The sequence below is a fragment of the Paenibacillus sp. MAHUQ-45 genome, from assembly GCF_058133325.1.
Window position 1 is genome coordinate 56,767 of record NZ_JBYUPV010000002.1, and the last position, 57,671, is coordinate 114,437.

The window sequence follows — 57,671 nt, forward strand, 5'->3', positions numbered from 1 at the left end:
GGAAGATGTTCCCGGAATCATGCGTCTGTCCTTCCGTCAGGAGACGGACATGGAGCGAGCCAAGATCCTGCTGCAGCAAAAAGACTATACGGTATATGTGTAAAAGCCGGGGCGTGATGCCCCGGCTTTTTTTCGATTAAAACTCTGGAACGCTGTGTATGAAACACTTGTGTGCGAGCTCTGGTGGCAGGGAACATTGATGTGTGTACCTTGGAGTGATGCGTAGACTCTGGTATGTGAAACTCTGCTATGTGTAACTCTGGTATGTGTAGACTCTGGTAGGTGAAACTCTGGTACGTGAAACTCTGCTATATAAAACTCATGTGTGCGAGCTCTGATGTGCGAATTCTGGTGTGTGATCTCGGGAGAGGAACTCTGGAGTGCGAACTCAAGTGCGTGGACTCAGTTGAGTAAATTCGGATGTGAGAAGCTCAGGTGTGTGAATTCGGGAATGAGAAGCTCAGGTGTACGAACTCAGATGTGTGAACCCTGATATGCAAACTCAAGGAACAATCTCAGTTGAGCGACTTTGGTTTATGGACCCGGATGTGTAAACCTGATAAGTTTCTCTGATGTGTACTCTAGTTTATGAACACTAGTGTGTGTGCTGTGGTGTATTCATTCTGCTGTATGAAATCTGGTATTCAAAACCTCCTGCTCAAAATTGTTGCAACACTGCCGTGTACCACACTATGAAGATTAATAACAGGAAAAGTTCCAGTTAAATTTGCCTCTTGATCACTTTTGGATAAATTAACAGGAAAAACTCCAGTTAATAGGCGACGTTGTTGGCTTTTTGCCAAATAGGAGGCTGAATAACAGGAGAAAATCCTGTTATTTAAAGCAAAAGGGAAGCAGCACCCAAAATAACGGGAGAAAATCCCGTTACTGGACCACAATGCAAATCACAAGCCGCCAGCTAGAGGCAACAAGCAATAAGCAACAAGCAATAAGCAATAAGCGATAAGCGATAAGCGATAAGCGTAATCATTTTACCAACCACGTAACCACGAGCGACCAGTCACCAACTGTGAGCTACCGGGAACGACGAGTCACAAGCACAAGCGTCATTATTCACCAACTGTGAACCACCAGGGATGGGCCAGCAGCATGATCGATGAGTCACAACCACCAACCACGTAACCACGAGCAACCAGTCACAACAACAACCCAATGCCAATCCTTACTAAAAATAGACAAAAAAAAGACCGCTTACATTATAAGCGGTTACAGTTCACAAAGAAATTTGGAACCGTGCAGTTTTGGATAGGAGTGGAGAGAAACCATACTGTACTTTTATTATATTGTATCCGTTTACATTCTGTCAACACTTTATTTGAATAATTTGCTTGCTGCGGGATATTATTGTTTTTTGGCGTTAAGGATTTCGAGCTAACAATTTATGTGAACTTTAATAAACTAATCTTCTATCTTTGTTATTTGCATTATGGGAGGTGAGAGTGCGACGTTTTTCCCAAAGCCAAGTCTATTAATGTAATCCTATGTAGATGTGTGGTACAATAGGAAAGTATTTTTGGAGATTGCTAGTTTCGTGATGTCGTCAATGTCCGGTAGCCGGGATTTTTTTACTGTGCTGCAACAGATACATGCCTTAATCTTTGGGTATGTGAATATACATAGAAGTGTTGTTCGTCAGGCAATTCATTTTTTTCAGTACCACCGCAACTTTTCAAGCCCTGCCCGGTAATAATATGTAGTGCTCGGGACGGGAAAGACGTGGAAGGCGAGGAGGCCGAAACTCACCATGACGGATTCCCAGTTGATCCAGCAAATCAAGCAAGGAAATACAGAATTATATTCGGAATTGATGCGGCGTTACCAGCGCAAGATTTTGGCGTTTGTGTACCATATGCTGAAGAATTCCCATATGGAGCTGATCGCGGAGGATCTATGCTCGGAGACCTTTTACAAGGCGTTCCGCAGTTTGCACTCCTTCCGGGAAGTAGATGCATCTTTTTCGACCTGGTTATATACGATCGCCCGTAATACGGTGCTCAGTGAACTTCGTAAGAACCGTGCAGGTAACGTATCCCTCGAGGAGAGTGGATATACGCCTGTAGCACCACTAGAGGTGGCCCCGGAGCAGGCTGCACTCCGCAAAGAACGGATGAACCTGGTGCGTGAAGCTATTAACAATCTTCCTGAGAAGCAGCGATCCGCGCTGATTCTGCGTGAATACGATCAGATGGACTATCAGGAAATTGCCGTAATTCTCGATCAGAGTGTCAGCTCCGTGAAATCATTATTGTTCCGTGCCAGGAGCAGTGTGAAGCTCCAACTCGAATCCTATTTCTATGAGCCTGTTTACGATGAGGAGCAGGTTGAGAGGATGTAAGGTCAATGGACTGCAGGGAAGCGCAAGAAAGTATCCCCTCTTTATGGGACGCTCCCCGCAACGACCCACAGCGCAAATTGCTTGAGAAGCATATCGAGAGTTGTCCTTACTGCGCGGCCGAATGGGCGTTGTGGCAGGAGAGTAGCCAGTTGATTTATGAGTTGCAAGAGGAAGTGAGCGACGAACGTGCAGAAGCAATAAATGCAAAGGTTATGGAGCGAATTTACCTGGAAAGTCCTTGGCTTATGCCGGGTGATGGCAAATCAGCAGGGAATTCCACAATTTTTCGCCACCGGATCAGCCTTTGGATTGCCTGTTTTTTGGCGGTGTTTATTTGCAGCTTCCTTTACTTTACGTTGTTCAAGACACCGAGTAATACCATGTCTGCGCAGAGTGGTATTGTGGAGACTGGCATTGCCGGCGTTTCTATGGATTGGCAGTCGACTTATCCTGGAATGACCTCCGAAGGTGGAATTATTGAGCCTTTTGTAGTAAGTATGGGACCTACACACCCGCAATATTGGATGCTGCTGTCCATGCTTGGTGTCGGGCTGTCAGTATTCTCGTTGACCCGTCTGAATCGCTACCGCAGACAATGAAGAGATCCCTTTACATCTGTAAAGAGGATCTTTTTGTTTTTATGCAACATACTCCATAATTCCTCCCTGCTCTTTGAAAAAGAAGACTTTTGCTTGTTTCCGTGGTACATTTAGAAGCAATACATTAAGGAAAGGGTGATACGGATGCTACTGGGCTTGGTACGGCACGGGCTGACAGATTGGAATGCGGCTGGTAAAATACAGGGACAGACTGATATTCCGCTGAATGATGAGGGGAAAATGCAGGCAGACATGCTCGGAGAACGACTGTTGCAGGAGCCTTATCACTGGGATTATTGTATCACTAGCAATTTGTCCCGAGCCTCAGAAACCGGAAGTATTGTTGCCGGGAAGCTCGGCATTCCACTGCTTGAAGGGGATGGACGAATCAGGGAGCGGGCTTACGGACTGGTAGAAGGACTGACTTCGGCGGAGCGTGAAGCGAAGTGGGGTAAGGATTGGAACACGCTTGATCTAGGACAGGAGACGGATGAGCAGTTACAGGCGCGTGCTCTTGATTTTATTAAAGATATTTCCGCTCGATATCCGGACAAGAACATTCTGGTCATCTCACACGGCGGATTCTTGGCCCAACTGTACATTGCTTTATATAAGGATAAATATGTGGAACGGATCGGTAACCTGTCACTGACTATTCTAGAGAAGAAGGGACAGGATTGGAACCCGCTGTTGTACAATTGTTCGCGTCATATCTTGCAAAACCAGCGTTAACCCGACCATTCGGGTTATTTTTTTTGCGTGAAAAGGAATAAAAAGGGCATTAAATCCCATAATGGTAGTAAAACGGTGAGGCGATAAAACATGAATCTGGCGGATATGCTCACTTACGCAGATATTGGTCAGCTAACCGCCATTGCGGGACGCTATCAATGCCAATGCAAGCAGAATTCTAAGCATGATTTGATCCAAAGTATCTTGGTTACGTTGGGAAGCCGGGATTTTCTGGAGTCTTATATCCAGGGGAGCAGTCCGCAAGAATTACGTTTCTTGAACACGCTGTTGTTCGATGGGCGCAGCCACTTCAGTCTAGAGGATTTGTTGGCGGCAGCGAGGCAAGCATCATTTGATGCTCCTTCAGAAAAGCAAGGGAATTACCGGGAACTGGTATCACGCTTCAAAAATGGGGGCTGGCTCTTTAACGGTGCTTCACAACAGACACGGTATTTATACCAGATGCCCGGGGACTTGAAGGTACGCTTCCGGGAAGCCATGGGCCAGCACATTCTGGAGAAGGTTGAGGGGAGTCCCGAGCCTGAAGGGTACCGGAGTGAAGGTGAAATGCTGGACAGTGACCTTCTGTTGTTCCTACGGTATATCGGGGAGAACGAGCCGGAGCTAAATCAGGAAGGAGCGCTTTACAAGCGTTACCAGCAGGGGGTGATGAACGCCCTTCATATCCCGGAGCCGTTGCTGAACAAGGGAGGATGGAGGTTCGGATACGGCAGGGCAGGCGAACATTATCCGCCTAGGTTGGCGCTGCTGTATGATTACGCCCGCCATCGTCACTGGATCTCTGAGGCAGGCTTCCAACTAAGATTGACCACGGCAGGAGTGGCGGTGCTGGAAGCGGGAAAATGTGAAAGCCTGATGCAGTTATTCTCCTTTTGGTTAAGACTGTATAAAGGTGCCATACCTAATCTGCCCTCACTTGTGTACTGGATCAGTATCAGTGCAGACCGGTGGGTCAGTGTTCCTTCACTGGTCAAGGGAGTAGGCTGGCTAGTCAAGCCGTTTTACTATGATGATGCCACTTCCATTATGGAAGGGCGGATTTTGCGGATGATGGTACATCTGGGAATGCTAAGGCTTGGTGAGACTTCGGAAGGGCCAGCTGTCATGATGACATCATGGGGAACCCGGGCTGCGGCGCCCAAGAAGCTTTTGTAGCAGAAGAGAAGAGCAGAAGGAACACAGCTGGGAGGTAGGCACAGACACATTCAGCGATGTAGAAGACATAATGTTGAACGGAGCTGGAATTGGTGAATATGCTTAAGTAGGAGCCGGCTTCAATGTAACCGAAAACAAAAGAAGGACCGAACACACGGAATCTCTTAAACAGCGGAGGTGTATCGAATGGACAAAATGAAGGCTACCTATGAAGTGATGCTTGGACTTGCAGCAGAAATGGTGTGGGACGAAGCGCTGCGAAAGCGGCGTACCGACATCTTGTACCGGGAGATTGACACGGCGCTGGCTGCGGGGGACGAGATTGCTTTCCGGAATCTGACCGCAGAGCTGAAAAACCTGGCTTAAGGATCTTATACATTTTCAGGACCCGCAAAGTACCTGAGAAAAAAATCAAGGCATCAGCCTCTCCCAGTGGGGCTGTTTTGGGATATCAGGACGTAAGGTGCTTAAATAGGCCGGATGTCCTGATATTTCTGTTGAGGTGGCTTTATAGAATCAAAGGTAGACGATCATCTCACATGTTCACTATAATAGGTCCTGTATAATTCCGATTTGGTTCTATCATAACGACAAAGGAGAGGAACAGGATGAAATTTAGTGATTTTAACCCCGCAGACTGGAAAGAAAATGGGGAATTCTATGATACTTGTCTGATTCCTTTCACCGGTTTACAGGGTACAGAGAGCCCTGTTGAGACAGCTGCGGCGCTTGAAAGACTGCGTGATTTTATGGACATTGTTGAGATTCCATTTCGTGGCCGAATTGTGACGTATCCCGCTTTGCAGTACATGGGTGCTGGTTATAAGGGTTTAATTAATGAGCTTTGTCATAAAGTCAAATCCAGTGGCTTCCAGTATGCGATTGTGCTGACTGTGGATGTGAACCTGTCTGGTCATGAAATTATTGAAAGCGATTTAGTTCTTGCCCTGCCTAATATTGAGGTGCCTCAAGGAGGACATCTGAATAGCGTTGTGAGGGACAAAATCCAGGCAATGTGGCAGAAATAAAAGAGGTTTAAATGTGACGAAAAATCAACAATTTATAGATTTATGCCCTATTCGGCTTGTCACAAAATAGACAATATTCTTGACGGGTTTTGGAGCCTGGGCTATGATTAGGTTGAACTTATGTGACATGTGATCTTATTCCTTGAAAACGAATTTAGCAATAAAGAAGCAAAATAACTGAAGCGCTTTTATTTCCAAAATAGGCATCCATATTCGGTCCGGCCTCATAATCTTACGGCGATATACATTTTCATATATATTGAAAAAGGGGGTTATATTGCAATATGAGTAGCTATAATGAGCAACAGGAGACCTGGCCCGACCCACCACCCAGCCGTAAAGAGATGTCACGCAGGCAGTTTTTAACGTACACGCTCGGCGGTGCCACTGCTTTTATGGGAGTGGGTGCGATTCTTCCTATGATCCGTTTTGCGGCGGACCCGATACTACATAAGAAAGGCGCAGGGGAGTTCATCAAGGTTGTGGAAACCGCGAAAATCACGGATGAGCCGCAGGAATTTACATTTGAGCTTCAGCAGCAAGACGGATGGTATGCCAGTACAGCTACGCTTACGGCCTGGATCCGTAAGAATGAGCACGGAGAAATTTATGCGCTTTCACCAATTTGTAAACATTTGGGATGTACGATTGGCTGGAATAATGACAAGTCCCACCCGGATGAGTACCATTGCCCTTGCCACGGTGCGCGTTATACCAAGCTAGGCAAGAATCTGGCGGTGGCACCGAAACCTCTGGATCAATACAAGACGAAAATTGATAACGGCTGGGTATACCTCGGAGACATTGTACCGAATACCGTAGCTAACAAGGAGGCGTAGATTCCGATGTTTAAAAATGTCTATAACTGGATTGATGAACGTTTGGATATTACGCCGATCTGGAGAGATGTGGCTGACCACGAAGTTCCCGAACATGTCAATCCGGCGCATCACTTCTCGGCGTTCGTATACTGTTTTGGCGGACTTACGTTCTTCATTACAGTGATCCAAATCCTCTCTGGAATGTTCCTCACAATGTACTATGTTCCTGATATCATTAACGCTTATGCCAGTGTTGAATATTTGCAGACAAAGGTAGCATTCGGACAAATTGTACGCGGGATGCACCACTGGGGCGCAAGTCTCGTTATCGTTATGATGTTCCTTCATACCATGCGTGTGTTCTTCACCGGTTCTTATAAAGCGCCGCGCGAAATGAACTGGATCGTGGGCATGCTGATCTTCTTCGTTATGCTGGGTCTGGGTTTGACTGGCTATTTGCTGCCATGGGACAACAAGGCGTATTTCGCCACCAAGGTTACGCTGGAGATTGCCAATTCGGTTCCCGTCATGGGACCTGTGCTTAAGGAATTGATGCAGGGAGGTACGATTGTCGGCGCAGAAACGCTGACCCGCTTCTTTGCACTTCATGTATTCTTCCTTCCGGCGGTATTGCTTATTCTGCTTGTAGGACACTTTATCATGATCCGCAGACAGGGTATCTCCGGTCCGCTATAAGACAAGTACTGGATCGTGGCTTAACGGTGCTGGTGATGCGGAGCAACACTTATAAGGAGGAGTACAGATGGCACATGGAGATAACTCCAAAGAAAAGGTCGTGTATGTCGGTGATTCCCGTGTACGCAGGGGTAGCGGATTCATAACGCCGCCTGACTATACTGCTTATCCCGGTAAATCGGAAGCTTTTATCCCTAACTTTCTATTAAAAGAGTGGATGGTCGGCGTGGTGGTACTAGTCGGTATTCTGGTGCTTACCATTTCCGAGCCAGCGCCGCTGGGCTTTCCTGCAAATGCAAGCGCGACAGTCATTCCCATCCCTGACTGGTACTTCCTTTTCCTTTATCAATATTTGAAGTTGCCCTATGCTTCCGGAGATTACATTGTTCTCGGTACCCTGGGTGTGACCGGTGTAGCATTCGGCTCGTTGCTTCTGGCTCCATTCCTGGATACAGGCCGAGAGCGGCGTTTCTACCGTCGTCCGATTGCCTCCTCGCTAATGTTTCTGTCTCTTGCGGCTATAGTGTATCTAACGAACACTGCCTGGACGGAATACAAGCATGAGATGGCTGAGACGGGCCAGATTCCGGAGGATGTTCAACGTGAGGAAAAAGCGGCGGAGAACCGAGCCAAGGGCTTGCCTACCTCCAGTGCTGTTAAGGCCAAGGAGATTGCGATTGTGGACAAGGATGACCCGGCCATGGCGCTCTTTAAGCAGGCAACCTGTATATCTTGCCATGCTACTGATTTGAAGGGCGGAGCGGGTCCTTCACTCCGCGGAGTGGGGGACACCCATGACAAGGAAGCGATTCTTAAAATCATTAAGAATGGCCAGGGTGGTATGCCGCCAATGCTGGAGGCTGCAACAAATGCAGGTCTATCAGAAAAGGATGTTGACGATCTGGCCGGATGGCTTGCGAAACAAAAAAGTCAACAGTAAAATAGAGTTAACGCAAACCTGATCGTGCATGCGGTCAGGTTTTTTGTATAAATATAAGGATTCATATATTCTAAGTTATAAAACATCCTTATATTTTTCGTTGAAACGGGTACCGTTCATTAGAGGATGGCAAAGCCGTTTCTGCTTGGTCTAGCATAAAGTGCTGTCGGGAGGTTAATAGTCAGAATGTCGCAACATTGGGTTGAGAAATTGTTTAAACACCGGGGAATAATTTGGCTCTTATTTATTGTGAACCTACTCGGTACGATTTATGGGTATATGTGGTACGGCAACCAGCTGGCATACACGGTGGACCACTATCCACTTTGGCTGCTCCCAATGGTGCCTGATAGCCCAACGGCTAGCCTATTCTTTACCATAGCCCTCCTGCTGTTGTTGTATCCGCCGAAAAGTCTAAACGGGAATATTGTGCGTGGAATTGTTGAAGCGCTTGCGGTGGTTACTTCGGTGAAATATGGGATCTGGGCGGTTAGCATTATTTTTGCTGGAGGATATCTTGGGGATTCTCTAACCTGGAAGGATTGGATGTTAGTCATTTCTCATACAGGAATGGCTGTAGAGGCCTTGCTATATGCGAGATTCTTCTCGTATCGAAAAATGCTGCCCTTGGCCTTGATCTATACATTGTTCAACGATACGGTGGATTATTCCTATGGCGTATTCCCATGGTTGCCATCGGTGCTTACAGATCATGTACAGCAGGTGATGTATTTTACCTTTGCGCTCACGATCTTTAGCACAGCTGCCGCCTGGTTGTTTCATGGTAGACGAAACCGTCTCTGACGGTGCTTGGCCAAAGGCGGTGATCAAACCTCTTGCTGAGGTGTCATTTGCCAGTGTTCTATCCCTTGTCCTGCTACCATACATTTAGGGTAGGAGGGATGTCTCATGCCGCGCAGAAGGTATTGTATGTTGATTGGTCTGATATTCTGCTGGCTCGTGGCCGGGCTGTATGGAGGAACTGGAGCTGCAGCCCTAGGGACCGGAGTGGATGATTCGGGCAGAGGTACAGTGCAGAGCGTTCCGGGGGTGCCTGATGACGGCTCAGCTGTACTTGGGGCAAGGAGTGATGCACAGCAGCTGGAGCAAACGGCTGAAGCACTGTACGGGTATGTAGTGGATGGTAATGTTGCGAAGGTCCGGCAGCTAACCGAGGAAGTCTCGCGGATTTTCGTGTCCTCTTCATTTGAGGGGTTGACCTCGGTGGAAGGCATCAACGCACTGTCGGCTGTAATTATAGACCTGAAGTCTGCCATTGCCGGGGTAAAAATATCCCCTGAACGCTGGGAGTCTGCTGCCGCGCGACTGAGGCTGGCGGCTAACAGCCTGAACCATCCTCGCCAGCCGATGTGGCTTCATTACTATAAGCTGCTACGCGAAGATCTGAATGCTATGGAGCAGAGTGCTTCCGCTAGTGATTTGACGGCCTGGAAAACGTCTCTGGAGCGGTTACAGAGCAGGTATGATAATATCCGTCCGGCGGTGCTGATCTCGCGTCAGCCAGAGGTCGTGAATGCCTTCGATTCCTGGCTGTCTTACGCAGCCGGCGTGCCGTCCCAGAGCCAAAAGCCGGAACGTGCCCGGCTAATGGAGATTATCTCATACGGCCAAGATGCGGTCCGGGTAATGTTCGGCAAGGAAAAGGATGAACCTGCCCTGTCGCTCCCGCTCGCGCCAGAGGAATACGGGGCGTGGGGACTGCTAGCAGCCGGATTTATTCTAGCCGCCCTGGTCTATGTCGGCTATCGCAAATACCGTGGACAGAGCGAGGATTGGAGACCGGTATAGGGAGGTGCTTCTGGGGGTTGGGAGTGGAGATAGGGCGGTGCTTCTGGAGATTAGGGAGTCGATATAAGACGACGGTGCTTCTGGAGATTAGGGAGTCGTTATAAGATGGCGCCAGAGGAGGCTCCGCAGGTCTTTGGCAAGGTTCAGTGATGGAGTCAAACGAGTAGGATGTAGAGGATCGGCGGGTATGTTCGCCGGTCTTTTTTTACGTAAATGCACGATTTCAGCATTTTTTATACTGGGTTGTGAGCTAAGGCTCATGAAAGTTTTTTGTGCGGATGACTACAGTGAGAAAGGGCATCTTATGGTGGGGTCGTTCCTGGGCGGGGCTGAGGAGATAATGAGAGAACAACGTGCACTCCTGTCTGGACTTAGCTACGGGGGACACTGAGGGAACTAAGCGCAATTTTGTACCTTAATTTGTTGGAAATATAGTTTTAGAGGGATTTAGTGGCAAAAATGTATCTTAAATGTTGCTGAAAAGCCTTATTTAGCGAATCTCGAAGAAATTAAGGTGCAGAAATGCACTTAATCATTGAAATGATATGCTGGAGAGAAAATTAAGGTGCAATATTGCACTTATTTCCAATTTCAGATGCCTTCGACACCGTGGAATGGCTGGATTATGGACCGGAAAAAGTGTGATAGAGACTCGCTGGAGAGTATGCGCTAGAAGTTAGAAGTCTAGAATTTAAGAGTAAAGGGTGAAGAGTCAGCGGTTAGGGGGTAGAGGTTAGAGGTTTAGGAGTTAGAGGTTCAGGGGTTAGAGGTTTAGGAGTTAGAGGTTAGAGTTAGAGGTTAGAGTTAGAGGTTAGAGTTAGAGGTTAGAGGTTAGGTATTAGAAGTCAGTCCTTAAATGGTTAATAAAAGATTGCTGAAGTGTGATTTTGTATTTATTCACAAACGTCGGTGTTGATGGTGGGGCTGTGGTGCGGATCTAGTGTAGATATCTCTCATAACTTTTCAACTTAAAAAGCCGCCGGTCTGATTGCTTCTCGCAACCGAACAGCGACCTTTTGCATGTTTTTATCAGATGACTGCCATTAGTACAGTCCTCTTTATGTAACAGAACAATGCTAACAATCAATATCAACAACTTCAATTAACATCAGTCTACACCTATTAACGCCAATCAATATTAAGTAACGTTAAACTATATCAGTAACATCAATTAACATCAGTCTACACCTATTAACGCCAATCAATATTAAGTAGCGTTAAACTATATCAGTAACATCAATTAACATCAGTCTACACCTATTAACGCCAATCAATATTAAGTAACGTCAAACTATATCAGTAACATAAATCAATAGTAATCAATATAATCAACATTAATCAATATTAATCAATATTAATCAATATTAATTAACATCAATTCCTGGCAGATGATTAAGTTTATCAGCTTTCTAAGTCTCTCGGAATCCTTCACCTTGCACATCATGGACATCGTTGATAATGACGAAGGCGCGCGGATCAACGGATTTGACCAATTGACTGAGTCTGCGGATTTCCTGGCGGGATACTACGCAATAGACCATGTATTTGGCCTGTTTGGAATAAGCGCCGATGGCGGGAATCAAGGTCACGCCTCGCTCCAGCTCCTCACTAATGAGATCGGCGATCTTTGGGGCTTCGTCGCTGATGATCGTGAAGGCTTTGGCCGCATATGCGCCTTCCTGAATGAAATCAATGACCCGGGAGGCAATGAATACGGCCACGAGGGTGTACAGAATCTTTTCCCGTGAAATGTATAGAAGAGAAGCACCAATAATGATGACATCTGTGGTAAGGATAACCTGTCCCATGCTCCAGCCAAATTTGCGCCCGATGATTCGTGCTACGATATCGACACCGCCAGTGGTGCCTCCAAAGCGAAATACGATACCCAGGCCAAGACCGAGGGTCACCCCTGCATATAATGAAGCGAGAATAAAATCATGCTCAGTGCTGAACGGGTTGATCCAGCCCAGATCGATCAATTTCTCGAACAACCATAGAAATAAAATCAGAGAACCAATACCGACCCCGGTATAAGCGATCTGGCGCCCGCCGAGCACCTTCCAGCCCATTAGAAAGAGCGGCAGATTAATCAGCAGTGTGGTGAGGAAGATAGGGATGCTAAAGGCATAGTTAAGCAGGATGGTAATCCCTGCAACACCGCCCTCCATCAGTTGGTTCGGAATGATAAAATACAGCAGCCCGAAGGCATAGATAGCACTTCCCAGCATGATTGGCGCTACTGTTTTTGTAATCGCAAACAATTTGGATGAATTCATATAATCCCTCGTTAGCCCGCTATAGGGCATTTTTCTGGTCTTTCACTTGTCTTTAATAAGTATGCCTTTTTTATCGGTTCCTTAAAAATCATTAAAAAAGATTTGTCTTCAAAACGTCTTTACGATAACATAGGGGCAAACAATAGGCAAGATGCAACAGGGGGCGAAGGAACATTTTATGGAAAAAAGTCTTAATGAGATTCAGCGTGAAGTAGATGCATATATCTCGCAATTTAAGGAAGGTTACTTCAGCCCGCTGGCGATGCTGGCTCGTATGTCCGAGGAAGTCGGCGAACTGGCCCGCGAGGTGAACCACCAATTCGGCGAGAAGCCGAAGAAGGCAGATGAGGCAGATAATTCTATCGAGCTAGAGCTCGGGGACATTTTGTTTATCACCATTTGTTTTGCCAATTCACTCGGCATTGATCTCACGGAGGCACATGACAAAGTCATGCATAAGTTCAATACGCGTGATGCCGACCGTTGGACCAAGAAAAACACCGATTAGGCGAATGTTTCATATGCTGTACCAAACGATCGGCACTTGAAGCCGTGAGGATGGTGCATACATGAGTAATACTGATTATATCAAAGATGCTTACCGTGCCATTTTGCGTAGCGATTTTGCGGAGGCCGTATCCTGCTTCGAGAAGGCGATTGCCGCCAGTCCTTGCGATGCGGAGGTTCGATACCGCTGTTCCATTACTTATGCGCGCAGCGGAAGATTGGATAAAGCGGTCGAGCATGCCCTTGCCGCAGTGAAGCTGGACAGCAGCAAGCCGGAATATAATCTCCACCTGCAGCATTTGCAGGCGATGAGGCTTGTTAACGAAGCCAAACGATTGCTGGAAGATGAAGAGGCAGGTACTCTCAACCCGTATCACCCCATTACATTATTAAAAGAAGCAGTCACACTGGATCCACTATATGGTGACGCTTATGTATGGCTGGCCATTGCGCATAGCCGGATGAATGAGCATGTACAGGCGATCTCCGCCTTGAAAGAAGTTATTTCCTTGCATCCGGATGATGCCGGACTACGGCAATTGATGAAGGACCTACAGAAATCATTGCAGACTTATATGCAATAACTACAGAACCAGCGAAAGCGAGGATGAATTTGATATGAGCAGTAAGAAAATCAGAGTAATTGTAGCAGGTGCAGGCGGTAGAATGGGTAAGGAAGTATTGAAGCTGGTTCTTCAGGATGAAGAACTGGAATTGGCCGCAGCAGTAGACCGGTCCTCAGCTGAAAGCGATGCAGGCCGTCTGGTTGGCTTGCAGGATACTGGCATCGTAGTGGTGAGTGACCTGGAGTCTGCGCTTGCCAGTAGCAACGCAGATGTGCTTGTAGACTTTACGAATCCCAAAGCAGCTTATCCGCATACTGCGCTGGCTGTTAAATACGGGGTTCGTCCTGTGATCGGTACAACCGGTTTTACTCCGGAACAAATCGCCGAGCTGGACAAGCAGTGTAAGGAGCAAGGGATCGGCGGTTTGATCGCGCCGAACTTCTCTATCGGAGCCATTCTGCTCATGAAATTTGCGGCTCAGGCCTCCAAGTACTTCCCTAATCTCGAGATTATCGAGTACCATGGAGACCAGAAGCTGGATGCGCCATCGGGTACTGCCATCAAAACAGCCGAGATGATTTCTGAAGTGAGACAAGAGCATCGTCAGGGTAATCCACTGGAAGAAGAGACCATTGAAGGCTCACGCGGCGGCTACTATAACGGATTCCGTATTCACAGCGTTCGTCTGCCGGGCATTTTCGCCCAGGAAGAAGTGATCTTCGGCGATTTCGGGCAATCCTTGAAAATCCGTCATGATTCCTATGAACGTGCGGGTTATATGCCGGGGGTCAAAATCGGTATCCAGAAGGTAATGGAATATACAGGCATGATCTACGGATTTGAGCATTTTATAGATTAGACGGGAGAGAGTACACCATGATGAGAATCGCATTTATTGCGCATGATCGCAAAAAGGATGAGATGGTTAACTTTGTGACGGCGTATGAGCATGTTTTTAAAGGGCATGAATTGTTTTCTACGGGAACTACCGGACAGCGGATTATGGATGTCACAGAGCTAGTCATTCACCGCTACATGAGTGGCCCTCTCGGAGGAGACCAGCAAATAGGGGCCATGGTGGCCCAGGATGAACTGGATCTCATTATTTTCTTGCGCGACCCACTGATGGCGCAGCCGCATGAACCGGATATTACGGCGCTGCTCCGTCTTTGTGATGTATACGGCATACCAGTGGCTACGAATATCGCTACCGCAGAAATTCTGGTCAAAGCGATTGACCGGGGGGATTTTGCCTGGCGTGAGCTGGTACATAAATATAAACCGGGTGTAGACGAATGAAACTGGATATACTCGTATTCGGTGCTCATGCAGACGATGCTGAAATCGGTATGGGGGGAACGATTGCCAAGCATACAGCAGCTGGCCTGAAGGTAGGGCTGTGCGATCTGACTGCAGCGGAAATGTCCTCCAACGGTACAGTTGAGCTTCGCAAGATCGAAGCGCAGCAAGCGGCCGATGTGCTTGGTGTTACCGTCCGGAGCAATCTGGGGCTGCCCGACAGAGGTCTTCATATTACAGAAGAACATCTGGCAGCGGTAACCGCTGAGATTCGCAAGTACGCTCCTGATATTGTGTTCGCGCCGTACTGGGAAGACCGCCATCCCGATCATATTGCCTGCTCCAAGCTTGTAGAAGAAGCGGTTTTCAACGCCAAGCTACGCAAATATATGCCGGACAAGCCGGCAGTCGCTGCGCCGCAGCTGTATTTTTATTTCATCAATGATCTGGGCCGGACGGATTTGATCGTTGATGTAACAGAACAATACGGAGTGAAGGAGCAGGCGTTATCCTGCTACCGCTCCCAGTTCACCAAGCCAGAAGGAGAGGATGCCGTATCCACTCCCCTGACGGAAGGTTATATCGAACGTGTCCGGTCGAGAGACATGCTGCTTGGGCAGCGCAGACTCATTCCTTATGCGGAAGGGTTTGCGACAAAAGTCCCTTATACGGTGGAAATGTTCACGGCCGGGAATGGTTCGCCGCAGTCATCGTGACGAGGCGCGACAGGGAACTTCAAGGGGAATTGCCGCCATCTTATAATGAAAGTGATTTATATTGGCGGCAATACCAGAAGTTCTTTCCTGAAGAGATTCAGCTTAGAGCAGGGGATCTCCCGTCGGAGGAATGGTGGGAATGGGACAAGGGAAGTATTCATATAGATCGTATGCCGGTGACAAGCTCCAAACTGAAGATCATTTCAGTTCATGGGGCAGGCGGTAATGGCAGGATGCTTGCGCCTTATGCCAAAATGCTGCAGAACAGCGGCTACGAAGTTGTGTCACCAGACCTGCCGCCTTACGGACTAAGCCGTGCGTATTCTTTTCAATCCATTGACTACCAGCTCTGGATCCAGCTGATTTCGGATTTGATTGACCGGGAGCTGAAGCGGGATGGACGACCGGTTGTTCTTCTCGGCAGCAGCATTGGTGGTATGCTTGCCTATCATGCGGCTGAACACAACAAGAATGTTAAAGGTTTGATGGCAACTACATTTGTCGACACTAGCCGGAGTGAGGTTCGTGATCAATTGGCTCCCAATAAGTTGATCAGCCGGTTCGGCAAATCTATGATGGATGCATTTCCAATGGTATTGGATTCCTTGAAAATATCTGTGAACCATGTTTCGCGCATGCATTTCATTTCTAATAATAACGAGTTAAACCAACTGATTATGAATGATTCAGGGGCGGCAGGCACCAAGATCCCATTACGCCTGCTGCGAACCTTTCTGGATATGAAGCTGTCAGTCAAGCCTGAGCATTTTGAGGTCTGTCCGGTCCTCTTGGTTCATCCACAGGAGGATCGAATGACCCCCGTTTCACTTAGCGAACCTTTTTTTAATAAGCTTGGAGTTAGTAAAAGATGTGTGATGTTGGAGGGAGCCGGACATTTCCCGCTCGAATCTCCAGGTATGGAGCAAATGAAAGAAGCGGTGCTTGCTTTCTTGCAAGCGTTAGAGAACGAGTAACAATTATATATAAAGAAGTTACCAAACATTAGACAAGAAGGGGACGGCAAGATGGATCGGTTGTTAAAGATAGGTATTACTTGTTATCCGTCTCTGGGCGGCTCGGGCGTAGTGGCAACTGAACTGGGCAAGCTGCTGGCTGAAAAAGGCCATGAGGTCCACTTTATCACTCACAGTATCCCGTTCCGGCTCGGAACGTTTCAGAAGAATATATTTTACCATGAGGTAGAGGTAAACGATTATTATGTGTTCCGTTATCCGCCTTATGATCTGGCGCTCGCCAATAAGATGGCTCAGGTTGCCAAAATGCAAAATCTGGATATTCTGCATGTCCATTACGCAGTTCCACATGCTGTCTGTGCATTTCTCGCCAAGCAGATGCTGAATAATGATATGAAGGTCGTAACGACACTGCATGGTACGGACATTACGGTGCTAGGTCAGGATGAGTCGCTGAAGGATTTGATCAGGCTCGGCATTAACGAAAGTGATGCAGTCACAGCTGTGTCGCAGGACTTGATCAAAGAAACACGCCGGGTTCTTGATATCACACGTGATATTGATCTTACTTACAACTTTGTAGACAAGCGTGTCTACTATCCGCGAGATGTAACGGATTTGCGCGGGGATTTTGCCAAACCTGATGAGAAAATTCTCATGCACATCTCTAACTTCCGTCCAGTCAAACGTGTCGGAGATGTAGTGGATGTTTTCGCTCGGGTTAGCCAGAAAATTCCTGCCAAGCTCCTGCTGGTCGGCGAAGGGCCGGATCTGCCGAAGATTCAGGCTAAAATCAGCGAGATGGGGCTTGACGACAAGGTGCGTTTCCTCGGAAAACAGGATGAGATTGCCCAAGTCATCTCTTTGGCGGATCTATTGCTGCTCCCTTCCGAGAAGGAGAGCTTTGGTCTTGTCGCGCTAGAGGCGATGGCTTGTGGCGTTCCGACCATTGGTTCCGAGGCTGGAGGCATACCGGAATTGATTCAGCATGGCAAAACAGGCTTTTTAGCCCCGATTGGCGATACGAAGACTATGGCAGAATATGCTATCAAGCTGTTGTCCAATGAAGTCATGATTGAGGAATTCAGGGAAGCCTGTCTGCACCGCGCGTGCGAAGATTTCTGCAATAATACGATCACGGATCAATATGAATCCATTTATTACCGGGTGCTAGACCGCAAGGTGCCGGAACTGGGTTGTGGTTCGGGAATTAGGAGCTTCTAATGGAATGGAAGATGGCGCCTGCCGACATGGCGGAAGCTGCGGGAAATGTGATAGACAAGCTGATGGAGAATGGCCATGAAGCATTTTGGGTCGGAGGCTGTGTCCGTGATGAGCTGATGGGCCGTCCGGTCCATGATATGGATATCACCACCTCGGCACTCCCGCAGGAAGTGGTGGCGCTATTTCCGCGGACAGTCCCTACAGGGCTTCAGCATGGAACTGTAACTGTTCTTGAAGGCGGCTATGCTTATGAGGTGACGACCTACCGGACGGAAAGCGGCTATGCCGATCATCGCCGCCCGGAACAGGTCGTTTTTGTCCGGGATGTAAAGGAAGACTTGCGGCGCCGTGACTTTACGATGAATGCTATCTGCTGCGGAGCAGATGGCGCATTGACGGATCCTTTTGGCGGTGCAGAGGATGTCGGACGCCGGACCGTAAGATGTGTAGGGGACGCGGAGGAGCGCTTCGCAGAGGATGCGCTGCGGATGCTGCGCTGTGTGCGTTTCGCGTCCGTGCTGGATTTCTCCGTCGCCAAGAATACATGGCGCGGGCTGCTGCGCCAGCGGGATAAGCTGACGCATATTGCTGTGGAGCGGCTCCGCGCAGAGCTGGAGCGCATCGTAGAGGGGCCGCATCCCCTGCGCGGCCTGGGCATGCTGGCACGCAGCGGGCTATTGCCGCGCGGCAAGGCCCCGTTCCCCTGGACCGATGCCGAGCTGGCGGCTGCTGCCGCCTTGACGGCCGGGATCGGGGTACTGGAGGGCGCCCATCTGCGGTGGGCGCTGCTCCTGCATGCCCTGGGCGTATCGGCCAAAGAGGCCGACACGCTGCTGCGGGCATGGACGTTCCCGGGGGCGACGCGTACCGCCGTCGCCGGGGTGCTGCGGGTCCGCGAAGCTTGGACCGCTGCCCTTGCGGCAGCGCCCGCGGGAGCCCCGGGCGCTGAGGAGGCCCTGCGGCGGCGCTGGATCGCCGCCGTGCTGGCCCATGGCAGCGCCGCCGCCGAGGGCTGGCTGGCGCTGCTGGAGGCGCTCCCTGCTGCTGCGGGGAGCGCGCCGGGTGGCGGCGCAGCGCACGCCGCCCCGCTTGTGGCAGCGCCTGCGGATGCTGCCACCGCCCCTAGCCTTCCCCGTAGTGGGGAAGGCCAAGAGATCACTCCAGCCGCTCAGCAACGGCTGGAGAACTCCCCAGCAACCGCACACCAGTCGATTGTCAGCACTCCGGGGCAATCTGTGCATCAGCAGCTGGAGAACTTCCCGGCAATCGCGCGCCAGTGGATGGCGCAGATGCCGGTGCAGGCACTTGCCGGTCTCACAGTGACCGGCAACGATCTGGCCGCGGCCTTGGAGCAACGGCCAGGGCCATGGGTAGGGACGCTGCTGCAAGACCTTCTTCATGCAGTAGCATCCGGTGACCTGCGCAATCACCCAGAAGATTTGTTATTGGAAGCAAAAAGGATGGTAGGACATGAGCGAGATTGAATGGTTATCGCTGTCCGAATTACAACAGGAAGCTTCGGCTTCCCGTTGGGGCGGACAGGTACATATGCTAACGACTGTAGAGTCAACCCAGGAGGAAGCCAAGAAGCTCGCCGAGAATGGCGCTCCCGAAGGCACCACCGTCTTTGCAGAGGAACAGACGGGTGGCCGAGGACGACAGGGCAAGAAATGGCATTCCCCGCTCGGCAAGGGCATCTGGATGAGCGTGGTGCTTCGGCCGAACCTTCCGCTGTTGTCTACCCCCCAGCTTACGCTGATGGCGGGTGTAGCGGTCTGCCGGGCCATCCGGCGCATATCCGGAGTGGATGTCGGGATCAAATGGCCAAATGATCTACTCGCCGGAGATCGCAAAGTATGCGGGATTCTGCTGGAGTCTTGCTGCTATGAGAATGAGTTGGCCTACTGCATTGCCGGTATTGGCATTTCCGTTAATCTTACGGAAGAGGATTACCCGGATTTTCTGAACGGAGTGGGCACTTCGCTGCTGATTGAACGGGGAGGCGCTGCAGTTGACCGTTCTGTACTTGCGGGAGCTGTATTGACCGAACTGGATAGTCTATACGCCTTTTATCTGGAACACGGCTTTTCTCCCGTTGCCCGGTTATGGGAAGCAATGTCCGTGACGCTGGGTCGTCAAGTAGCCCGAAATACCCCGCAAGGGCGAATGGAAGGTCTTGCGACAGGGTTGGACGATAATGGTGGCTTACTGCTGATGGATCGGTCAGGGCAAATCCATAGCGTATCCTCTGGCGAAATCGAGTTAATCTGAGAGTTTGTACCATGACTTGTCACATTTTCTTCGTGTATTTGCGGCAATCATTTGATATACTATGGACAGAGGCGGTATCGGAACTTAGGCGAACTGCACTCCGAAATACATCATGTTTTTCTTGGATTCAGCTTCATAACTGTAATGAACGGTTACGTTGGATTCTGCTCTGAGCCGTAAGGACCGAGACAGAAGGGACGATCGCGAGTGACTCTTTTTTGCCCTTCGGACCTTTTTAGCGGACTAATGCTAAAGGGTTTTTTATTTGCGCATTTACGCGTTATCTACTCAGGAAAAGGGGAATGAGGAGCAATGGCAGACAAACAGGCACTGAACATTGTGAAAATGAAAAAAATGAAGGCGGACGGTATTCCGCTTACTATGATAACTGCATATGATTATCCTTCAGCCACTCTGGCCGAAGAGGCCGACATCGACATTATCCTTGTAGGCGATTCGCTAGGCAATGTGGTGTTGGGTTATGATACGACCCTTCCGGTCACTTTGGATGATATGGTATACCACACACGTTCCGTGGTCCGGGGAGCGCACAATACGTTCATCGTGGCAGATATGCCCTTCATGACATATCACGGCAGTATTGATGAGACTCTCCGCGGTGTCCGCAGACTGATGCAAGAGGGACGTGCCCATGCAGTCAAAGTGGAGGGCGGCATCGAGATCTGCGAGACTGTTAAGCAAATTGTAGCTGCAGGTGTGCCTGTCCTTGGACATATCGGCTTGACTCCGCAGTCTGTCAATACCATTGGCGGTTACCGGATTCAGGGTAAGGACCCGGCGGACGCACAGCGGTTGATGGCGGAGGCCAAGGCACTAGAGGCTGCGGGTGCTTTCGCGGTAGTGCTGGAACTTGTGACAGAGGAAGTGGCAGAGGCCATTTCGCGGGCACTCAGCATTCCAACCATCGGAATCGGAGCTGGACGTTATACGGACGGACAGGTTTTGGTATACCATGATGTACTGCGCTATGCCTCCCCTTATCGGGAGAAACGTTTTGTCAAAACCTATGCCGATATCGGAACACAAATCCGCGACGGGATCACTCAATATGTACAGGAAGTCAAGCAGCGCGCCTTCCCTGATGAGAGCCATGTTTTCAAAGCGGATGAGACGGTTCTAGAATCACTGTACGGCACCGCGTCAAAAGGAGCGAAATAAGATGAGAGTGGTCAGAACAGTAGAACAATTGCGCGAAGCGCTGGAATATATGCGGGGCGGCGGTCATACGCCGATTGGCTTTGTCCCAACCATGGGTTACTTGCATGACGGACATGCCAGCCTGCTGCGCCGGGCGGTGGAAATGTCTGGTACAGTGGTCATGAGCATTTTTGTCAATCCACTACAGTTTGGCCCGAATGAGGATTTTGCTTCCTATCCCCGTGACGAAGCCCGGGATCTGGAGCTTGCGGAGCGGGAAGGTGCCGATATCGTATTTATCCCTTCTGTGGAGGAGATGTATCCACGACCTATTCGGACTGGGGTGTCCGTCTCTTCGTTGACGAATGTACTGTGCGGGGCTTCGCGCCCGGGGCACTTTGACGGAGTGACTACCGTGGTTTCCAAGCTTTTTAATATGGTACAGCCCGACTATGCCTTTTTCGGTCTAAAGGATGCCCAGCAAGTCGCTGTGCTCCGCCAAATGGTATCTGACCTGAATATGAATGTGGAAATTGTGGCCTGTCCTATCGTTCGCGAAGCCGATGGTTTGGCGCTCAGTTCCCGCAATGTGTATTTGTCGGAGGAAGAACGACTTCAGGCACTTGTGTTGTCACGTTCCCTGCGTACGGCTCGTGAAGCCGTAGAAGAGGGATCAGTCAAGACCGCCGAGGAAATCCGGCAATTACTGACATCGATCATCTCTTCTTCACCACTAGCCGTAATAGATTACGCGGAAATTCTAACCTTTCCAGACCTTGAGCCACTGGCTGGCGATTTCATTTTGGCACAGGCTGATGGTGAGATCATTATGGCACTGGCCGTTAAGTTCGGCAAAACCCGCCTGATCGACAATATTGTGTTTACTCCGAAGGAGGTAGCTGCACTTGTTTAGACATATGATGAAATCCAAAATTCACCGCGCAACGGTGACAGAAGCCAATTTGAATTACGTGGGCAGCATTACCATTGATGAGGATTTGATGGAAGCCGCAGACTTGCTGGAGAATGAAAAAGTGCAGATCGTGGACAACAACAACGGGTCCCGTCTGGAGACTTATGTCATTCCCGGTCCGCGCGGTAGTGGAGTGATTTGTCTCAATGGTGCGGCAGCCAGACTGGTGCACCCTGGCGATACGGTAATTATTATTTCCTATGCGATGTTATCTCAAGAGGAGCTTAAGAACCATAAACCGACCGTAGTTTTTGTAGATGAACTGAACAAGCCGGTCAAACTCGCCGATCATGAGATCCACGCGACCATCGTCTAACCGATTCTTACGGGCATGTAATCAATGGCAGGCATGAAAGGCCCTTACCTTGCGAAAAATGAAGTCAGGCAAGCTGAACTGAACTGATACCATTTTCAGTAAGGGTGGGATGAAGTCATGTTTCAACATTTATTTGCTGAAATGAACCAGATGCTACAGGAGGTCGTCACAGACTACCCTAAAGCGCAGGGTGCCCGCCGGGAAGAGCTTTTATGCAAGTACAATCTGCTGCACAGAATCAGCGACCATGTTATGGATGAATGGCTGGTCTTTGCGGAGAAGCTCAGCCATTTCCGTGACAACATGGAACTACCGGATGAACCCCTGGAGCCTGCGACCGCGCAGGAAGCTCCAGAGCTGTCTATGGAGTCCTTTGCCAGAGGTCAGGGCTATTACAAGCTGCTGATGTATAGGCAGTGCATTGAACAGTTTAAGCACGTTGTTCAGGAGTACCCGGACAGTCTCGCTGCTCGGCTGTATCTCGCCATGGCCTATCTGCAGGAGGGCGAAGGCGAAGCCGCATGGGTTCATCTGAATCATATGCTGAATCTCGTGCGGGAACGCAAGCTCAAGGCCATGATCTATAATGCCATGGGCTGTATCCGGGCGACTCAGGAGCGTTTCCCAGAAGCGCAGGAATTGTTCGGACTGTCTCTCCAGCATGATCCGGCTTTGCCGGAACCGACTGTGAATCTGGAAGTGTGTCGTAAGCGTGGGGGACAACTCCAGTATGGCAGCCAGCTTGTTTCGCTTTTATAACGATCAGTCTTGCCACAGAAGCGATGCCTCCGCTGTTGACAGCGGGGTGCATCGCCTTTTTTCGCAACTTCTGTTATGCTGATTAAGAGTCTCAAGTGAAAGGGAATAGAACTTACAATGAAATTTGCCGTGCTTGATTTTGAAACAACGGGAACCCAATCAGTGGGTGAAATCATCCAGGTGGGTCTTGCCATTATAGAAGAAGACCGGTCCATTTCCCGGGTATATGGTTCCTTTGTCAAGCCCGGAGCGCCGATTCCTCCTTTTATTACGGGCTTGACAGGTATAACCGACAGTGACGTGGCGGATGCGCCTGAGCTGGATGAGATGATGATGGAGCTTGTGCCTTTACTGGACGATGTGGTCCTGGTAGGGCATAATGTCGCCTTCGACTTCCATTTTTTACAAAATGCTTTGGATCGATGCGGATATTTGCCATTTCAAGGCCGGATTCTGGATACGATCGATTTTCTGAAAATTTGCTTTCCTTCGCTGACGACTTATCAGCTGGGGGCCGTCAGCAACCATTTCGGCATTACGCATGAACGGCCGCATCAGGCCGATAGCGATGCCTTGGCTACTGCACTAGTACTGCTTCAATGTCTGGAGGAGCTGTACAGCCTGCCGCTGCTAACGATACAACGGCTAAGTGAGTTGTTCGCCGCTGAAGACAGCGATCTCGGTTGGTTTTTCGATGGGCTGCTGCGGGAGCGGGAGATGGAGACTTTTCAGCCGGAAAGTGATTTAACTTTTTATCGACAGCTTGCCCTTAAGGTAGGCGACTGGACAGAGCTTGAGCCTCCGCGAGACGAGCATGGGGTTAATCCGCTGCATTCATTATCTTTTTCCGATTATATGGATGAAGTAAGACAACGGCTCAAGGACAGATTGCCCCATTATGAGAGCCGGGAAGCCCAGGATATTATGTTTAACGAGGTTATAACCGCACTTTCTGAGGACAAGCACCTGCTGATTGAAGCAGGGACGGGAACCGGTAAGTCGCTGGGTTATCTGCTCCCGGCAATTTATCAGAGCGTTCGTAGCAGTCAGAAGGTCATGGTCAGCACTCATACCATTAATTTGCAAGACCAATTACGGGAGCGCGATATTCCGCTGCTGACCGAAGTTGTTCCATTTCCGTTCAAGGCTGCTATCTTCAAAGGAAGAGGGCATTATTTGTGTCTGCGCAAGTTTGAACATAAAATAAATAAAAGGGACTTTGCCAATCCGAGGGAAGATGCCATCATTGCCGCACAGATGATTGTGTGGCTGGCGCAGAGCGAATCCGGGGATGACGAGGAATTGAACCTCGGTGGACGCGGCGGAGATTTCTGGGAGACGGTAGCGAGCGATACCGATTCTTGCCTGGGCCGATCCTGCCCTTGGTTCCGTAAGTGTTATTACCACCGGGCTAAGCATGAAGCCGGCATAGCGGACGTAGTCATTACGAACCATTCCAAGCTGTTCGCGGATGTCAAAGCTGGACATCAACTGCTGCCAGCCTATGAGCATCTGGTCATCGATGAGGCCCACCATCTGGAGGATGTAGCCGGAAAGCATCTCGGGATGCACATGAAGCATTTTACGGTGTCACATACTCTTGGTAGGCTCTACAAGGACAGCCGTAATGGACAGCTGCCAGCTCTGCGTCAAATCCTGCAAACTGCGGGTAGCGAGCAGGCTTCGGAATGGAGCAGCATCATTGACAGGCTATATCCGGACTTGCTTACGGTGAAGGAGACATGGGACGTCCTGAGTGAGAAGCTGTACACTCTTCTGCCGGAGCGCAGTGATGCGGCCGCAGGGGAGGCAGGACAGCTGGTGCTTCGTCTCTTGCCGGGAAGCAAGCCGAAGGACTGGGAAGAGCTGGCGGCGCTGGAGAATACAATGCACCTGAGCCTCAGTGATGTCATCCGCAAAGGAGAGAAGATGCTGAGCGAGATGCGCGAACAGGACGGTCAGTCCAGCTCGGACAGTCTGGTAACCGATCTCGGCGGTCTCTTCAAGGATCTGAGTGCCATTCGTGAACAGGTTCGCTTCTTTATGAGTCTGAACGACGTGAATGTTGTGTACTGGCTGGAAGCCAGCAGCAATTATCGCAGCAAGTCCCTGCAGCTCTATGCGGTGCCTGTCGATGTCAGCGCCCAGCTCAAGGAGCTGTTCTTCGATAAGAAGAACAGCATTGTGCTGACCTCAGCCACCTTGTCGGTCGATAAATCATTTCAATTCATGATTGACAATCTGGGGCTCGGTGAGGCAGCGGAGCAGGGACGCCTGATGACCTCTCTGCTGCCCTCGCCGTTCAAGTACCGTGAACAGGCCCTGCTGGTCATTCCGCGCGACTTCCCGAGCGTTAAGGGCAGCATAGGCGATGCACGCTTTGTGGACACGCTGGTGCAATCTCTCGCGGAGGCAGCGGTGACCACACGCGGACGAATGCTGGTGCTGTTCACCTCTTACCGCATGCTGCGCCAGGTCTATGATCCCCTGAAGGAAGCTCTGGCTTCACAGGATATCAGCGTACTGGGGCAGGGAGTGGAGGGCGGAAGCCGCAGCAAGCTGATCCGTCGATTTCAGGACAGCAGCGCTGCAGTGCTGCTTGGTACAAGCAGCTTCTGGGAAGGCGTAGACATTCCCGGCGATGCGTTAACTTGCCTGGCCATCGTCAGGCTGCCGTTTCAGCCGCCGAATCATCCGCTGGCGGAGGCCAAGGCTGAACTGCTTCAAGCGCAGAAGAAGAACCCGTTCATGAAGCTCTCCGTGCCGCAGGCGGTCATCCGCTTCAAGCAGGGCTTCGGTCGTCTCGTTCGGACGGCACAAGACCGGGGAATCGTTATTGTTTATGATACCAGGGTTATTGAGTCCTATTACGGTAAATATTTTCTGTATTCGCTGCCTGGTCCCAAGATGGAGCATATGAAGACTGAGCAGATGGTTCCCCGAATTGCAGAATGGCTGGAGGAAGGAGGCATTTAATGCCTCTTTCATTCAGTCTATAATGCGTTATTTTTCAACAATCGGATTAATCTATATTTACCATCATTCGGAAAATATAGGGCGAGAAAATGCTGTTCGTTGGGGAGACCAGGTTATTTTCCATTGGTTCAAGAAGGATGGTATAAGGGATGAATGGACTTGCGCCCTAAAGCCCTAACTTCATAGCGCCTCATCTTTTGTTTGAATTTTAATTTAACTTAATCTAGGAGGAGAAAACATGAAATCGGATAAAATCTCGGAGGCGGTGGTACGCAGACTTCCAGTATACCTGCGGTTCCTCAACGATCTCCAAAAACGTGAAATCTCGACAGTTTCTTCTCAAGAACTTGGTCAGAAGCTAGATCTTAACCCGGCCCAGATCCGCAAGGATCTGGCTTATTTTGGCGACTTCGGCCGTAAAGGCATCGGTTATGATGTGTCTTATCTCATTGAGAAGATCCGTCATATCCTGAAACTGGATCAGCAAATTAACGTGGCTTTGGTAGGCGCCGGTAATCTTGGACATGCTTTGTCCAACTACAATGCTTACTTGAAGGACACGATGAAAATAACCGCCATTTTTGATTCGTATGAGCCCAAGGTAGGGCAGAAAATCAACTCGCTCACGGTACAGCCGATGAAGGAACTGGGCAGCACTATTCGTGAGCAGGGCATCCGTATCGGCATTATTACCGTACCGGATACCGAAGCGCAGAATGTAGCAGATATTCTGGTGGAATCCGGGATTGAAGCGATTTTGAACTTTGCACCTGTGATTCTGAAAACACCATCCCAGATCCGAGTCCATGCAGCGGACTTTACAACGGATTTGCAAAGCCTTGCTTATTATTTGCAGGATGGAAAGGAAGAGCTTGGGCATGAGCAGCAGTAAGATTCTGATCCGTAACGGGAGATTTCTTGTGCCTGGGGCTCCTCTTTCTGTGTTGAACGGCTATATGATCATAGAGGATGATCTCATCACATACATAGGTGAAGAAGAGCCGTGTCTTGAAGAAGAGGTGCAGGTGATCGATGGTAACCGCTTGCTGTTCATGCCTGGTCTGGTGAATACCCATGGCCATGCGGCGATGTCGCTGCTGCGCGGCTATGGCGATGACCGAACTCTTCAGGTCTGGCTGCAGGAGAAAATGTGGCCGATGGAGGGCAAGTTTACCCCGGACGATATCTACTGGGGAAGCTCGCTGGCTATCTTGGAAATGATGAAGGGTGGCACGACGACCTTTCTTGACATGTATGACAAAATGGATCGGGTGGCTGAGATCACGCAGCAGTCCGGCATGCGCGGGGTGCTGACACGAGGGGTTATCGGCTTATGTCCGCCAGAGGTACAGGATGCGAAGCTGGCTGATGCTGTCCAGTTCGCCCGTGATTGGAATGGCAAGGCAGACGGCAGAATTACAACGATGCTGTCGCCGCATTCCCCGTATACGTGTCCGCCGGAATTTATAGTCAAGTTCGTGCAGGCTGCCCATGACCTGGATCTACCGCTGCATACGCATATGTCGGAGACGAAGCGGGAAGTGGAGCAGAATGTTGAGGATTATGGACTGCGCCCTGTTGCACACTTGGAACAGCTGGGAATGTTCACACGACCGTCTCTGGTCGCGCATGGCGTGCATTTGAATGACGAGGAGATCGGTATTCTGGCCCGTCACCATGTCGGCGTCTCCCACAACCCTGGGAGCAACCTGAAGCTGGCCAGCGGCATTGCCCGGGTTATCGATCTGCTGAATGCAGGCGTTACTGTATCACTGGGTACGGACAGTGCAGCCAGCAACAATAATCTGGATTTGTTCGAAGAGATGCGTTTGGCAGCGCTCATTCATAAGGGCTTCAGCGGAGACCCAACAGCTGTTCCGGCTGCAGAGGCCCTGCGGATGGCAACGGAGTACGGTGCGAAATCACTCTTCCTGAATAGCGTGGGCAAGCTTGCCCCAGGCATGAAAGCAGACTTCATTGCCATTGATATCGATCAGCCGCATTTGCTGCCGCATACGGACCTGATTTCACATGCGGTATACTCAGCCAGTGCCAAAGACGTGCTCCATGTCTGGGTGAACGGACAGCAGATTGTAAAGAACGGAGAATGCCTGACGCTGGATGAAGAAGCTATTCGTCGTAAGGCGCAGGAAGCTTTTGTAGGCCTGTTGAATCGGTAGGCAAGGATCGGCAGAACCGCCGTGGAACATGTAGAAAGGAAGCTGTAACTTGAAAAAGAGGAAAAAATGGATCCTGCTAGGAGTGGCACTGTTTCTGCTCCTGCTGCTTGGCCTAAGCCAGTTCTATGCTTTTATCATGAAGGACCAATGGAAAGAACGGGATGCAGCCAAGGAGGTTGCCCTAAGTCGAGCAGGCTTAACTCAAGTAGAGAAGGCCCAGAAATCGGTCTGGGACGAAAACTCGTTGTATTGGGTGCTAACAGGGAAAAATGAGGCGGGTACCGAACTGATGGTGTGGGTCCGCTTTACAACGGACGGTAAGGTTGCTGAAGGCGACAACGTGGTATTCAGCGAAGAACTGAGCAAGGGCACATCGGAGGCAAAAATCAGGTCCATCATCAGCGCACAGCTTCCGGATATTAAAATTCAAAGGCTGATCCCGGGTGTATATAACGGGGAATACACCTGGCAGCTTTTTTATGAACAGGCAGACCGTTATTATTATCAGTTCTACCGCTTTTCTGATGGCAATCCCATCGGAGGACGCTTCAGCCTACCCAAGCGCTGAGTTTGAGCCTCCGCAAGCTTCATGATGGGAACGAGCGTGTGAGAGAGCAATGGCGTTTAAGGGGATTTAAGAAAACACAAACAAGCGAACCGGATTGCGGCTCGCTTGTTTGTGTTGAAGCTGGTGCTGATGCTGATGCTGATGCTGATGTTGAAGCTGGTGCTGAAGCTGGTGCAGATGACTGATGCTACTGTTGATGTTGATGCTACTGTTACTGATATATTAATGTGAGAAGTGTTAAGAACGAGAATGTTTAGCGAGATTTTTACGGAAATTGGTTGATCTACATAGAGCGAATTGAATAACAAAACAAACAAAGCTAAGTTAAAAGAGAGTCAATAATAAAAATTCCCGAGGTGTAATTAGCGGCATTTTTGTACCTTAAATTCTCAGCAGCAAAGGGTTAATGGGAATTAAGTGCAATTTTGTACCTTAAATCTTCCAGAATGCCCGGTTAGCGGTACTTTTTTGAAAAATAAGATACAATAATGCCCTTATTTTCTTTATTTAGCTATATTCGAGGAAAATAAGGTGCAAAAATGCTGTTAATTAGGGAGACGAGCCATCTTTCTCACTGTTAAGACGACTGGTAAAGGGGAAAATAACCGATTCTGCTCTTGAAATTTGGTGACGGTCTGTACTTCCTCCGGGTGCTAGCTTTCCTATGGAAAGCTTTCACGGCGAGCGTCTCGCTCCTAAAGTTTTGAAGTATCCCTTTTCGTTCCCCTTCGCGTCTGGTTTCTTTTCGCGTCTGGTTGCTCTTCGCCTCTGTTACACTTCGCGTCTGGTTCCTTTTCGCGTCTAGCTCCCCTTCGTGTCTAGCTCCCGTTCGCGTCTGTTTCTGCTTCACGTCTGTTTCCACTTCACGTCTGGTACCCCTTCGCGTCTAGCTTCTCTTCATGTTTAGCTTCTCCTCGCGCTTCGCTTCTCCTAACGTCTTTCGAATCTCGTTCCTCGTTTCGTTCCTCTTCGTATTTCGCTCCTCTCCACGTTTCGCTCCTTTCTTTTGTTCGTCCTATATATAATTATCGTATTGATTATTATATATCAAATGTGCTGATTTTTTATATCAGATAGTATGGCGTCACTGATTCGCAGAAATGCAGATAACCGATCATTAGGTAGAAAATCTGATCGAAAAAAGCCGCAGAACTAAGTTCTGTGGCTTACTTTGTCGAAAACCAACAAAAGTTTTAGAGAAATTTGTAAAAAATAGAATCAAAAATTTTAAATATATTCACACTTTTTTTCGTTTTCGTATATACACCTGTGATATACTACTATTTGTATTCAAGAGGGCATGCTGAATTGAATCCCAGAGCATAGGGATCATGGCATACCGGGACGTTTCATATTACTTGTTGTTATCATCGAGAGGAGGACGTTTCTTGAAACTGCGTCTTGTACCTGTACTGCTAACGTCACTGTTGACGGCTGCCTTGTTATTTGGTGGATGGTTTCTCTATCGTGAATTTGTGGTTCAGGAACCGCTCCAGAAGATTGTGGCAGGCTATGAAGGTGTCAATAAGTCTCAAGTTTCTATTAATCGCGATCAGGTGACTTTGAAACTCGATCTGCAGCCAGGCACAAAAATGCGTGAACTGGTTCAATATATATCGACAGAAGGCAAATCGGCTCTTAACGGACGTACGTTGAAGCTGGATGTAGATCAGCACTCTAATGCAATGCTGGATGATTATTGGAATAAAGCACTGTTCTCGGTAGCGGAAGCCATGGAGAGCGGCAAATATACATTGATTCCTACAACGCTTGAAGGACTAAAAGAAAATCATTCGGAATACAAGGGTGTAGTTGCAACGACAGAAATTGATGACAGCAATGTCTATGTAAGCCTAAGCAGCGGAAAAGACAGCAAGTTCATTATTCTGCCGCGCAAGCCGGTCAAGATGGGGGTCTGGAACAATGCCTAAATGGACTAAAGAAGTGCTGGTGGGATTTATTCCTGTCTTGTTGATTTTTATGGTGTTTGTTGGCATTAATATTTTTCCGGTCATCATTGCGGCTGGGATGATCGGCGCGTTGCTGCTGATAGCACATATGCGCGGCGGCATCGCCGTCGGTGCCGGAGCAGAGAAGAAGCGCAAGAAGGACGGGCCGTCCAAGCTGACTTTTGAAGAGATTGGTGGCCAGGACAATGCCAAGCAGGAATTGCGTGAAGCGCTGGATTTCCTGATTCGTCATGAAGAGATCAGTAAGTTCGGGATTCGGCCACTTAAGGGTATCCTGTTGACTGGTCCTCCAGGAACGGGGAAGACACTGATGGCTAAAGCAGCTGCGCACTATACGAATTCAGTATTCGTTGCTGCCTCAGGCAGTGAATTTGTTGAGATGTATGTCGGGGTAGGCGCAGGCCGTATCCGTGACTTGTTCCGTGACGCCCGTGCTCGGGCTGTGAAGGAGAACAAGCAGAGCGCGATTATTTTCATTGATGAAATTGATGTCATTGGCGGCAAACGCGAAGGCGGGCAGCAACGCGAGTATGATCAGACGCTGAATCAGTTGCTCACGGAAATGGACGGTATTTATAACAATGAGACTCCGCGCATTCTGCTGGTAGCTGCTACGAACCGCAAGGAAATGCTGGATTCGGCGCTGCTACGTCCGGGCCGCTTCGACCGTCATATCCAGGTGGATATGCCTGATATCAAGGGCCGCAGATCGATTCTGGCTCTTCATGCCAAGAACAAGCCGCTGAGCGCTGAAGTAAATCTCGATAAAATCGCTGAGGAAGCTTATGGATTCTCTGGTGCCCAGCTCGAAAGCGTGATGAACGAAGCAGCCATCTACATGATGCGTGAGAATCTGACAGAGGTGGAGCATCGTCATTTGTCCATGGCCATCGATAAGGTGATGATGGGCGAGAAGACAGATCGCGAGACCAATCTGGAAGAGAAGAAGCGCGTAGCAATTCATGAGCTCGGACATGCGATAATGGCCGAACTGCTGCGTCCGGGCAGTGTTAGTCAGGTTACGCTAACCCCGCGCGGTCAAGCGCTTGGCTACGTGCGTCATAACCCGCAGCAGGAGCAGTATCTCTATACGAAAGACTATCTGGAAGATCAGATCATGATTGCACTGGGCGGTGCCGCTTCCGAGGAAATTTTCTATGGCGGGCGCAGCACAGGCTCGAGAGGAGACTTCGATCAAGCGTTGAATATTGTCGAGACGATGATGAAGTCTGGACTTACCTCCCTGGGGATTGCCAATCTGGATATGGTTACCACAGAAGAATTAATGAAGGAAAATAGCAAAATATTGGACGAACTTATGCTTCGGACGCGTGAAATGCTGGAGAATCAGCGAAATGTGTTTGATTACTCTCTTGACATTTTAATGAAAGAAGAAGTCCTCTCTGGAGAGCAATTTCGTTGTCAATTTCGTGACAGCGTCCTTTTACCGGCATAAATCTTTATGCCGGTTATTTTTTTTTACTTTTCAGGCATGCTAAGATATCATTATATGTCGGGCTTTATAAATTTTTACGACAGACAAGGTACAATACTAAGGTATAGATACCTGAAAGGATGGAGACTTTTTTATGAATTTTAAGAAAATCGGTGTCATCGGCGGCGGTACGATGGGACAAGGCATCGCAGAAATGCTCGCAGCCAAGGGCTTGGATGTTATGCTGGTGGAGAAAAATGAAGAAAGACTGGATTATTCCTATGAAATGATCGAAACCAGTCTGGACAAACAACTGGAGAAATGGGCCATCACTCAGGCAGAGAAGAAATTAATTCTCGGCCGCATTCAAAAAGTGACACATTTTGCAGAACTCAGTTCCTGTGATATGGTTATTGAGACAATCATTGAAGATCTGGAAGCCAAACAAAAAGTATTTCATCAGCTTGACCAAGTGTGTCCGAGCCACATTATCCTGGCGAGTAATACTTCCACACTCAGCTTGACTGAACTTGCCAGCTCAACAATGTATCCGGAACGCGTCATTGGCATGCATTTTATATACCCTGTAGCGAAAGTAGATCTGGTCGAAATTGTACGTGGTCTGAAAACTTCGGACAAAACATTCGAAGACACAAAAGCTTTTGTAGACGAGGTTGTAGAGAAGAAGGGCGTAATGATTTATGAATCCCCGGGATTTGTAACTTCACGCCTCATTTGCTTGCTCATCAACGAAGCTATGCATGTATTGCAAGAAGGTGTCGCTTCTCCTCAGGATATTGATGATGCTATGCGAATCGGCTACCAGTTCCAATATGGACCACTGGAAATGGCTGACCGGTTCGGCCTGGATTCAGTGCAGGCTGCGCTCGAGCGGATGTTCCGCGAATACGGGGAACTGAAATACCGTCCATCGACCATTCTGAAAAAGATGGTGCGTGCGGGACAACTGGGTATGAAATCGGGCGAAGGCTTCTTCAAGTACGACAAGGATGGTGACCGTATATGAATATTCTAGTAATTAACTCCGGTAGTTCTTCTCTGAAATACCAGCTGTACAACATGACAGATGAATCTGTTCTGGCAAAAGGTCTGGTAGAGCGGATCGGGATGGACTCCTCTATCCTGAATCACAAGCCGACTGGCAAGCAGGAAGTAACAGAAGTCAGCGAAATCCTGGAACATAACACAGCGATTCGTAAAGTTCTTGCCATCCTGACTGACAAGGAACACGGCGTAATCGAGTCCATTAAAGAAATCAATGCTGTTGGGCACCGCGTGGTGCACGGGGGCGAATACTTCAAAGCTTCCGCGCTGGTGGATGCCGATGCCAAAGCGAAGATTCGTCAGTTGTTCGACCTGGCGCCACTGCATAACCCTGCTGCAATGATGGGGATCTCCGCTTCCGAGACCAATATGCCGGGCGTACCACAGGTTGTTGTCTTCGATACTGCGTTCCATCAAACGATGCCTGAGAAGGCCTATATGTATGCTATTCCAAGAGTGTTGTACAACAAATACAAGGTTCGCCGTTATGGTGCCCACGGTACATCCCATGATTTCGTGAGCAAGGCTGCTGCCGAATATCTGGATCGTCCGCTTGAGGATCTCAAAATTATCACATGCCACATCGGTAACGGTGCGAGCGTAACCGCTGTTCAAGGCGGTGTGTCTGTTGATACTTCCATGGGGATGACTCCGCTGGAAGGTCTGATGATGGGTACGCGCAGCGGTGATCTTGACCCTGCTGTTGTTCCATATGTAATGAATAAGGAAGAGTTGTCCGTAGGCGAAGTGAATTCGATGCTTAACAAGCACAGCGGATTGCTTGCGATTTCGGGCGTCAGCAGCGATATGCGCGATATTATTGACGGTGCGGAGAAAGGCGAGCCTAACTCTACGCTTGCTTTTGAAATGTACGAATACCGTCTGCGCAAATACATCGGTTCTTACGCAGCTGCTATGAACGGTGTAGACGCGATTGTGTTCACAGCCGGTGTCGGCGAGAATGCTTCGCTGCTTCGCGAAAGAGTGCTGAATAACCTGACATTCCTTGGAATTGAATTGGACGCTGAAGCCAACAAAGTCCGCTCCGGCGACCCGCGCCGCATCTCGACGGCTGATTCCAAGGTACAGGTGCTCGTGGTGCCGACAAACGAAGAGCTTGTCATCGCACGCGATACACACCGTATTGTGCAAGGAATTAACGGCTAAATTAGAGGAGAGAGTGTAGGCATGGCTAACAAGAGTGTAATCAAGAGAGTGAATGAGCATGTTGGAGAGAGTGTTGTCATCGGCTGTTGGGTTAACAACAAGCGCTCCAGCGGTAAAATCCAGTTCCTGCAGCTGCGGGATGGTACAGGGTATATCCAGGGTGTTGTCGTGAAATCCGAAGTACCTGAAGAGGTATGGGATGCCGCCAAGAGCCTGACGCAGGAAAGCTCCCTGTACGTGACTGGAATCATTCGTGAAGAACCGCGTAGTCAATCCGGATACGAAATGACAGTTACTGGTATCGAGGTGCTGTACATCACCGAGAATTATCCGATTACGCCAAAAGAGCATGGTGTAGATTTCCTGATGGATCACCGTCACCTCTGGCTGCGTTCTTCCAAGCAGCGTGCGGTCCTGGTCATTCGTGCAGAAATCATCCGTGCGATTCAAGAGTTCTTTGATACCAACGGCTTTACAATGGTCGATCCGCCGATTCTGACGCCGACCTCGGCAGAAGGCACGACCAACCTGTTCCACACCAAATATTTTGACGAGGATGCTTACCTGACACAGAGCGGTCAGCTCTACATGGAAGCAGCTGCGATGGCTTTGGGCCGTGTCTACTCCTTCGGGCCGACATTCCGTGCGGAGAAGTCCAAGACCCGCCGCCACCTGATCGAGTTCTGGATGATCGAGCCAGAGATGGCCTTTACCGATCATGAAGAAAGCTTGAAGGTACAGGAGCAGTTCGTGTCTCATGTTGTGCAATCCGTAGTGAAGAACTGTCGTACCGAACTGGAAGCAGTAGGCCGCGACATTTCCAAACTGGAAGCCATTCAGGCACCATTCCCACGGATCACTTATGATGATGCCATCAAGTTCCTGAACGAGAATGGACATGAGATCGCTTGGGGCGAAGACTTCGGCGCACCGCATGAAACAGCGATCGCTGAAGCTTATGACAAGCCGGTGTTCATCACCCATTACCCAGCTTCGTTCAAGGCTTTCTACATGAAGCCAGATCCGAATCGTCCGGAAGTGGTGCTCTGTGCCGACATGATCGCGCCTGAAGGATACGGCGAGATTATCGGTGGTTCACAGCGGATCGATGATCCAGCTCTGCTGGAAGAACGCTTCAAGGAGCATAATCTGTCGCTGGAAACGTACAAATGGTACATGGATCTGCGCACTTACGGTTCTGTTCCACATTCCGGCTTCGGTCTGGGACTGGAGCGCACGGTAGCCTGGATTTGCGGACTTGACCACGTACGTGAGACGATCCCGTTCCCGCGCACGCTTTACCGTTTGTATCCATAATTTCATCGCAATCACGCTGCGCCGTCCTTGAATCAAGGCGGCGCAGTTTCTTGTAGACATATAAGGTGCGTGGAGTTATTTTTAGACAAAAGGGGGGCGCACATGGACGGCAAAGGATGGAACGCCTGGGGGGCAGGCGCTGCCTTCGGGCTGGAAAGCGGGATGACCGTCATTCCCTACCCACTGCTGAAGCATTATCGGAAGCTGGGACTGACTGGAAGCGAGGCGATGCTGCTCATTCATCTGCTGGCTTTTCGGCAGGTGGAAGGGCTGGATTTCCCGACCCTGGAGGATCTGCAGGGTGTAACGGGACGAAGCATCCCCGTCATTGCCGGAGAGATGCAGAAGCTGATGAAGGACGGATGGATCAGCATTGATGAGGCCAATGATGAACTGCAAGGCATCCATTACGAACGATATAATTTCACTGGATTGTATAGCAAGCTTGGTGCTTATCTGGCAGAGGCAGCTCAACAAGGGGTGCAGCAGGCTCCTCAGGGGCTGCGTACATCGGCAGGACCAGCTTCTGACATTGACTGGGGGACAAGCTGGAATGCGGCTGAGACTTCCGGCAGGGAGGAAGAAGAGAGCAAGAGCCTGTTCAGCATCTTTGAGAAAGAGTTTGGGCGTCCGCTATCCCCGATGGAATGCGAGACGATCTCCGGCTGGGTCGATCAAGACCATTACCTGGAGGAACTGATTCTGCTTGCGCTGAAGGAAGCGGTCTTTGCCGGAAAGCTGCATTTCCGGTACATCGATCGTATTCTGCTGGAGTGGTCACGCAACCGCCTCAAGAATGCCCAGGATGTGAAGGCATATTCGCAGAAATTCCGTAACGGCGGAAGATAGATTCTTCCGATTGAGAGAGATTGAACCGTATTGCGCTGGTTATCGCCGGCCAATACGGTTTTTCTACATTTTAGGGTACTAATAATTGCTATAAATCCCCTATTTTCCTCTCTAAAAAAATTCACGCATATCGCAGGGACAAGTGAAGGAAGCTACGTCTATTGCTGTGGGGGTTGCTGTGGAAGGAGGGGAGAGCGATCGAGGATGAACTATTAATCAGGAGAATTTGTCAGGGAGATGAGGATGCCTTTCGGCAGTTCGTGGACAGGTATGCCGAGCAAGTATACAAGATCACCTACTCGGTGTTGCGCGAAACCAGAGGCGCTGAAGACGCGGCTCAGGAAGCCTTCCTCCAAATATACAAATCTCTCCCCGACTATCGTTTTCAGGGATTAATAACCTGGATCTCGCGTATTGCCTTACATAAGGCAATTGACTCCAAACGTAAACGGGATCGCCAGCGGGAGCAGTACGTTGACAGCGAGATAACGCTTAGTCAGATCTCCTCGGATGATGAGGACATCCTGGCGGGTGTTGTCCGGCGAGAACGCAGAGATCGACTGTGGAATGAAGTGCAGACACTGCCGAAGATGCATCGTGATGTGATCGTCGCCTTCTATATTGAACAGAAAAATTATGAACAGATAGCAATCCAAGAGGGGATTACATTGAAAACGGTGGAATCCCGGCTTTACCGGGCCCGGCAGTGGATTCGAAAACATTGGAAGGAGGACGATTGGCTATGAGACAAGACGGAGAATTACAGCAGGATGTTGCCCGTGCACGACAGTATATTGCAGGCGAAGGAAGTCCGGAAGAGCGGGATGTCTGGGAGCAGCGCCTACTGGAGGATGACGATGCGCTTCTTTGCTACTTGGAAGCACTGGATGAGCTGCAAGGACAACTTCCTTCGCTGGAAAGCCCTAAGCATTTTACGGAGAATGTGATGGGAAGCTTACCCGCTGTGCAGAAGCCAGCAAAACAACATAGCGAGGACATCGGGCCATCCCCAGAAACTCAGCGACGAACTCGCTGGTACGAGCAAGCGATTGTCCATTATGTAATTGCCGCTTCACTAACGCTGATCCTTCTGTCCTCCGGTGTATTCGATCGGATGCTTTCGGGGGAGCTAGGAGTGTTCATTCCGGAGGGGAAGCATTCGTCTTATAGCCAACAAATAAAGCAGGCGACCAGTAGCTGGCTGGATTATTTGATGAACGGTAATCGCAAGTGAGAGGAGAGATAATAATGCAGCAGCAAAGTAAACTGAAAGCTTTATTTATCAATATTTTCCCCGGGGCAGGTCATTATTATATGGGAAGACGCACCTCGGGCATCATCTATTTCCTGGTCAGCTTTGGCGGCTTATTCCTGTCCATATTACTGGCAATGGCGAGCAGAAAAGATGAAATAGCCTTGCTCGGGCTCGCGGGCTTTATCGTGATATGGTTATTAAGTATGGTTCATCTTCTGATTCAAATGTTAAAAGAGCCGACTCCGCCGATTGCACTGCCGCTTGATGAGCCCCGGGGGCTGCAATACACGCCGCCAGTAAAGAGCGAAGACAATGAACGTTTTCATATTATTCTGCTGTCCTTTATTCCCGGGCTGGGACATTTTCATATGGGCCTGATGAAGCGGGGGCTTTCGTTCCTGATTTCCTTCTTCGGCTTCATAACGATTCTGCTATTTTTGGCCGGAATCACATCCAGTAATGCATTTCTGCTGTTCTTCGGTGTATTACCGGTTATTTGGCTATACTGCATGTTCGATGCTGTTCAGCATATCCACCGGAAGCAGGGGGGAGAACTTCTGTCCGACCGGACGTTGTTCGAGGATTTGGAGGCAGGACGTGACGGTGGACGCCGAAGTAAGGTGCTGGCGACAGTGCTGGCCGGGTTTCCAGGGGCAGGGCAAATGTATTTGGGTCTGCAGAAAAGAGGGCTCCAATTAATGCTCCTATTCCTAGGGAGCATCTATGTTGTGGACTTGCTCCGCTTGTCGGCGTTGTTCTTCCTGATACCGGTCATCTGGTTCTACAGCCTGTTCGATGCTCTGCAGCAAATCAGCCGCTATGGCAGAGAGGATATGGAAGACCGGTCGATCATTGAGGGCTTCATGAATCATCAAGGCTGGCTGGGAGCGTTATTGCTTTGTATGGGGCTATATTATATCATTGCGGAATTAGCGATTCCGGCCCTGGATGGACTCTTTCCTCAGTGGCGGCTGGAACACCGGTTCAATGCTTATTTTAAACCAATCATTCTGGCTCTGGTACTGATTGGCGGGGGCATCAAGCTACTGCTTGGAAACAAAAAGAGGACACAAAAGAGATCAAACAGATGATGACTTTGTCAGAAGAGCGATACGAACTGCCAGCAGCGTGTGCCGATATTCAATTGGTGCGCGCTGTTTTTTTTGAGAAAAAACAACGATTTTGGGCAGCCTGGGACTGAAATTACTAGTGGCAGCTCGTAACCCAACCCATTAATAAACCACAACAAAAATTAATTTCCCCTCATTTTTTGCTCCTTTATGAATGCGCTATCATAAACACATGAACCGCAGATGAGTAAAGCGTGAGGTGAGAACAGGTGGGAAGCATTTCTTTTAATCATGTCTTCAAAAGCTACAAAGGCGAATCCCGCCCTGCTGTAAATGACTTTCATTTAACGATTGATGAAGGGGAATTCCTAGTATTGGTCGGGCCCTCTGGTTGCGGGAAGTCAACAACGCTGCGTATGCTGGCTGGACTTGAGGAAATTAGCAGTGGGGAGCTCTATCTGGACGGGAAATTCATTAACTATGTGTCTCCCAAAGATCGGGATATCGCGATGGTGTTTCAGAATTATGCGTTGTACCCTAATCTGTCTGTACATGAGAATATCGCACTGGGACTGAAGCTGCGTAAGACGGCCAAGCACGAGATCGACTCGCGGGTCAAGCGGGTAGCGGGAATACTGGAGATCTCGCATCTGCTGGATCGCAAGCCCAGCCAGCTATCGGGCGGGCAGAAGCAGCGGGTCGCGCTTGGACGGGCGATTGCGCGGGAACCGCAAGTATTCCTGATGGATGAGCCGCTCTCCAATCTAGATGCGAAGCTAAGGTCGCAGACGCGGGCGGAATTAATCAAGCTGCAGCAGGATTTGAAGCGTACAACCGTTTATGTCACGCACGATCAAGTTGAGGCGATGACCATGGGGTCACGAATCGTGGTTATGAAGGATGGCATTATCCAGCAGGTTGCTCCACCCAGGCAGTTGTATGATGAACCGGCCAATGTCTTCGTTGCCGGATTTATCGGTTCTCCGCAGATGAATTTTATGAACGGAACGGTTGAAGTCAGCGACGGGAACTACTATTTCTCTAATAAAAGAATGCGTGTCCCGCTCTCCGGGGAACAAGGACAACGCTTTCAGCGCTTGGCTGGACTGACGCACAACATTATTCTCGGCATTAGACCAGAACATGTATTGATTAAGCGGGGAAGTTATGAAAAGGATGACGATTATATACCTGGCGTAGTGCAAATGACAGAACAGACGGGAGCGGATTCTTATGTGTACGTGGAGCTGGGGAAGATTCGGCTGATCGTAAGAACTGCGCCTGAAGAGCTGTTCGCGCAGGGAGAGTTAGTATCGGTGAACCTGCAGATGAACAAACTTCACTTTTTTGATGAAGCGACGGAAATGGCCATCGGGAGAGATGAGGCATGAGGTTAAAGAATGTTCCACGGTCCATCCGAATCGCTGTACGGATGGTTGTGACAGCGGCCATCGTCGTTGGCCTGATCCTCTGGGCAACCTCCAAGGAGGAGATCGTCCTCTCCGATCGGGTGACTGAGGCGCAAATGATGGATTTTGACCATGGGAGCGGGCCTGCTCCCTATATTCAACTAATTCAGGATAAGACTGAAGAGGAACTGAACTACAAGGAGGAGCGGCAGATTTCTCTGAACGCGCTGACTTACGGGGAAGTCTCTTCAGATGCTGACATTAGCGAAATCACTGAAGACGGAGTACGTGCGTTGGCTTGGCAAAATGATCGCGGCTCGGTGGATTGGCGTTTCCAGGTAAAGGAACCCGGCTGGTATGAGCTTCATATCGATTATAAGCCGCTCCCTGGTGACAATAGCTCCGTTGTTCGCGGTGTGATGATTGATGGTAGCTATCCCTTTGCTGAATCGGAACGGATTGAACTGGAACGGCTGTGGAAAGATGCCAAATATCCCTATGACCGCAATAAGAGTGGTATGCAGATCAGACCGCAGCAGGTTGAACTTACAGGGTGGAACAATAAGGCAGTAAGCGACTATACAGCCTCTTCGAGGCCGCTACTATACTATCTGGACGCAGGAGAACACAACCTGCGACTCGTAGGAGAGCGGGGTGGGGTCGCTATCAGCGGGATGACGTTCCAGTCCAGAAAGCCGCTGCCGACATACGAACAATATGTTACCGCACAGCCTGAGGCTGGTAAACGGGAAGATTGGTACAGCATTCAGGAGGCCGAGCAGTTTCAGCGCAAGTCCAGTCTATCCATCCAAACCGATCACTGGTCTGAGCCATACGTTTCTCCAGATCCTAAAGGCCGGACCACGTATAACGTGCTTGGAGGGAACCGCTGGAAAAACACCGGTGAGTGGGTGGAATGGGAGCTTGAAGCTCCTGCTGACGGCTGGTATGCCATTGACATCAAAGATTACCAGAATTACCGTTCTGGTTTCAAAGCCTATCGAACCATTCAGATTGATGGGGAGGTCCCCTTTCAGGAAATGCTGCATTATGCTTTCGACACACATAAGGAATTTGAAATTAATTCGCTGGCGGGCAAGCAAGGGGAGCCTTATAGATTCTATCTAACCCAGGGTAAGCACACGATGCGCTTGGTGGCGGACTCCTCCAAGATGCAGCCGATCTTGATGGCCCTGAGGGATACGCTGAAGCAGATTGCCGAATTCGATCGTCATATCCGTTTGATAACGGGCAACTACAGTAAAAAGGCAGCCGATGCCAACGTGGATTCTACTCGAACCTGGGAAATGAAAAAATATGATCCTGACGTAGAGAAGAAGCTTCAGGCCATTACAGACCGGCTGTCTGAGATTCGCGAATACACCAACTTTGTAAATGAGCGCGATTCGGATTTGTCACAGTCCTTAAAATCTTCCATCTCTATTCTGGACAATATGCTGCAGGATGTGAATGAAATCCCTAGCCGGGTTAACGATTTCTCAACGATCCAGGCTAATATCGGTACCTGGCTGACGACACTGACCCAGCAGCCATTACTTCTAGATTACATTGTGCTGCGGACGCCGGATACGAAGACAGGACTCAAGGAGCCTACAATGCTATCCCGTGTGCCTTATACAGTCATGGATTTTGCCCGTTCCTTTTACTTGAACTATGATCAGGACGGCAAACAGGATGCTAAATCGCTGACCATCTGGGTGGGCCGCGGACGGGACTATGTCGACCAGCTTCGAGAATTGGTTAGTCAGGACTTCACACCAAATACCGGTATTGAAGTGAACATCAACCTCATGCCTAATCCTAATATGCTGATTCTAGGAAATGCCGCAGGTGAGGTTCCCGATGTAGCTTTAGGTGTCGCTGAGGCATTGCCAGCAGATTATGCGATGCGGCATGCGGTAGAGGATCTGTCGAAATATCCGGACTTTGAGAACGTGATGCAACGCTTTATTCCCGGTGTCTCGCGGGCGATGAATTATAACGGGGGGACCTATGGACTTCCAGAAGTACAGAACTTCCAGTTATTATTCTACCGTTCCGATATCTTGGAAAGTCTGAAGCTGAAGGTGCCGGATACATGGGAGGATGTATTTGATATTCTGCCTACGCTTCAGGAAAACGGGATGATGATGAATTTCCCTAAAGCTGATTTCTCGACGCTGTTCCTGCAAAATGGTGCTGAACCTTATACCAGCAGCGGACAAAAGTCTAATCTGTTCAGCGATGAGGGGCAGAAAGCGTTCAAGCTGTGGACAGAAATGTTCACCAAATACAATATGCCGATCGATATCCCGGCTTTCTTCCAGCACTTCCGGGATGGTGACATTCCGATTGGCATCTCGGACTTCAATACGTATGTTCAACTGCAGGTGGCTGCTCCGGAAATAACAGGGCACTGGAAGGTAGCCCCGCTACCAGGCATTGCTCAGCCGAATGGTGAGGTGGCCCGTTGGTCTCCTCAAGCGCTAACCGCAGGGATGATCATGGAGAAAAGCGATAAGAAGGATGCTGCTTGGGACTTCCTGAAATGGTGGACCTCAGATGAAGTACAGCGGAGATACGCTGCTGATATGGAATCGTATTATGGCATTGAATATCGCTGGAACACCGCCAATGTGAATGCTATGAAAGCGCATTCCTGGCCGTCTGAGGATTTGAAGGCGATTCGGGAGCAAACGCGCTGGGCCAAGAATATGCCCAATGTTCCTGGTTACTACTTCCTGGCCCGGGAAATGGATTTCGCCTGGAACAAGACGGTGTTTGACGGAGTTCCTGCCGACGAGTCATTAGAGGAGGCGAGCTTGTCGCTGCAGCGCGAGATGGAGCGAAGACAGCGGAACTTCGGGATCACTGGCACAGACCTGCATATTCCGCAGATCACGAAGCCTTTTGAATGGGAGGATACGAAACCGTGAAGACAGAGGTTGTTCCAGCCATACCAGCACCGGGGGCGGCAAAGCCGCCCTCTCCGGTACTACTCCGATGGAGAAGATTCGTGAAGCAACTTCGGAAAGATGCATTCTGCTATCTATTCCTGGCGCCGTTTCTGATCAGTTTCCTGATCTTTATCGTGATCCCGGTTATCATGGCAGCCACACTGGGATTCACTTCCTATGACGGATTCGGCAAGCCGCACTTCATCGGATTTGATAACTACATTTCCTTGTTTACACAGGATATTGTGTTTTTGACCAAGGCGCTGCCTAATACGTTCTTGTTCGCTTTAATTGTGGGGCCAGGGGGCTATCTGTTGTCCTTTCTGTTCGCCTGGCTGATTCATCAGCTTCCACTGCGTGTGCGGGATTACTATACGCTGGTATTCTACGCACCGTCGATGGCTGGTGGAGTGGCATTATCCGTTGTGTGGATTGCTGCTTTCAGTGGGGACCGGGTCGGTTACCTCAATAACTTCCTACTGCAGATGGGCTGGGCGGATGCGCCAATTACCTGGCTGCAGAACCCGAAATATTTGCTGAAAGTCATGATTCTTGTATCGCTGTGGATGAGCTTCAGTGTAGGTTTTCTGGCGATGCTGGCTGGCCTGCAGACGGTGAATCGCGAGCTGTATGAAGCCGGACGGATTGACGGGATTTCCAGCCGTCTTCAGGAAGTGTTCTATATTACGATCCCGTCTATGAAGCCGCAAATGCTGTTCAGTGCCGTCATGACCATCGTATCCACGTTAAAGGCTGGAGCGATCTCCACTCAATTGACCGGACTTGCGATTACCCCGCAATACTCGGGCCATTTGATTATTAATCATGTGGATGACTATGCCTTTATCCGATTTGAGCTTGGCTATGCCTCGGCTGTATCAGTCATGCTGCTGCTCATCAGTTATTTTGTCATGCGGTTTGCTTATCGTCTGTTTAACTCGAAAGGGGAGCAGTAGACTATGATCGCAAGACTGCGCAAGCTCCGCCAAGTCTCGCCTTTTCAGGTAGTGCTGGTTACGGTTTTCACGGCATTGGCAGCCTTTATGTCACTGCCTATCATTTTCATATTCAGCCATGCCTTTAAGCCGAAAAATGAGCTGTTTCTGTTCCCGCCACGATTTTTAGTTCAGCATCCTACGATTCACAATTTTGAAGTGCTACTGCTGCACGCATCTAATGCAACCGTACCCTTCACACGCTATTTGTTCAACAGCTTGCTCGTAGTATCGCTGACGTTGTTCAGCGTCATTGTTGTCAGCACGATGGCGGCTTATGTACTGGCGAAGTACAAATTCCACTTCAAGGGACTGATTCTATCTTTGATCACGCTGTCTCTAATGTTTGCTCCGGAGACGGTGTCGATCCCGCGCTACCTCATCATCAATGGACTCGGGCTAAACAATACGTATTTCGGGCATATTCTGCCTTCGCTGGCCTCACCTGTTGCCGTGTTTATGCTGGTCGGTTTTATTTCTCAGATCCCGAACGATTTGATGGAAGCCGCCCGGATCGATGGGGCAAGTCACCTCGGGATCTTCACGCGCATCGTGCTGCCGCTATCTGTCCCGGCGATTGCCACCATTTCGATCTTGACCTTTCAGACCGTGTGGGGAGATGTGGAAACATCGACCTTGTTCATGCAGAAGGAAGCGATGCGAACGCTGCCATTCTATGTTAACAGCTTGTTAAGCGGCCTGCAGAATAGCGTAGCGGGACAGAACATGGCGGCTGCAGCCGGACTGCTTATTTTTATACCAAATCTGATCATCTTCCTGCTCTTTCAGCGCAAAGTGCTCGAGACGATGGTCCACTCCGGTATTAAATGATGTCATCAGCAAAGGAAGTCGGAATCATGAAAAAATGGCTATCCATACCACTGTTAGTTTTGGTGTTCATTTCATTGCTTCCGTCCACTGCTTCGGCACGGCTCCCGTATATCACGGCCTATTATGACAGTAATCAGTCGTCCTGGTTCCGAATTCAGCCGATCTACCGGCCTGCGGAAATGCTTACGATTGAGCTGGGAGATCCGGTAGATATTACGGTGGCCCCCAACGATGAGGTATACGTGGTGGATAAGGAACTGGAACGGGTCATCGTGCTGAATAATGACGGAAAGGTACAAAGAACGATTGGAGCCGACGAAGGAATTGGAAAGCTGGCGGCACCCGAAGGTGTCTTCGTGACAGCGGACGGGGATGTCTATGTCGCCGACTCCGGCAATCAGCGAATCGCTGTGTTTAATTCCGAGGGCACTTATCAGCGGGAATATAAGAAGCCGGACACTCAACTTCTTGGATCGGATCATTTCGTGCCTGTCAAGCTGGTAGTCGATCGACGCGGAGTGATGTATATCCAGCTTAACTCCTCCTATCAGGGGCTGGTCAGATTAAGCCCGGAAGGAGAGTTCATGGGTTACTTCGGTGCTAATAAGGCCGACCAAACCATGCTTAGTCGGCTGAAGCAGCTAGTCCTGAACAAAGAGCAGCTTGCCCAAGAGAAGCCATCGCTTCCTAAACCAATAACGAACGTAGCCATGGATGCTGATGGTTTCATCTATACGGCTACAGCCGGCGGGGAAGGTAAAGGAGCCATCCGCAAGCTGAACGCAGGCGGTGTGGACGGTTTCAAGAACAAAACGATGTACAATGGCCACGGAATCGTTGATGTAGCGATTGGGCAGGAGGGCTTTCTGTATAATATCGATCTTGATTCGATGCGAATTAACCTTTACGACCATACGGGAGACGTGCTATTTGCATTTGGATTCATCGATAAGGAGACACAGCAATACGGTGTCATCGGGTATCCTACCGGCATTGCTGTAGATTCCAAGAACACTGTTTGGATCTCGGACAGCGGCACGAACATGGTTCATAAGTACGTCCGCACCGAATTTGGCAAGGATGTGCTGCAGGCGCTGGCCTTGTACGCAGGTGGCAAATACGAAGCCAGTAAGCCTTATTGGGAGTCGGTTTACGCCCGCAATGACATGTACAATGGCAGCTTTCAAGGGCTTGGAAAGGTGTACTTGCATGAAAATGATCACGCAGATGCACTCAAATTCATGAAGGTGGCCTTTGATACGGAAGGTTACTCCAAAGCATTCTGGCAAATCCGCCTTGAGTGGCTGCAACAACATTTTGTGATGCTGGTCATTGGAATCATTAGCGGACTCTTGCTGCTGCACTTTGGCGTTCGGGGACTGAGAGTGCTTCGCCGCAAGTACCCTACGCCTTCCTCCTGGAAGCAGCCACTGCAGGACATCAGAAACTTCGGCTATGTGATGATCCATCCTTACGAGGGGTTCTATCGGATCAAGGAGGCCAGAATTGCGCCATGGGTTACTATATCTCTGCTCTTGTCTGTCATTGCCGCTAAGATCGCCAGGATATACTGGACCGGTTTCCTGTTCAATCCCGTTGAGCTTAGGAACGTGAATGCGCTCAGAGAATTGGCCTTCTTCATTGTTCCTTGGGTAACCTGGATTATTGCTAACTATCTGGTTTGCAGCATCAAGGATGGTGAGGGCAAGTTTAGAGAGGTTGTTCAAGGCAGTGTGTATGCCATGTCACCGTATTTATTCATCACTGTTCCAGTCCTGATTTTGTCCAATCTGGCCTCCCTTGATGAGGCAGTATTGGTTCATTCGCTTAACACCTTGATGACGCTATGGATGTTGGCCATGTTCTTTGTCATGACCCAGGTCATTCATAATTTCGACTTTTTGGAGACGTTCAAAAACTCGTCGATATCCGTCTTTGCTATCGTTACCATCTGGTTGTTTGGTTTTATCGTTTTCGGATTGTCGTATAATCTCTACGACTTTTTCTATGAGCTGTACAAAGAGGTGAACTTCTATCATTAAACTAGCGAAAACACTATTCCTCAAGATCAGGTGGGTTGCTGTTGCCGTAGTCGTATTGGGACTTTTGGTTCTGTTCTTCTTACGGCCCTGGGAATTGACGACAGAAGCCAACTTCGACAAAACTGGCATGACGATGCCGAAGGTTACCGAGAGTGCATTGTACGAGGGCGAGGCTTGGAAACCTTCGGCGGGAGCAGATGGCTATGCTCTGGTTAGCGAGAACGACAGCTATGGCTTGTATGTTCGCCCCAATACCACGGAGATTGCGGTCCTTGACAAAGCTAGCGGTTATCGCTGGACCAGTAATCCTGGTGATGCAGAGCTGAAACACGAGAACGTCAAGGGTCAATTGCTGGAGCAGTTGAAATCACCTTTTGTTGTGACTCATGTACGCACCAAGGGAAAGGATCAGACCGTTCGTGAGTCGCTCAGCAATGCGGTTAAAGACATGCAGACATCGATGATCCGTCATGACGATGGGTTGCAGATTTCTTACTTCTTCCCTTCCAAGGGTCTGGGCTTCACGGTGCAGTATGAACTGACGAAGACGGGGCTGAAAGTAAGAGTACCGTCCAAGGTAATCCGGGAGGAGGGGGAGAATGCCCTGCTCACCCTAGATATTCTGCCGTACTTCGGCGCTGCTTCGACTCAAGATGACGGCTACTTGTTCGTACCGGATGGTCCGGGCGGACTCATTCGATATGATACCGCACATGCGAAGCTGTCCAGAGGTTATATACACCAGGTATACGGCAGCGAAATGACGAATGCCGGGAACTGGACCCGCTCTGGACAGCGGCGGGAGACTATCGCATATCCCGTTTTCGGACTCAAGAAGAATGATCATGCTTTTGTAGCGATTATGACAGAAGGCGAAGACTCGGCTAACGTAACGGCATTGTCGCCGGGCATGAAATCCTCCTTCTTCAACGTCTTCTCCAGCCAGATTTACAGAGAAGAATATCTCTACCGTATGAGCCGGTTGGCTGCACCGAGTAAGGCTGTTCAGAAAGAAAAACTGGATCGTGACCGTGAGATCGAATATCGCTTCCTGAATGATCAGCAGGCCAATTATTCCGGCATGGCTGTCGCCTACCGCGAGTATTTGCAGGAGAAGGGCTCCTTGGATAAGAAGCTGGATCCTGCCGCACATGTTCCGCTCTATTTGAAGATTATGGGCGGCAACTATGAGCAGGCTTTCGGACAGATTCGTTATGTGGCCGCCACTACGTTCGCGCAAGCTGAGGACATTGTCCGCCGATTACAGGAGCGAGGGGTTACGTCACTCCAGACGATTTACTTCGGCTGGACCAATCAGGGTGACTACAACATGGAGAAGCGGTTCCCTATCGAGGAGGCGCTCGGCGGGGAGGCAGGCGCCAAATCCTTTGTCTCGCAAATGAAGGAAAGGGGAGTCGGCGTCAGCTTCTACGAAGATTTCTTGTGGATTGACAGCAAATCCTCCTTCTCGCCCAAGCAGGACGCCATACGAGGCATCGACGGAACGGCGTTTGTGGATGGAGACTGGTATGTTGCTAAGCCGATGTACACGGCGGTAAGTGCGGCGCAAACAATCAGCAAGCTGAAGGAGATCGGTGTGGAAGGCATGCACTACAGTGCCCTTGGGGAGCTACTCCTCAACGACTATGAATCTTCAGGTATCCGTACCAGAGAGTATACGAAACAAATCTATACAGAGCTTTTGAATTATACGCGCAAGGAGCTAGGAACAGCCGGTGTGTTCCGGGGCAATGCTTATGTGCTGGGAGCAAGCGATTATATTGACGGCCTGCCCTCAGAGTCTAGCTACGACTTTATGGTTGATGAGACAGTGCCATTCTATCCGATCGTACTCCACGGCTTCGTTAACTATACCTTTGAAGAGGGGAATCTGCGCGATGATGAAGAGGTGGAGTTCCTAAAGGCGATTGAATATGGGGCGTTGCCTTCATTCTTTGTAACCCATGATGATTCGCGTAAACTCAAGAATACGGCAGGGGGCTTCTTGTACAGCAGCAGCTTCGACAAATGGGAAGATCGAATACTGAAGGAATACGAGAACTTCGATGCCTTAAGCGCCTTGTATTCACAAAAGATCACCTCTCATGAGCGTCTGGCAGATCAGCGGTACGCTACCGTATATGAGGATGGAACGAGGGTTATCGTTGATTACTCCACGAAAAGCTTCAAGGTAGAGAAGGGGGGCGGGCATCAATGAGTAAGCTGACAGCGCATAGAAAAGAAGCACTCCGTTATCACATGAAGCATTACGGAACCGGGCTGTTGTTCATGTTGCCCTGGATTATCGGATTCCTTATATTCGTGGCTATTCCGATTGGCTGGTCGATTTTTATGTCACTGCACAAGGTAGCTGTCGTACCGGGAGGCTTCCAATATAAATGGCTGGGGTTTCAGAACTACCGGGATGCCTTTTTGAAGGATAGCGTGTTCCCGATCGAGATGATTACCTATTTCCAGGAAATGCTGCTCATGGTGCCGATCATTGTGATCTTCGCCCTGCTTATCGCATTGCTGCTCAATCAGCAGTTTCCAGGAAGATTTCTCTTTCGAGCGTTGTTCTTCCTGCCCGTAATTTTTGCTACAGGTCAGGTGTTATCCGAGTTGTTTACACAGGGAGCAGGCGACATTCCGTTTCTTGGGCAGTACAATCTGGAGCCGCTTGTTCGCCAATATGTCGGAGGGGAATTAGCCCTAACCGTGATGGAGGTTCTGGGACGTATCGTCCTGATTCTATGGTATTCCGGTGTACAAATATTAATTTTTATCGCCGGTTTTCAGACCATATCACCCTCTATCTATGAAGCCGTGAGAATAGACGGAGCATCACCGTGGGACAGCTTCTGGAAGATTACCCTGCCGTCTAGCATGCCATTTATCAGTCTAAATATGTTGTACACGATTATCGATCTGTTCACATTCCCGTTGAATCCGGTGCTGGGGCATATCAGGGACAATATGTTCAAAGTAAATACCGGTTACGGCTATGCCAGTGCACTGGCCTGGATTTATTTCGCCTTCATCTTTGTATTGATCGGTATCGTGCTGGCATTGTTCAACCGGAGTTTGCGACAGAGGGGGAGAAGGTCATGAGTGATCCTGTTAGAATACGGGGACTTCAGCAGCGAATCAAGGGAGTAATGTGGAGTCGGAACAGTCAGCGATTCAAGATGGTCATGCTGGGCAGGAGCCTGTCAGACGGATTGATCGCCAAATTAATAATTTATATGCTGTTGTCCATCGTGGCGTATCTGTATCTACAGCCGCTATTGCATATGATCAGCACCATGTTCATGACCGTTAGCGATCTGCTTGATCCCGCCGTGAAGTGGATTCCCAGGGAAATAACGTGGGAGAACATGACCAAAGCTATCGAGGGTCTGCAATACCCACAAGCATTGTTTAATACAGCCACGATTGCCCTAACCTGCTCGATTGCTCAGGTGCTGGTGTGCTCGATGACCGGCTATGCACTGGCAAGGCTGAATGTACCATTCAAAGGTTTTATCACGGCGATGGTGCTGCTGACCTTCCTGATTCCACCACAAGTGGTGATCATTCCGCTATACGTTATCTTCAGTAAATTAGGCTTGCTCAATACGATGTTTGTCTTTCTTGTCCCGGCTATCTTCGGCCAAGGTCTCAAGGGAGCATTGTTCATCTTAATCTTCCGGCAATTCTTCCGGGCGCAGCCGCCCAGTCTGGAGGAAGCGGCGAAGCTGGATGGAGCGTCTGTTGTCCGGTTATACGTCCGGATTATGCTTCCGCTGGCACGTTCAGCTTGTCTAGTTGTTTTTCTCTTCTCTTTCATCTGGTACTGGAACATGTATTACGAGCCGTCTATGTTTCTGGCAAAGGGCTTCACACCATTGTCGATTCGCCTTGACAATCTGGAGAACGTCCTGAATCCTTCGCTGCTCGGAAATAAGAACAATATTAGCAATCCGGTGACAGAAGGGACGAAGATGGCTGCCGCTTTCCTGATTATTTTTCCGCCAATGCTTATCTTCATGTTCTTGCAGCGTTGGTTTATTACCGGTATCGAGAGAACCGGTATTGTGGAATAAGCCGAAGTGGTAAGCCAGATGAAGTGAAGTTAAAAATTCTGGAGAGGGGGAATGCCCGGCAAACGTGGGTTGACGGGTAGAACCGTCCAGGTTGGCAAGCATACTAACTCAATTTAGGGGAGGAATAGCGTTTGAAAAAGAGAACTGTAACCTCATCGTTATTGGCCGTTGTGTTTATGCTGTCGCTTGTATTATCCGGGTGCAGCGGTAGTAACAATACCAAAACTGCGACGAATACACCTGACACGAGCCCGACGGAAGGCACTGTAAACAACACACCAAAGGTGGAAGAAAAGCATGATCCGGTTACGCTGCAGATCATTTCCTGGAAAGATAGCTACAACGACCTCTATAAAATGTTTGAAGAAAAATATCCGTGGATTAAGATCGAACAAATTCCGGTTAACTCTCAGCCGATCATGGAAATTATCGCATCTATGGAGGCGGCAGGCACTCCCGCTGACATTACAGAGATTGATTCCGACCTGATTTCTTTTGAGCAGAGTGGTCTCATTGATGATCTTACCCCTTATATTGAGAAGAGTGACGTGTTCAAAACAACAAAATTCCCTGATGGATTCTTCGACACGATGACCTTCAACGGCAAGAAGTTGGCGATTCCAATGGTTGACGTTCCGATGTGGGTGCTGGTGAACAAGGATCTGCTTGCCAAACACGGGGTGAATATGCCGGCCAATGACTGGACCTATGATGATTTCCGCAACATTGCCAAGAAGATAACGGACAGCAATGCCGGAGAATACGGGATAACTACACAAGCAGAGATTCAAATGCGGATGCTATCGACCAAGGCGATTGCTGACGGGTATGCAGCCAACCTGCAATATTTGAATGAAGATTTGACCCAAAGCTTACTGAATACACCGGATATTATGAATGAAGTCAAATGGTTCCAGGAACTGGTTACGAAGGATGGTTCTATGCAGTCTAATGCAGATTCCGAAGCTAACGGTAGTGTAACCAAAGAATTTATCAACGGGAAAACAGGCTTTGCCATTGGCGGAGACTGGGTACTTCCGAACCTGAAGGAGAAGGCAACCTTTGAATGGGATGTACTTCCGTTCCCGAAAGGTAAGGTAAGTCAGCCAGGTTATACGATTTACGGACCATTGTCGCTGCTAGCTGGATCGAAGCATAAGGAAGAAGCCTTCCTGTGGCTGGAGTTCCAATTCTCTAAGGAAGCCCAGAAGTGGAAGATTGATCAAGGGGCAAATGCATCGGTTGTGGATGATGAACTGACCGCTTATTATGACCAAGCAGAAATTTGGAAAGGCAAAAACATCGAAGCTGTTAAGCTGGCGCGCGAAAACGCGAAGATTCAGCCAGGCCTGACTGTTCCAGGCTGGAGTGATTACAACTGGAACAATATAATGAATGATGTTATTTTCGGTGACCGCGATATTAACGATATTATTCCAGAGACGGAAACGTGGAACAAGAAGACCTTGGAGCTGCGTGAAGGCCTGAAGTAATTTGAAGCCCGATTAGATATGAGGCGATTTATTGAAAGCGTATAACAGTTGATGGTAAAATTAACGTCCCTAGTCCGGTGTAAGTCGGCAAGGGACGTTTCTTATTGGCAACAATTTATAAACGCACTAGATAGTTTTGAATTCCCTTATATCAGAAAGGAGGAACATAAGATAAGTTAATAAATGTAAGTGTAGTTGCATGTAATTATTGAAAGCGTTAACAATTCAGGGGTGATTCAGAAGTTCAACCAGAAAGGAAGGGAAGCATAGTGCTGTCCATCCGTCCTTGGAAATTGAGAATACTGGCTTTGGTATGTGTGACGATGATCGTAATACCGGCAGGGTGTTTCCTAATAAAGACTTCGAGCCCGGAGCAAGCAGATTCTGAAGAATGGATGAATAATCCGAAGGCTGAAGTGACACTGAAGATGTATTTCGGTGGGGAGAAGAAGGCGGCTACGGATGAAGTATGGAGGGAGGTCAGTCAATATGTCAAATCAAAGGGGCTGAATGTGAAATTCTCGGTGAACTTCATCCCTTGGACGGACTATTCCAGCAAGCTGCTGGCTATGGCTGCAGCAGGTGATCGCTGGGACATGAACTTTGACTCAGAGACTTCTTTCCGGCAGATGGCTGCCCGTGGTTCATACTTGCCACTGAATACTTTGCTTCCTGAATATGCGCCTCATTTGAATGAACGGTATAAAAGCGATGGAACGCTTCTGTCTACAACACTCGATGGTGATATCGTTGGCTTGCCCTGGGCGATCAAGATGAATCAACGCCCGTATGCCGTGTGGCGTGCTGATCTGGCAGAACGTGCGGGCATTGCCTCGCCTATGAATTCCATCCAATCGGTAGAAGAGGTTGACACGCTTCTCCATCAGCTTAAGGAAGCTTATCCTGACAGGAAGCTGTCACTTGTGACAGCGCTACCTTTTTATTTTGTAAGAGATGAATGGCTTGACCTCGAATTTCATGGTCTGGGATGTTACATAGGAGATCCTGAGATGAAGGTCAGGGCCATCGAACAGCAGCCTTTCTATTTGGAGGCCGCGTTGATGAGCAGGCGTTGGAATCAAGCCGGTATTCTTAACCCCGATTCTATACTGGGACTTGAGGATAGTGCGAATCAATGGCGGAGCGGGAAGCTGCTCTTTACGATTACATCCCATGAGTGGGCGTTTGCTGCAGACCCTGGATTCATCGATTCGACTTATCGGCAACAAGTATCGCTGCTGTATCCAGAGAAGCGCCAGGTCAACCGCCGCCCATCCTCCAATGTCATTGCGATTAACCGCAACTCAGAGAACCCGGATTTGGCATTGCGCTTTCTTGATATGCTGGAGACGGACAGAACCCTCTTCGATCTTGTTATTTATGGAATTGAAGGGAAGACGTATAAGCTAGAAGGAGATACAGTCCGTTATCTGGATAATTTGAATTTTTCGACCAGCAATTATATGGATTGGGGAGGACAATGGGGGTTCTGGAAGCCGCAATTTTTACGGTCAACCGAGACTTATCCCGGAGATTTCTGGAGCAAAGAAGCTACATTTGCTGAGCTCCCTCAAAATGTGGATTCACCACTTGGCGGCTTAATGTTGTCCGACTATAAGATTAGTAAGGCGCTTGAAAGTAGAGATGAGCTCTATGAAGAACTCGGAAAATCCATTGAATTTGGCATGGAGGGAAATATAAGCGACGCGGTAGCCAAGTATAGGCAGCGACAGATGGACAATGGGCTGGAAACCATAATCGCAGAGGTACAGCGTCAAGTGGATCAATATTTATTGTTCGATCGCAAGCACTAATCATTGGGGAGGCTGCAGAATGTTCAGTGTGCTGATTGTGGATGATGAATTTGAAATACGTGAAGGACTGTGCCAGCAGGTGCCTTGGCATGAATATGGAATAAGCTCTGTTACCCTGGCTGAGGACGGAGCTGAGGCGCTGCGTCTGGCTGAGAAATGCCGTCCGGACCTGATCATTACCGATATCAAGATGCGAAAAGTGTCGGGGCTGGATTTGCTTCGGCAACTACAGGCGATAGAAGATTATCATTGGAAGGCGATCCTGATCAGCGGATATAACAATTTCAGTTTTGCCAAGCAAGCCCTTCATTTAGGTGCGATGGACTACATATTGAAGCCGATCAGTATGACGGAGCTGGATCAAATGGTCCGCAAGTCTATTGAGATCATTACAATGGAGCGAATGGAACAGAAGAAGCTGGCTCATATCAACGATCAGATGCTATTTGCTTTGCCTAAGCTACGTGAGGAGCTACTCCACGAGATTGTGGAGAATGAATATGATCCATACCGGGAGACACGAATATTCCATCGCCTGAAGACGCTGAAGCTGGGCTGGATGAAAGAGATGCAGCTGCAGCTCATGATTGTGGAGGTAGATAATCTGCGGGCGCTGACGTATCGTCATGGCATCGTTGATGAGAAAAAACTGGTCCTGTTCGGGATTGGTAATGTGGTCAGCCAGACGCTCGGTGAGGAGGAGATTGGGGCGACATCTGTGCTGTTCAAGGATAGCCATGAGCGCTGGATAGCGATTATCGGCTGCAGCGGAGATGAGGCGACGGAAAGGTGCTTATCACTCGCAGAAAAGTGTCTGGAGCGAATCAATCAGTTCGTCAAGGTTCAAGCCAGTATTGCGCTTAGCCCTCCGGCACGGGAACTACACCAGCTACATCAAATGTATACACGGTGTGAGGAATATTTGAAGCGGAAAGCCCTGCAGGGAGGCAACCGGCTGTTTATGGAGGAGGGTGAGGAAGAGGAGGGAAGGAGTTATGAGAAGCCTTCAATCCGGGAGCCTAAAGCTGTTATTGACCTGGTGAAGTACGGCAACGATGAAGAGATTCACGAGGCACTCACCGATTTCGAGGAAATGGTTCAATCCTGGGGCTCGTGTGATCTCAGAGATGTACAGCAGCATATCTTCACATGGCTGATGGAAGTGTATCGTGCTTCTGCAGCAGTAGGTTGGTCCGACCGATCATGGGAGAGAGATCCTATTGCGCTGTGGGATCGGCTGGAGCAGTATGATACGCTGCAATCTTTGCAGGAACAGGTTAAGCAGTGCCTGTTGGCACTCGCTGGCGATTTTCGGAAAATGTCAAACGCTTCAAGTCAAATCGTACAGGAGGCGGAGCGCATGATTCGTAGCCGTTACGCGGAGAATCTGTCGCTTCAGCTCGTTGCAAACGCGGTACATGTGACTCCAGTATGGCTAAGTAATCTGTACAAAAAAGAGAAGGGGAGAACCTTCCTAGAGGAGTTAACCGAGGTTCGGATCTGCAAGGCCAAAGAGATGCTGGGACAGAGCATGCATAAAATCTATCAAATCTCTTATCTTGTAGGCTATAAGGACCCGGTTCATTTCTCAAAGCTGTTCAAAAAGCATGTCGGGATTACGCCTAAGGAATATCGGCGGATGAGAGGCATAGTGGATGATTAGAAACTTGCTGAGTTTAACCTCTTCCCTGCGGAATCGGATCATCCTGATCTTCTTTGCGATGACGATTGTTCCATTCATACTCTTCTCCGGATATGCATATACGAAATCTGTCGAAGGGATCAAACAAGCAAATGCGGCTTTCTCGATGAGTTATCTTGAACAGGCCGAGATGAATGTGAAGACCTATTTGAATCATTTGAACGATCAGATCAATAATTTAATCGGGGATCGGGAGTTGCAAAGGCTACTGGAGCAGCCGCCGCAAAGTGTAGAAGAGGAGCAGACGATTTCCATAGAACTGCTTAGCATTGTTCACCAGAAAGGACAGCATCTTGATGCGCTGCGGCTTCGTGTTTTTCCGCTGCATCCTGAACGATATCCCACGTATATGAGAGCGCTCGGGGAGGACGCCACGATCCGCACGGAGAACTGGTTTCATCGTGCTTCAAGCAGTTCGGTGCCCTTTTGGCATTTATCGATGAACAAAGGTCCAGGACGCAGCCCGCTACTTCTATACATAAAAACATTTACCAGCTTGCACAATCGAACACCGCGCGGCATCGTAACAGTTGACCTTGCAGATATCTACTTCAATCGTTTCTTTATTCCAACGAAGCGATTGAACGGACAGAAGTTTCTGATTATCAATGAGGACGGACAAGTGATTTTTGATTCTGCCAGCAATGAGTGGACCGGTGAGCAGCTTCCTTCTCCCAAGCTGCTGGAGCAGCGCAAACTGTATAGTGAGGGAGTCGATACCTATACCATCCATGATCGCGAGCAATTGGCAGCTTTTGTGCAAATGGATACCTTGCCTTGGACCATCATCAGTCTAACGCCAATGCGGGAGTTAACGGAGCCTGTAACGAAGCTGAATCGGCTGCTGCTCTTTTTCCTGATTGCGTATTTGATTTGTTCCGTCTGGGTGCTGGTTTATATTACCTGGAACTTCAGCCAGCCGGTTCTGAGGCTTGTACGGTTAATGCGGCGGCTGGAGGAAGGGGAATTCAATATGGATATTCCTCATCAGGAGCGGAAGGATGAAATCGGCTGGCTGTTCCGCGGGTTCCACAGCATTGTGCGCACGATTGAGGAGCTGGTCCAGCAATCCGCCCGATCTGAACGCGTGAAGAAGGAGCTGGAGTTCCAGGTGCTTAGTCACCAGATCAATCCTCATTTTCTCTATAATACACTGGACTCTATCCGCTGGAAGGCGGAGAAGCACGGTCAGAGCGATATCAGTGAAATGGTATCTGCGCTTGGCAATTTGCTGCGGCTCAGCCTGAATCAGGGTAAGGACATTACAACCGTTGGGCGAGAGATTGAGCAGG

Annotated in this window: 51 protein-coding genes and 1 pseudogene (2 of these 52 only partly in view); 51 read left to right on the forward strand and 1 reads right to left on the reverse strand. The window is 49.3% G+C overall.

The annotated features are described in order from the left end of the window. From AC3Y23_RS04000 to AC3Y23_RS04055, 12 genes are all read left to right on the forward strand, one after another. Nucleotides 1-103, forward strand: the 3' portion of a protein-coding gene (locus AC3Y23_RS04000; protein WP_379195914.1) for a prephenate dehydrogenase. It extends 992 nt beyond the left edge of the window; 103 of the gene's 1,095 nt are visible here — the last part of the coding sequence; the start codon falls outside the window, past its left edge; its stop codon occupies nucleotides 101-103. A gap of 1,662 nt (nucleotides 104-1,765) precedes the next feature. Beyond that, nucleotides 1,766-2,356, forward strand: a complete 591-nt coding sequence (locus AC3Y23_RS04005; protein ID WP_379195916.1) for an RNA polymerase sigma factor — start codon at nucleotides 1,766-1,768, stop codon at nucleotides 2,354-2,356. Nucleotides 2,357-2,361: 5 nt separating this feature from the next. Next, entirely contained in the window at nucleotides 2,362-2,955 is a 594-nt protein-coding gene (locus tag AC3Y23_RS04010; protein WP_379195918.1) for an anti-sigma factor family protein, read from the forward strand. 144 nt (nucleotides 2,956-3,099) lie between these two features. Next, the gene (locus AC3Y23_RS04015) at nucleotides 3,100-3,687 is read left to right on the forward strand and encodes a histidine phosphatase family protein (protein ID WP_379195921.1); all 588 of its coding nucleotides are present in this window, start codon (nucleotides 3,100-3,102) and stop codon (nucleotides 3,685-3,687) included. Between the two features lie 90 nt (nucleotides 3,688-3,777). After that, a complete protein-coding gene (locus AC3Y23_RS04020; RefSeq protein WP_379195923.1) occupies nucleotides 3,778-4,863 on the forward strand; it encodes a hypothetical protein in 1,086 nt (361 codons plus the stop codon). A 186-nt stretch (nucleotides 4,864-5,049) separates the two neighbouring features. Further along, nucleotides 5,050-5,229 carry an IDEAL domain-containing protein gene (locus AC3Y23_RS04025; RefSeq protein ID WP_379195925.1) on the forward strand — a complete coding sequence of 60 codons (180 nt, stop codon included), beginning with the start codon at nucleotides 5,050-5,052 and terminating at the stop codon, nucleotides 5,227-5,229. 242 nt (nucleotides 5,230-5,471) lie between these two features. Beyond that, nucleotides 5,472-5,891, forward strand: a complete 420-nt coding sequence (locus tag AC3Y23_RS04030; protein WP_379195927.1) for a DUF2487 family protein — start codon at nucleotides 5,472-5,474, stop codon at nucleotides 5,889-5,891. A gap of 284 nt (nucleotides 5,892-6,175) precedes the next feature. Continuing rightward, a complete protein-coding gene (locus AC3Y23_RS04035; protein WP_379195929.1) occupies nucleotides 6,176-6,730 on the forward strand; it encodes a Rieske (2Fe-2S) protein in 555 nt (184 codons plus the stop codon). Nucleotides 6,731-6,736: 6 nt separating this feature from the next. Further along, a complete protein-coding gene (qcrB, locus tag AC3Y23_RS04040; protein ID WP_038594453.1) occupies nucleotides 6,737-7,408 on the forward strand; it encodes a menaquinol-cytochrome c reductase cytochrome b subunit in 672 nt (223 codons plus the stop codon). Between the two features lie 67 nt (nucleotides 7,409-7,475). After that, nucleotides 7,476-8,348: a menaquinol-cytochrome c reductase cytochrome b/c subunit gene (locus tag AC3Y23_RS04045; RefSeq protein WP_379195931.1), complete on the forward strand. Its 873-nt coding sequence runs from the start codon at nucleotides 7,476-7,478 to the stop codon at nucleotides 8,346-8,348. 186 nt (nucleotides 8,349-8,534) lie between these two features. Then, nucleotides 8,535-9,152: a DUF1405 domain-containing protein gene (locus AC3Y23_RS04050; RefSeq protein WP_379195933.1), complete on the forward strand. Its 618-nt coding sequence runs from the start codon at nucleotides 8,535-8,537 to the stop codon at nucleotides 9,150-9,152. Nucleotides 9,153-9,257: 105 nt separating this feature from the next. Then, nucleotides 9,258-10,157, forward strand: coding sequence for a sporulation protein YpjB (locus tag AC3Y23_RS04055; RefSeq protein ID WP_379195935.1), 900 nt, complete (start codon nucleotides 9,258-9,260; stop codon nucleotides 10,155-10,157). A gap of 1,409 nt (nucleotides 10,158-11,566) precedes the next feature. On the opposite strand, the gene AC3Y23_RS04060 is transcribed toward AC3Y23_RS04055, so the two are convergent. Further along, nucleotides 11,567-12,436 (reverse strand): YitT family protein, encoded by an 870-nt coding sequence (locus tag AC3Y23_RS04060; protein WP_379195937.1) that lies wholly within the window; start codon nucleotides 12,434-12,436, stop codon nucleotides 11,567-11,569. Between the two features lie 178 nt (nucleotides 12,437-12,614). On the opposite strand from AC3Y23_RS04060, the gene AC3Y23_RS04065 reads away from it, so the two are divergent. The 39 genes and pseudogenes from AC3Y23_RS04065 to AC3Y23_RS04255 all read left to right on the forward strand — a co-directional run. Then, on the forward strand, nucleotides 12,615-12,944 hold the full coding sequence (locus AC3Y23_RS04065) for a nucleotide pyrophosphohydrolase (protein ID WP_066363194.1): 330 nt from the start codon (nucleotides 12,615-12,617) through the stop codon (nucleotides 12,942-12,944). 61 nt (nucleotides 12,945-13,005) lie between these two features. Then, entirely contained in the window at nucleotides 13,006-13,527 is a 522-nt protein-coding gene (locus AC3Y23_RS04070; protein ID WP_379195939.1) for a tetratricopeptide repeat protein, read from the forward strand. A gap of 34 nt (nucleotides 13,528-13,561) precedes the next feature. Then, complete coding sequence (dapB, locus tag AC3Y23_RS04075) at nucleotides 13,562-14,368, forward strand: 4-hydroxy-tetrahydrodipicolinate reductase (protein ID WP_379195941.1); 807 nt, start codon at nucleotides 13,562-13,564, stop codon at nucleotides 14,366-14,368. A gap of 17 nt (nucleotides 14,369-14,385) precedes the next feature. Continuing rightward, nucleotides 14,386-14,808 carry a methylglyoxal synthase gene (gene mgsA / locus AC3Y23_RS04080; RefSeq protein WP_379195943.1) on the forward strand — a complete coding sequence of 141 codons (423 nt, stop codon included), beginning with the start codon at nucleotides 14,386-14,388 and terminating at the stop codon, nucleotides 14,806-14,808. Beyond that, complete coding sequence (bshB1, locus tag AC3Y23_RS04085) at nucleotides 14,805-15,524, forward strand: bacillithiol biosynthesis deacetylase BshB1 (RefSeq protein WP_379195945.1); 720 nt, start codon at nucleotides 14,805-14,807, stop codon at nucleotides 15,522-15,524. Before mgsA ends, bshB1 begins: the two co-directional genes overlap by 4 nt. Then, nucleotides 15,521-16,498 (forward strand): alpha/beta hydrolase, encoded by a 978-nt coding sequence (locus tag AC3Y23_RS04090; protein ID WP_379195947.1) that lies wholly within the window; start codon nucleotides 15,521-15,523, stop codon nucleotides 16,496-16,498. The genes bshB1 and AC3Y23_RS04090 overlap by 4 nt, the downstream gene beginning before the upstream one ends. Nucleotides 16,499-16,549: 51 nt before the next feature. Then, entirely contained in the window at nucleotides 16,550-17,722 is a 1,173-nt protein-coding gene (bshA, locus tag AC3Y23_RS04095) for an N-acetyl-alpha-D-glucosaminyl L-malate synthase BshA (protein WP_379195949.1), read from the forward strand. Nucleotides 17,723-17,784: 62 nt separating this feature from the next. Continuing rightward, nucleotides 17,785-18,555, forward strand: a pseudogene (locus tag AC3Y23_RS04100) (CCA tRNA nucleotidyltransferase); the annotation flags it as partial. A 147-nt stretch (nucleotides 18,556-18,702) separates the two neighbouring features. Then, complete coding sequence (locus tag AC3Y23_RS04105) at nucleotides 18,703-19,206, forward strand: HD domain-containing protein (protein ID WP_379197086.1); 504 nt, start codon at nucleotides 18,703-18,705, stop codon at nucleotides 19,204-19,206. Next, on the forward strand, nucleotides 19,193-19,993 hold the full coding sequence (locus AC3Y23_RS04110; RefSeq protein ID WP_379195951.1) for a biotin--[acetyl-CoA-carboxylase] ligase: 801 nt from the start codon (nucleotides 19,193-19,195) through the stop codon (nucleotides 19,991-19,993). The genes AC3Y23_RS04105 and AC3Y23_RS04110 overlap by 14 nt, the downstream gene beginning before the upstream one ends. Before the next feature lie 312 nt (nucleotides 19,994-20,305). Next, entirely contained in the window at nucleotides 20,306-21,172 is an 867-nt protein-coding gene (gene panB / locus AC3Y23_RS04115; RefSeq protein WP_379195953.1) for a 3-methyl-2-oxobutanoate hydroxymethyltransferase, read from the forward strand. A gap of 1 nt (nucleotide 21,173) precedes the next feature. Next, entirely contained in the window at nucleotides 21,174-22,064 is an 891-nt protein-coding gene (panC, locus tag AC3Y23_RS04120; RefSeq protein ID WP_379195955.1) for a pantoate--beta-alanine ligase, read from the forward strand. After that, nucleotides 22,057-22,440 carry an aspartate 1-decarboxylase gene (panD, locus tag AC3Y23_RS04125; RefSeq protein WP_379195957.1) on the forward strand — a complete coding sequence of 128 codons (384 nt, stop codon included), beginning with the start codon at nucleotides 22,057-22,059 and terminating at the stop codon, nucleotides 22,438-22,440. Before panC ends, panD begins: the two co-directional genes overlap by 8 nt. 117 nt (nucleotides 22,441-22,557) lie before the next feature. Further along, complete coding sequence (locus AC3Y23_RS04130; protein WP_379195959.1) at nucleotides 22,558-23,199, forward strand: tetratricopeptide repeat protein; 642 nt, start codon at nucleotides 22,558-22,560, stop codon at nucleotides 23,197-23,199. Nucleotides 23,200-23,316: 117 nt separating this feature from the next. Continuing rightward, nucleotides 23,317-26,175: an ATP-dependent DNA helicase DinG gene (gene dinG / locus AC3Y23_RS04135; RefSeq protein ID WP_379195961.1), complete on the forward strand. Its 2,859-nt coding sequence runs from the start codon at nucleotides 23,317-23,319 to the stop codon at nucleotides 26,173-26,175. 238 nt (nucleotides 26,176-26,413) lie between these two features. Further along, complete coding sequence (locus AC3Y23_RS04140) at nucleotides 26,414-27,067, forward strand: redox-sensing transcriptional repressor Rex (protein WP_379195963.1); 654 nt, start codon at nucleotides 26,414-26,416, stop codon at nucleotides 27,065-27,067. After that, the gene (locus AC3Y23_RS04145) at nucleotides 27,054-28,355 is read left to right on the forward strand and encodes an amidohydrolase (RefSeq protein ID WP_379195965.1); all 1,302 of its coding nucleotides are present in this window, start codon (nucleotides 27,054-27,056) and stop codon (nucleotides 28,353-28,355) included. The genes AC3Y23_RS04140 and AC3Y23_RS04145 overlap by 14 nt, the downstream gene beginning before the upstream one ends. Before the next feature lie 49 nt (nucleotides 28,356-28,404). Then, nucleotides 28,405-28,923 carry a cell wall elongation regulator TseB-like domain-containing protein gene (locus tag AC3Y23_RS04150; RefSeq protein WP_379195967.1) on the forward strand — a complete coding sequence of 173 codons (519 nt, stop codon included), beginning with the start codon at nucleotides 28,405-28,407 and terminating at the stop codon, nucleotides 28,921-28,923. A 1,388-nt stretch (nucleotides 28,924-30,311) separates the two neighbouring features. Continuing rightward, on the forward strand, nucleotides 30,312-30,854 hold the full coding sequence (locus AC3Y23_RS04155; RefSeq protein WP_379195969.1) for a hypothetical protein: 543 nt from the start codon (nucleotides 30,312-30,314) through the stop codon (nucleotides 30,852-30,854). Then, entirely contained in the window at nucleotides 30,847-32,349 is a 1,503-nt protein-coding gene (locus AC3Y23_RS04160) for an AAA family ATPase (protein ID WP_379195971.1), read from the forward strand. Before AC3Y23_RS04155 ends, AC3Y23_RS04160 begins: the two co-directional genes overlap by 8 nt. Before the next feature lie 133 nt (nucleotides 32,350-32,482). Beyond that, nucleotides 32,483-33,355, forward strand: coding sequence for a 3-hydroxyacyl-CoA dehydrogenase family protein (locus AC3Y23_RS04165; protein ID WP_379195973.1), 873 nt, complete (start codon nucleotides 32,483-32,485; stop codon nucleotides 33,353-33,355). Further along, nucleotides 33,352-34,560, forward strand: a complete 1,209-nt coding sequence (locus AC3Y23_RS04170) for an acetate/propionate family kinase (RefSeq protein WP_379195975.1) — start codon at nucleotides 33,352-33,354, stop codon at nucleotides 34,558-34,560. The genes AC3Y23_RS04165 and AC3Y23_RS04170 overlap by 4 nt, the downstream gene beginning before the upstream one ends. 21 nt (nucleotides 34,561-34,581) lie before the next feature. After that, entirely contained in the window at nucleotides 34,582-35,877 is a 1,296-nt protein-coding gene (gene asnS / locus AC3Y23_RS04175) for an asparagine--tRNA ligase (RefSeq protein ID WP_379195977.1), read from the forward strand. A 102-nt stretch (nucleotides 35,878-35,979) separates the two neighbouring features. After that, nucleotides 35,980-36,726, forward strand: coding sequence for a DnaD domain-containing protein (locus AC3Y23_RS04180; RefSeq protein ID WP_379195979.1), 747 nt, complete (start codon nucleotides 35,980-35,982; stop codon nucleotides 36,724-36,726). Nucleotides 36,727-36,887: 161 nt separating this feature from the next. Beyond that, a complete protein-coding gene (locus AC3Y23_RS04185; RefSeq protein WP_379195982.1) occupies nucleotides 36,888-37,472 on the forward strand; it encodes an RNA polymerase sigma factor in 585 nt (194 codons plus the stop codon). Then, complete coding sequence (locus AC3Y23_RS04190; protein WP_379195984.1) at nucleotides 37,469-37,960, forward strand: hypothetical protein; 492 nt, start codon at nucleotides 37,469-37,471, stop codon at nucleotides 37,958-37,960. The genes AC3Y23_RS04185 and AC3Y23_RS04190 overlap by 4 nt, the downstream gene beginning before the upstream one ends. A 14-nt stretch (nucleotides 37,961-37,974) precedes the next feature. Then, nucleotides 37,975-39,072, forward strand: coding sequence for a hypothetical protein (locus tag AC3Y23_RS04195; RefSeq protein WP_379195986.1), 1,098 nt, complete (start codon nucleotides 37,975-37,977; stop codon nucleotides 39,070-39,072). Nucleotides 39,073-39,320: 248 nt separating this feature from the next. After that, nucleotides 39,321-40,442, forward strand: coding sequence for an ABC transporter ATP-binding protein (locus AC3Y23_RS04200; protein ID WP_379195988.1), 1,122 nt, complete (start codon nucleotides 39,321-39,323; stop codon nucleotides 40,440-40,442). Beyond that, the gene (locus AC3Y23_RS04205) at nucleotides 40,439-43,396 is read left to right on the forward strand and encodes an extracellular solute-binding protein (RefSeq protein ID WP_379195990.1); all 2,958 of its coding nucleotides are present in this window, start codon (nucleotides 40,439-40,441) and stop codon (nucleotides 43,394-43,396) included. Before AC3Y23_RS04200 ends, AC3Y23_RS04205 begins: the two co-directional genes overlap by 4 nt. After that, nucleotides 43,393-44,373 carry a carbohydrate ABC transporter permease gene (locus AC3Y23_RS04210; RefSeq protein ID WP_379195992.1) on the forward strand — a complete coding sequence of 327 codons (981 nt, stop codon included), beginning with the start codon at nucleotides 43,393-43,395 and terminating at the stop codon, nucleotides 44,371-44,373. The genes AC3Y23_RS04205 and AC3Y23_RS04210 overlap by 4 nt, the downstream gene beginning before the upstream one ends. Before the next feature lie 3 nt (nucleotides 44,374-44,376). After that, nucleotides 44,377-45,243, forward strand: coding sequence for a carbohydrate ABC transporter permease (locus AC3Y23_RS04215; protein ID WP_379195995.1), 867 nt, complete (start codon nucleotides 44,377-44,379; stop codon nucleotides 45,241-45,243). A gap of 26 nt (nucleotides 45,244-45,269) precedes the next feature. Further along, nucleotides 45,270-47,285, forward strand: coding sequence for a YIP1 family protein (locus AC3Y23_RS04220; protein WP_379195997.1), 2,016 nt, complete (start codon nucleotides 45,270-45,272; stop codon nucleotides 47,283-47,285). A 55-nt stretch (nucleotides 47,286-47,340) separates the two neighbouring features. Further along, nucleotides 47,341-49,503, forward strand: a complete 2,163-nt coding sequence (locus AC3Y23_RS04225) for a DUF5696 domain-containing protein (protein ID WP_379195999.1) — start codon at nucleotides 47,341-47,343, stop codon at nucleotides 49,501-49,503. Then, the gene (locus AC3Y23_RS04230; RefSeq protein ID WP_379196001.1) at nucleotides 49,500-50,396 is read left to right on the forward strand and encodes a carbohydrate ABC transporter permease; all 897 of its coding nucleotides are present in this window, start codon (nucleotides 49,500-49,502) and stop codon (nucleotides 50,394-50,396) included. The genes AC3Y23_RS04225 and AC3Y23_RS04230 overlap by 4 nt, the downstream gene beginning before the upstream one ends. Next, nucleotides 50,393-51,370 carry a carbohydrate ABC transporter permease gene (locus AC3Y23_RS04235; RefSeq protein ID WP_379196003.1) on the forward strand — a complete coding sequence of 326 codons (978 nt, stop codon included), beginning with the start codon at nucleotides 50,393-50,395 and terminating at the stop codon, nucleotides 51,368-51,370. The genes AC3Y23_RS04230 and AC3Y23_RS04235 overlap by 4 nt, the downstream gene beginning before the upstream one ends. A 131-nt stretch (nucleotides 51,371-51,501) precedes the next feature. After that, nucleotides 51,502-52,863 (forward strand): ABC transporter substrate-binding protein, encoded by a 1,362-nt coding sequence (locus AC3Y23_RS04240; protein WP_379196005.1) that lies wholly within the window; start codon nucleotides 51,502-51,504, stop codon nucleotides 52,861-52,863. Nucleotides 52,864-53,186: 323 nt separating this feature from the next. Next, nucleotides 53,187-54,677, forward strand: coding sequence for an extracellular solute-binding protein (locus AC3Y23_RS04245; protein ID WP_379196007.1), 1,491 nt, complete (start codon nucleotides 53,187-53,189; stop codon nucleotides 54,675-54,677). A gap of 19 nt (nucleotides 54,678-54,696) precedes the next feature. Next, nucleotides 54,697-56,340 carry a response regulator gene (locus AC3Y23_RS04250; RefSeq protein ID WP_379196009.1) on the forward strand — a complete coding sequence of 548 codons (1,644 nt, stop codon included), beginning with the start codon at nucleotides 54,697-54,699 and terminating at the stop codon, nucleotides 56,338-56,340. Then, nucleotides 56,333-57,671, forward strand: the 5' portion of a protein-coding gene (locus AC3Y23_RS04255; protein WP_379196011.1) for a sensor histidine kinase. It continues 461 nt past the right edge of the window; only the first 1,339 of its 1,800 coding nucleotides appear in the window; it begins with the start codon at nucleotides 56,333-56,335; the stop codon falls past the right edge of the window. Before AC3Y23_RS04250 ends, AC3Y23_RS04255 begins: the two co-directional genes overlap by 8 nt.

Excerpts from the sequence above, each read along its gene's own strand:
- AC3Y23_RS04160 (WP_379195971.1), top strand. The coding sequence starts at position 30,847 with ATGCCTAAATGGACTAAAGAAGTGCTGGTGGGATTTATTCCTGTCTTG.
- AC3Y23_RS04070 (WP_379195939.1), top strand. The coding sequence starts at position 13,006 with ATGAGTAATACTGATTATATCAAAGATGCTTACCGTGCCATTTTGCGT.
- AC3Y23_RS04110 (WP_379195951.1), top strand. The coding sequence starts at position 19,193 with ATGAGCGAGATTGAATGGTTATCGCTGTCCGAATTACAACAGGAAGCT.
- AC3Y23_RS04205 (WP_379195990.1), top strand. The coding sequence starts at position 40,439 with ATGAGGTTAAAGAATGTTCCACGGTCCATCCGAATCGCTGTACGGATG.
- AC3Y23_RS04005 (WP_379195916.1), top strand. The coding sequence starts at position 1,766 with ATGACGGATTCCCAGTTGATCCAGCAAATCAAGCAAGGAAATACAGAA.
- panC (WP_379195955.1), top strand. The coding sequence starts at position 21,174 with ATGAGAGTGGTCAGAACAGTAGAACAATTGCGCGAAGCGCTGGAATAT.
- AC3Y23_RS04030 (WP_379195927.1), top strand. The coding sequence starts at position 5,472 with ATGAAATTTAGTGATTTTAACCCCGCAGACTGGAAAGAAAATGGGGAA.
- AC3Y23_RS04015 (WP_379195921.1), top strand. The coding sequence starts at position 3,100 with ATGCTACTGGGCTTGGTACGGCACGGGCTGACAGATTGGAATGCGGCT.
- AC3Y23_RS04250 (WP_379196009.1), top strand. The coding sequence starts at position 54,697 with ATGTTCAGTGTGCTGATTGTGGATGATGAATTTGAAATACGTGAAGGA.
- AC3Y23_RS04245 (WP_379196007.1), top strand. The coding sequence starts at position 53,187 with ATGATCGTAATACCGGCAGGGTGTTTCCTAATAAAGACTTCGAGCCCG.
- AC3Y23_RS04035 (WP_379195929.1), top strand. The coding sequence starts at position 6,176 with ATGAGTAGCTATAATGAGCAACAGGAGACCTGGCCCGACCCACCACCC.
- dinG (WP_379195961.1), top strand. The coding sequence starts at position 23,317 with ATGAAATTTGCCGTGCTTGATTTTGAAACAACGGGAACCCAATCAGTG.
- AC3Y23_RS04145 (WP_379195965.1), top strand. The coding sequence starts at position 27,054 with ATGAGCAGCAGTAAGATTCTGATCCGTAACGGGAGATTTCTTGTGCCT.
- panB (WP_379195953.1), top strand. The coding sequence starts at position 20,306 with ATGGCAGACAAACAGGCACTGAACATTGTGAAAATGAAAAAAATGAAG.
- qcrB (WP_038594453.1), top strand. The coding sequence starts at position 6,737 with ATGTTTAAAAATGTCTATAACTGGATTGATGAACGTTTGGATATTACG.
- AC3Y23_RS04170 (WP_379195975.1), top strand. The coding sequence starts at position 33,352 with ATGAATATTCTAGTAATTAACTCCGGTAGTTCTTCTCTGAAATACCAG.
- mgsA (WP_379195943.1), top strand. The coding sequence starts at position 14,386 with ATGATGAGAATCGCATTTATTGCGCATGATCGCAAAAAGGATGAGATG.
- AC3Y23_RS04230 (WP_379196001.1), top strand. The coding sequence starts at position 49,500 with ATGAGTAAGCTGACAGCGCATAGAAAAGAAGCACTCCGTTATCACATG.
- AC3Y23_RS04010 (WP_379195918.1), top strand. The coding sequence starts at position 2,362 with ATGGACTGCAGGGAAGCGCAAGAAAGTATCCCCTCTTTATGGGACGCT.
- AC3Y23_RS04055 (WP_379195935.1), top strand. The coding sequence starts at position 9,258 with ATGCCGCGCAGAAGGTATTGTATGTTGATTGGTCTGATATTCTGCTGG.
- bshA (WP_379195949.1), top strand. The coding sequence starts at position 16,550 with ATGGATCGGTTGTTAAAGATAGGTATTACTTGTTATCCGTCTCTGGGC.
- AC3Y23_RS04060 (WP_379195937.1), bottom strand. The coding sequence starts at position 12,436 with ATGAATTCATCCAAATTGTTTGCGATTACAAAAACAGTAGCGCCAATC.
- AC3Y23_RS04050 (WP_379195933.1), top strand. The coding sequence starts at position 8,535 with ATGTCGCAACATTGGGTTGAGAAATTGTTTAAACACCGGGGAATAATT.
- AC3Y23_RS04215 (WP_379195995.1), top strand. The coding sequence starts at position 44,377 with ATGATCGCAAGACTGCGCAAGCTCCGCCAAGTCTCGCCTTTTCAGGTA.
- asnS (WP_379195977.1), top strand. The coding sequence starts at position 34,582 with ATGGCTAACAAGAGTGTAATCAAGAGAGTGAATGAGCATGTTGGAGAG.
- AC3Y23_RS04165 (WP_379195973.1), top strand. The coding sequence starts at position 32,483 with ATGAATTTTAAGAAAATCGGTGTCATCGGCGGCGGTACGATGGGACAA.
- AC3Y23_RS04140 (WP_379195963.1), top strand. The coding sequence starts at position 26,414 with ATGAAATCGGATAAAATCTCGGAGGCGGTGGTACGCAGACTTCCAGTA.
- AC3Y23_RS04130 (WP_379195959.1), top strand. The coding sequence starts at position 22,558 with ATGTTTCAACATTTATTTGCTGAAATGAACCAGATGCTACAGGAGGTC.
- AC3Y23_RS04020 (WP_379195923.1), top strand. The coding sequence starts at position 3,778 with ATGAATCTGGCGGATATGCTCACTTACGCAGATATTGGTCAGCTAACC.
- AC3Y23_RS04065 (WP_066363194.1), top strand. The coding sequence starts at position 12,615 with ATGGAAAAAAGTCTTAATGAGATTCAGCGTGAAGTAGATGCATATATC.
- AC3Y23_RS04195 (WP_379195986.1), top strand. The coding sequence starts at position 37,975 with ATGCAGCAGCAAAGTAAACTGAAAGCTTTATTTATCAATATTTTCCCC.
- AC3Y23_RS04180 (WP_379195979.1), top strand. The coding sequence starts at position 35,980 with ATGGACGGCAAAGGATGGAACGCCTGGGGGGCAGGCGCTGCCTTCGGG.
- dapB (WP_379195941.1), top strand. The coding sequence starts at position 13,562 with ATGAGCAGTAAGAAAATCAGAGTAATTGTAGCAGGTGCAGGCGGTAGA.
- AC3Y23_RS04045 (WP_379195931.1), top strand. The coding sequence starts at position 7,476 with ATGGCACATGGAGATAACTCCAAAGAAAAGGTCGTGTATGTCGGTGAT.
- AC3Y23_RS04235 (WP_379196003.1), top strand. The coding sequence starts at position 50,393 with ATGAGTGATCCTGTTAGAATACGGGGACTTCAGCAGCGAATCAAGGGA.
- AC3Y23_RS04025 (WP_379195925.1), top strand. The coding sequence starts at position 5,050 with ATGGACAAAATGAAGGCTACCTATGAAGTGATGCTTGGACTTGCAGCA.
- AC3Y23_RS04190 (WP_379195984.1), top strand. The coding sequence starts at position 37,469 with ATGAGACAAGACGGAGAATTACAGCAGGATGTTGCCCGTGCACGACAG.
- bshB1 (WP_379195945.1), top strand. The coding sequence starts at position 14,805 with ATGAAACTGGATATACTCGTATTCGGTGCTCATGCAGACGATGCTGAA.
- AC3Y23_RS04220 (WP_379195997.1), top strand. The coding sequence starts at position 45,270 with ATGAAAAAATGGCTATCCATACCACTGTTAGTTTTGGTGTTCATTTCA.